The 57,181-nt window shown below is 67.2% G+C and carries 52 protein-coding genes (2 of these 52 cut by a window edge); 23 read left to right on the top strand and 29 right to left on the bottom strand.

Annotated features, from left to right (window positions below):
* Positions 1-26, top strand: partial view of a glycosyltransferase family 2 protein gene (locus KEC56_RS07490; RefSeq protein WP_227530435.1) — the 3' portion only. 1,678 nt of this gene lie to the left of the window's left edge; the window shows 26 of its 1,704 coding nt (coding positions 1,679-1,704); its start codon lies off the left edge, out of view; it ends in the stop codon at positions 24-26.
* Here KEC56_RS07490 and KEC56_RS07485 read toward each other — a convergent pair.
* Genes KEC56_RS07485 through rfbA form a run of 7 tightly spaced genes read right to left on the bottom strand, consistent with a single transcriptional unit; the run spans position 23 to position 8,663 of the window.
* Entirely contained in the window at positions 23-1,096 is a 1,074-nt protein-coding gene (locus KEC56_RS07485; RefSeq protein WP_227530434.1) for a glycosyltransferase, read from the bottom strand. The two genes, KEC56_RS07490 and KEC56_RS07485, sit on opposite strands and share 4 nt — an antisense overlap.
* Before the next feature lie 6 nt (positions 1,097-1,102).
* Entirely contained in the window at positions 1,103-1,990 is an 888-nt protein-coding gene (locus tag KEC56_RS07480; protein ID WP_308013005.1) for a glycosyltransferase, read from the bottom strand.
* A 30-nt stretch (positions 1,991-2,020) separates the two neighbouring features.
* Positions 2,021-4,144, bottom strand: a complete 2,124-nt coding sequence (locus KEC56_RS07475; RefSeq protein WP_227530432.1) for an acyltransferase family protein — start codon at positions 4,142-4,144, stop codon at positions 2,021-2,023.
* On the bottom strand, positions 4,071-5,372 hold the full coding sequence (locus tag KEC56_RS07470; protein WP_227530431.1) for a UDP-glucose dehydrogenase family protein: 1,302 nt from the start codon (positions 5,370-5,372) through the stop codon (positions 4,071-4,073). The genes KEC56_RS07475 and KEC56_RS07470 overlap by 74 nt, the downstream gene beginning before the upstream one ends.
* Positions 5,369-6,799: a sugar nucleotide-binding protein gene (locus tag KEC56_RS07465; protein ID WP_227530430.1), complete on the bottom strand. Its 1,431-nt coding sequence runs from the start codon at positions 6,797-6,799 to the stop codon at positions 5,369-5,371. Before KEC56_RS07465 ends, KEC56_RS07470 begins: the two co-directional genes overlap by 4 nt.
* Entirely contained in the window at positions 6,796-7,794 is a 999-nt protein-coding gene (gene rfbB, locus KEC56_RS07460) for a dTDP-glucose 4,6-dehydratase (protein WP_175985915.1), read from the bottom strand. Before rfbB ends, KEC56_RS07465 begins: the two co-directional genes overlap by 4 nt.
* Positions 7,791-8,663 (bottom strand): glucose-1-phosphate thymidylyltransferase RfbA, encoded by an 873-nt coding sequence (gene rfbA, locus KEC56_RS07455; protein ID WP_227530429.1) that lies wholly within the window; start codon positions 8,661-8,663, stop codon positions 7,791-7,793. The genes rfbB and rfbA overlap by 4 nt, the downstream gene beginning before the upstream one ends.
* 104 nt (positions 8,664-8,767) lie before the next feature.
* On the opposite strand from rfbA, the gene KEC56_RS07450 reads away from it, so the two are divergent.
* From KEC56_RS07450 to KEC56_RS07440, 3 genes are read left to right on the top strand one after another with little or no spacing between them, the layout of a single operon-like run.
* Entirely contained in the window at positions 8,768-10,711 is a 1,944-nt protein-coding gene (locus KEC56_RS07450) for a DUF6541 family protein (RefSeq protein WP_308013008.1), read from the top strand.
* A 21-nt stretch (positions 10,712-10,732) separates the two neighbouring features.
* Complete coding sequence (locus KEC56_RS07445; RefSeq protein ID WP_227530427.1) at positions 10,733-11,473, top strand: glycosyltransferase family 2 protein; 741 nt, start codon at positions 10,733-10,735, stop codon at positions 11,471-11,473.
* Positions 11,470-11,856 carry a DUF2304 domain-containing protein gene (locus KEC56_RS07440; RefSeq protein WP_227530426.1) on the top strand — a complete coding sequence of 129 codons (387 nt, stop codon included), beginning with the start codon at positions 11,470-11,472 and terminating at the stop codon, positions 11,854-11,856. Before KEC56_RS07445 ends, KEC56_RS07440 begins: the two co-directional genes overlap by 4 nt.
* Here the strand turns inward: KEC56_RS07440 and KEC56_RS07435 are convergent.
* Complete coding sequence (locus KEC56_RS07435; RefSeq protein WP_264675129.1) at positions 11,841-12,767, bottom strand: glycosyltransferase; 927 nt, start codon at positions 12,765-12,767, stop codon at positions 11,841-11,843. The two genes, KEC56_RS07440 and KEC56_RS07435, sit on opposite strands and share 16 nt — an antisense overlap.
* 141 nt (positions 12,768-12,908) lie before the next feature.
* Between KEC56_RS07435 and KEC56_RS07430 the strand changes: the two genes are divergently transcribed.
* From KEC56_RS07430 to KEC56_RS07420, 3 genes are read left to right on the top strand one after another with little or no spacing between them, the layout of a single operon-like run.
* The gene (locus KEC56_RS07430; protein ID WP_227530424.1) at positions 12,909-13,865 is read left to right on the top strand and encodes a glycosyltransferase; all 957 of its coding nucleotides are present in this window, start codon (positions 12,909-12,911) and stop codon (positions 13,863-13,865) included.
* Positions 13,862-15,115 carry a polysaccharide biosynthesis protein gene (locus tag KEC56_RS07425; protein WP_227530423.1) on the top strand — a complete coding sequence of 418 codons (1,254 nt, stop codon included), beginning with the start codon at positions 13,862-13,864 and terminating at the stop codon, positions 15,113-15,115. The genes KEC56_RS07430 and KEC56_RS07425 overlap by 4 nt, the downstream gene beginning before the upstream one ends.
* Positions 15,112-15,864: a glycosyltransferase gene (locus KEC56_RS07420; protein WP_227530422.1), complete on the top strand. Its 753-nt coding sequence runs from the start codon at positions 15,112-15,114 to the stop codon at positions 15,862-15,864. The genes KEC56_RS07425 and KEC56_RS07420 overlap by 4 nt, the downstream gene beginning before the upstream one ends.
* Positions 15,865-15,872: 8 nt before the next feature.
* On the opposite strand, the gene KEC56_RS07415 is transcribed toward KEC56_RS07420, so the two are convergent.
* From KEC56_RS07415 to KEC56_RS07405, 3 genes are read right to left on the bottom strand one after another with little or no spacing between them, the layout of a single operon-like run.
* On the bottom strand, positions 15,873-16,952 hold the full coding sequence (locus KEC56_RS07415) for an acyltransferase family protein (RefSeq protein WP_227530421.1): 1,080 nt from the start codon (positions 16,950-16,952) through the stop codon (positions 15,873-15,875).
* Positions 16,949-18,085, bottom strand: a complete 1,137-nt coding sequence (locus tag KEC56_RS07410) for an NAD-dependent epimerase/dehydratase family protein (protein WP_227530420.1) — start codon at positions 18,083-18,085, stop codon at positions 16,949-16,951. The genes KEC56_RS07415 and KEC56_RS07410 overlap by 4 nt, the downstream gene beginning before the upstream one ends.
* A gap of 21 nt (positions 18,086-18,106) precedes the next feature.
* Positions 18,107-18,991: a glycosyltransferase family 2 protein gene (locus KEC56_RS07405; protein ID WP_227530419.1), complete on the bottom strand. Its 885-nt coding sequence runs from the start codon at positions 18,989-18,991 to the stop codon at positions 18,107-18,109.
* Between the two features lie 53 nt (positions 18,992-19,044).
* On the opposite strand from KEC56_RS07405, the gene glf reads away from it, so the two are divergent.
* The 3 genes from glf to KEC56_RS07390 are packed head-to-tail and all read left to right on the top strand — an operon-like array spanning position 19,045 to position 21,723.
* Positions 19,045-20,181, top strand: coding sequence for a UDP-galactopyranose mutase (glf, locus tag KEC56_RS07400; RefSeq protein ID WP_227530418.1), 1,137 nt, complete (start codon positions 19,045-19,047; stop codon positions 20,179-20,181).
* A gap of 10 nt (positions 20,182-20,191) precedes the next feature.
* Complete coding sequence (locus tag KEC56_RS07395; RefSeq protein WP_227530417.1) at positions 20,192-20,986, top strand: ABC transporter permease; 795 nt, start codon at positions 20,192-20,194, stop codon at positions 20,984-20,986.
* A complete protein-coding gene (locus KEC56_RS07390; RefSeq protein WP_227530416.1) occupies positions 20,986-21,723 on the top strand; it encodes an ABC transporter ATP-binding protein in 738 nt (245 codons plus the stop codon). Before KEC56_RS07395 ends, KEC56_RS07390 begins: the two co-directional genes overlap by 1 nt.
* 2 nt (positions 21,724-21,725) lie before the next feature.
* On the opposite strand, the gene KEC56_RS07385 is transcribed toward KEC56_RS07390, so the two are convergent.
* From KEC56_RS07385 to KEC56_RS07365, 5 genes are read right to left on the bottom strand one after another with little or no spacing between them, the layout of a single operon-like run.
* A complete protein-coding gene (locus KEC56_RS07385) occupies positions 21,726-22,319 on the bottom strand; it encodes a hypothetical protein (RefSeq protein WP_227530415.1) in 594 nt (197 codons plus the stop codon).
* A complete protein-coding gene (locus tag KEC56_RS07380; protein ID WP_227530414.1) occupies positions 22,319-23,272 on the bottom strand; it encodes a glycosyltransferase in 954 nt (317 codons plus the stop codon). Before KEC56_RS07380 ends, KEC56_RS07385 begins: the two co-directional genes overlap by 1 nt.
* Complete coding sequence (locus KEC56_RS07375; RefSeq protein WP_227530413.1) at positions 23,269-25,179, bottom strand: glycosyltransferase; 1,911 nt, start codon at positions 25,177-25,179, stop codon at positions 23,269-23,271. The genes KEC56_RS07380 and KEC56_RS07375 overlap by 4 nt, the downstream gene beginning before the upstream one ends.
* A gap of 36 nt (positions 25,180-25,215) precedes the next feature.
* Entirely contained in the window at positions 25,216-26,517 is a 1,302-nt protein-coding gene (locus KEC56_RS07370) for an O-antigen ligase family protein (protein ID WP_227530412.1), read from the bottom strand.
* The gene (locus tag KEC56_RS07365) at positions 26,514-27,935 is read right to left on the bottom strand and encodes an O-antigen ligase family protein (protein ID WP_227530411.1); all 1,422 of its coding nucleotides are present in this window, start codon (positions 27,933-27,935) and stop codon (positions 26,514-26,516) included. Before KEC56_RS07365 ends, KEC56_RS07370 begins: the two co-directional genes overlap by 4 nt.
* A 53-nt stretch (positions 27,936-27,988) precedes the next feature.
* On the opposite strand from KEC56_RS07365, the gene manA reads away from it, so the two are divergent.
* The 4 genes from manA (at position 27,989) to KEC56_RS07345 (ending at position 33,889) form a co-directional block, all read left to right on the top strand.
* A complete protein-coding gene (gene manA, locus KEC56_RS07360) occupies positions 27,989-29,116 on the top strand; it encodes a mannose-6-phosphate isomerase, class I (RefSeq protein ID WP_227530410.1) in 1,128 nt (375 codons plus the stop codon).
* Between the two features lie 125 nt (positions 29,117-29,241).
* Complete coding sequence (locus KEC56_RS07355) at positions 29,242-29,559, top strand: WhiB family transcriptional regulator (protein WP_175985933.1); 318 nt, start codon at positions 29,242-29,244, stop codon at positions 29,557-29,559.
* Positions 29,560-29,633: 74 nt separating this feature from the next.
* Entirely contained in the window at positions 29,634-32,522 is a 2,889-nt protein-coding gene (locus KEC56_RS07350) for a glycosyltransferase (protein WP_227530409.1), read from the top strand.
* Positions 32,519-33,889, top strand: a complete 1,371-nt coding sequence (locus KEC56_RS07345; RefSeq protein WP_227530408.1) for a DUF5719 family protein — start codon at positions 32,519-32,521, stop codon at positions 33,887-33,889. Before KEC56_RS07350 ends, KEC56_RS07345 begins: the two co-directional genes overlap by 4 nt.
* A gap of 12 nt (positions 33,890-33,901) precedes the next feature.
* Here KEC56_RS07345 and KEC56_RS07340 read toward each other — a convergent pair whose 3' ends face one another.
* A complete protein-coding gene (locus KEC56_RS07340) occupies positions 33,902-34,327 on the bottom strand; it encodes a hypothetical protein (RefSeq protein WP_227530407.1) in 426 nt (141 codons plus the stop codon).
* Between the two features lie 67 nt (positions 34,328-34,394).
* On the opposite strand from KEC56_RS07340, the gene KEC56_RS07335 reads away from it, so the two are divergent.
* Entirely contained in the window at positions 34,395-34,601 is a 207-nt protein-coding gene (locus KEC56_RS07335; RefSeq protein WP_175985935.1) for a DUF3499 family protein, read from the top strand.
* 1 nt (position 34,602) lies between these two features.
* Here the strand turns inward: KEC56_RS07335 and KEC56_RS07330 are convergent, their stop codons facing one another.
* Positions 34,603-35,412, bottom strand: a complete 810-nt coding sequence (locus KEC56_RS07330; protein ID WP_227530406.1) for an RDD family protein — start codon at positions 35,410-35,412, stop codon at positions 34,603-34,605.
* Between the two features lie 16 nt (positions 35,413-35,428).
* Here KEC56_RS07330 and KEC56_RS07325 point away from each other — a divergent pair, with 16 nt between their 5' ends.
* A complete protein-coding gene (locus KEC56_RS07325; RefSeq protein ID WP_175986154.1) occupies positions 35,429-36,421 on the top strand; it encodes a stage II sporulation protein M in 993 nt (330 codons plus the stop codon).
* A gap of 6 nt (positions 36,422-36,427) precedes the next feature.
* On the opposite strand, the gene aqpZ is transcribed toward KEC56_RS07325, so the two are convergent.
* The 8 genes from aqpZ to KEC56_RS07285 form a co-directional block, all read right to left on the bottom strand.
* Positions 36,428-37,192 (bottom strand): aquaporin Z, encoded by a 765-nt coding sequence (aqpZ, locus tag KEC56_RS07320; protein WP_227530405.1) that lies wholly within the window; start codon positions 37,190-37,192, stop codon positions 36,428-36,430.
* 117 nt (positions 37,193-37,309) lie between these two features.
* On the bottom strand, positions 37,310-38,806 hold the full coding sequence (locus KEC56_RS07315) for a catalase (protein ID WP_175985938.1): 1,497 nt from the start codon (positions 38,804-38,806) through the stop codon (positions 37,310-37,312).
* Position 38,807: 1 nt separating this feature from the next.
* On the bottom strand, positions 38,808-39,245 hold the full coding sequence (locus KEC56_RS07310; protein WP_175985939.1) for a Fur family transcriptional regulator: 438 nt from the start codon (positions 39,243-39,245) through the stop codon (positions 38,808-38,810).
* 91 nt (positions 39,246-39,336) lie between these two features.
* Positions 39,337-40,644 (bottom strand): DUF58 domain-containing protein, encoded by a 1,308-nt coding sequence (locus KEC56_RS07305; RefSeq protein ID WP_175985940.1) that lies wholly within the window; start codon positions 40,642-40,644, stop codon positions 39,337-39,339.
* A complete protein-coding gene (locus KEC56_RS07300) occupies positions 40,645-41,568 on the bottom strand; it encodes an AAA family ATPase (protein ID WP_227530708.1) in 924 nt (307 codons plus the stop codon).
* A gap of 32 nt (positions 41,569-41,600) precedes the next feature.
* Positions 41,601-42,764 carry a DUF4350 domain-containing protein gene (locus tag KEC56_RS07295; protein WP_175985941.1) on the bottom strand — a complete coding sequence of 388 codons (1,164 nt, stop codon included), beginning with the start codon at positions 42,762-42,764 and terminating at the stop codon, positions 41,601-41,603.
* Entirely contained in the window at positions 42,761-43,414 is a 654-nt protein-coding gene (locus KEC56_RS07290; protein WP_227530404.1) for a DUF4129 domain-containing protein, read from the bottom strand. Before KEC56_RS07290 ends, KEC56_RS07295 begins: the two co-directional genes overlap by 4 nt.
* A complete protein-coding gene (locus tag KEC56_RS07285) occupies positions 43,411-44,670 on the bottom strand; it encodes a DUF7847 domain-containing protein (RefSeq protein WP_227530403.1) in 1,260 nt (419 codons plus the stop codon). The genes KEC56_RS07290 and KEC56_RS07285 overlap by 4 nt, the downstream gene beginning before the upstream one ends.
* A gap of 196 nt (positions 44,671-44,866) precedes the next feature.
* Between KEC56_RS07285 and mtrA the strand changes: the two genes are divergently transcribed.
* The 5 genes from mtrA to hpf all read left to right on the top strand — a co-directional run bounded on the left by mtrA (position 44,867) and on the right by hpf (position 50,455).
* Positions 44,867-45,547 carry an MtrAB system response regulator MtrA gene (mtrA, locus tag KEC56_RS07280; protein ID WP_175985944.1) on the top strand — a complete coding sequence of 227 codons (681 nt, stop codon included), beginning with the start codon at positions 44,867-44,869 and terminating at the stop codon, positions 45,545-45,547.
* 27 nt (positions 45,548-45,574) lie between these two features.
* Positions 45,575-47,248, top strand: a complete 1,674-nt coding sequence (gene mtrB, locus KEC56_RS07275; protein WP_175985945.1) for an MtrAB system histidine kinase MtrB — start codon at positions 45,575-45,577, stop codon at positions 47,246-47,248.
* Positions 47,245-48,951 carry an LpqB family beta-propeller domain-containing protein gene (locus KEC56_RS07270; protein ID WP_227530402.1) on the top strand — a complete coding sequence of 569 codons (1,707 nt, stop codon included), beginning with the start codon at positions 47,245-47,247 and terminating at the stop codon, positions 48,949-48,951. The genes mtrB and KEC56_RS07270 overlap by 4 nt, the downstream gene beginning before the upstream one ends.
* Positions 48,952-49,004: 53 nt before the next feature.
* Positions 49,005-49,679 carry a ComF family protein gene (locus tag KEC56_RS07265; RefSeq protein WP_227530401.1) on the top strand — a complete coding sequence of 225 codons (675 nt, stop codon included), beginning with the start codon at positions 49,005-49,007 and terminating at the stop codon, positions 49,677-49,679.
* A 113-nt stretch (positions 49,680-49,792) separates the two neighbouring features.
* Positions 49,793-50,455, top strand: coding sequence for a ribosome hibernation-promoting factor, HPF/YfiA family (hpf, locus tag KEC56_RS07260; protein WP_175985947.1), 663 nt, complete (start codon positions 49,793-49,795; stop codon positions 50,453-50,455).
* Positions 50,456-50,517: 62 nt separating this feature from the next.
* On the opposite strand, the gene KEC56_RS07255 is transcribed toward hpf, so the two are convergent.
* Together KEC56_RS07255 and KEC56_RS07250 are read right to left on the bottom strand one after the other, a co-directional pair.
* On the bottom strand, positions 50,518-51,843 hold the full coding sequence (locus KEC56_RS07255; RefSeq protein WP_227530400.1) for a coiled-coil domain-containing protein: 1,326 nt from the start codon (positions 51,841-51,843) through the stop codon (positions 50,518-50,520).
* Between the two features lie 41 nt (positions 51,844-51,884).
* Positions 51,885-52,484, bottom strand: coding sequence for a PadR family transcriptional regulator (locus KEC56_RS07250; RefSeq protein WP_227530399.1), 600 nt, complete (start codon positions 52,482-52,484; stop codon positions 51,885-51,887).
* Positions 52,485-52,667: 183 nt separating this feature from the next.
* Between KEC56_RS07250 and secA the strand changes: the two genes are divergently transcribed.
* On the top strand, positions 52,668-55,436 hold the full coding sequence (secA, locus tag KEC56_RS07245) for a preprotein translocase subunit SecA (RefSeq protein ID WP_175985950.1): 2,769 nt from the start codon (positions 52,668-52,670) through the stop codon (positions 55,434-55,436).
* Between the two features lie 27 nt (positions 55,437-55,463).
* On the top strand, positions 55,464-56,690 hold the full coding sequence (locus KEC56_RS07240; protein WP_227530398.1) for a pyridoxal phosphate-dependent aminotransferase: 1,227 nt from the start codon (positions 55,464-55,466) through the stop codon (positions 56,688-56,690).
* On the opposite strand, the gene KEC56_RS07235 is transcribed toward KEC56_RS07240, so the two are convergent.
* Positions 56,614-57,181 carry the 3' portion of a CpaE/TadZ family protein gene (locus KEC56_RS07235; protein WP_227530397.1) on the bottom strand. The gene runs 683 nt beyond the window's last position, so the window shows 568 of its 1,251 coding nt (coding positions 684-1,251); its start codon lies beyond the right edge, outside the window; the stop codon is at positions 56,614-56,616. The genes KEC56_RS07240 and KEC56_RS07235 overlap by 77 nt on opposite strands.

Here is a 57,181-nt window from a genome sequence, read left to right as displayed (position 1 = left end):
CGGCAGTGCGCCGACGCTGGAACTAGCCGGCGATGCGGTCCAGGACCTGCAGGTATGAGAGCGACACCGTCCAGGGGCTGATCTCGTCGTTGAAACGGTCGTAGACATCGGGGGCGAGAGCGGCAAGCCGATTGTCTTCACTCAACAGCTCGGCGAGAGATTCTGTTGGCCTCTGGGTGTCGAAGAATGAAACCCACGGCTGCGCGCCGAACTGCTCCTGCAGGTGGGGAATGCCCGGCAGGATCGCTGGAACGTTCATCGTCGCCGCCAGGTGAAGGCTTCCAGAATTCAGAATCGCACGGTACGGCAGGACAGCGACGTCGGCCGCCCCGTACCATCTCGCCACGTCGGAATCCGGAACCGACTGGAACGAGGTGATCGTACGAACGTTGGCCGGTCTCAGCTCCTCGTACTGGGTGATGGCTTCGGCATTCGCAGACCCGGCAAGAAGAAGTATCGGGCGACGGCCATCCGAGCGCACTGTCTCGTCGACGGCCTTCAACAGCAGATCTATGCCCTTGTACGGGCGGATCTGGCCGAGGAAGAGAATCGCGAAATCGTCGTCTGTCAGAGAAAAACTCAGTCGCGCTTCCTCCCGCGAGATGCCGGAGTCGTACACGCCGAGATAGCTGGGGTGCGGGATCTGGACGATCTTCTCGGCGGGAAGCGTCACCACGTCGGATACAAGCTCTGCGGTGGCCGGAGCCATGACGTGGATCACATCTGATGCATCGGCGAGGACTTCGTAGAGGCGCTTCTCCGACGCCGCGTGCATCAATTCATGAGGGAGGCGGTTGTGCACCGTCCAGATCACCTTCACTCCTCGGAGCCGCGCGGCGGACAGCGCCGATTCGAGGTCGCGGACGCGTCGCTGCGCTTGTCTGCTGTTGCGGGCTGATTGCGCGATCGGCGAGGTCCAGTGGATGTGGAGCACGTCACCGGAACCGAGCGCTGCAAGTGAGGAGAGCAGGGACTGATAGGCGGCACGTCCGATGACTTCGTAACCTGCGGCCGACGGCGCAAGACTCATCAGGTTCAAATAGGGATTGCCCAGCCAGGACGGAAACACGCAGATACGGGGACCGGAAAGCACCATGGGATCCTACTTGACGCGACGTGAGAACAGGCTGTGGGCGCGGCGATACACGCTGCGTAGTGGATGCATCGAGTCATGACGCAACGCTTGCATCTCCCGCTTGACAAGTTCCTCCGTCTGCCGCAGTCGACGTTCAAAGTAGAGCGCGCCGCCCGGACCGTGCTGTGCGATGTAATCTCGGAACTGCTGATCTCGGAGGAGAGCGTCGACACGCGCGTGCTCCGCTCTGGCCGAGATGACGCTGTTCCCGTCGGAGCCGCTGGCGCCAGGTCGTTGATGCCAGTACACAAGCGGGGCTGGATCCAGGTACTCGAGAGGGCCCAGCTCCAGAACCCGAGTATTGAACACCCAGTCGCCCACGACGGGGAGCGACTCGGTATAGAGCCCGAGCACGTCGTGCAACGAACGTCGATAGAGGAACGAAATCGGGACGAACTGGTTGAAGCGCTGCTGATCCATCAGCAGGGGCGCGACGGATTCCGGCAGGAACCGTTCGCGGCTCTTCTCGACGATCGTGTCTCCGCACCGCTCCTCCCAGATGATCTCGATGCGAGAGACGACGCCGACTCTGTCGGGGTTGGCGGCGAGGTACGTGGATGCTCGTTCGAGGAAAGTCGCTGCCCACGAATCGTCATCATCGTGAAGTATGAGCAGGTCGCCGGAAGAGGCCTTGATCCCGGCGTTGGCGGCCTGCCATCGGCCCCTGGGTTCATCGTGGGTGACGACGCGGATTCTGGACCTGGTCGCCGGGCTCAGTTCGGAAAGCAGAGCATCAATGGCGTCTGGCGCGCCTCCGTCGTTGACGATGACGAGTTCCCAATCGCGAAGCGTCTGAGCATCGATACTCGCCAATGCGCGACGGAGGAAAACTGGTCGATCCTTGGTGCGGGTCACTATCGAAACGAGTGAGGTCATCGTGATCTCCTATGGACGCGGCGATGTGGATGCGGCCAGAACTCTCGAAACATCCTCGGCGAGGTAGACGGCGAGCGAGTGGCTGAACGTTGCGGTGATGTGATGCAGATCCCGGTACACGACAACGCCGCCTAACACCATGGGGCATGTACCAGTTGAATCGCAGTACGCGGATCGAAGGTCGACCGACTCCGCGCCCACCTGGCGCGTTGCGATCTCCAAGGGGTCTTCGAGACCGGTATCGGACCGCTGGAACGAGCATGTCTCGCGGGAGAAGCTCGAAGTCGACGCCAGGCAATCGGCCGACGATTGCGGAACCGACGGGTTGTCGAGGATTGGAATCACCATGATTCCGTTGTCGATCGCGGTGCGCCAACGTGCAGCGTACTCAGTAGCCCGCTCTTCCCGGATCTGCGCGGAGGCGTCCGGCTGGTTCCAAGCTGTCACAAGAATCGCGCTGTAGTCGTTGCTGAGCAGGTCGGAGTCGAGTGCGGCTTGGCGGTCGCTGCAGGTGGGATCGGAATCCGCAGACCAGACGCAACCGCGTCCCACGTACACGTCGATGGCCCAGTTCTCCGCGACCGCTACGTCCCGCAGACCCGGTATCAGCATCGCGGCGTGCGAATCACCCGTCAGCGCGATCCTGGTCGCATCGGGGGCATTCGAGCCGATACGGCAAGGCTCGATACGAGCTTGCTCTGATTGATAGCACGCGAACGCCCCGTCGGTGTCGTCGTAGAGACCAGCGAGAGAAGGGATCAGTTGGTCCGCACCTGTGGTGAGATCGCGTTCCTTGTCACATTCCGAGTTCAGGAGGGCATTGGCCCCGCGACAAGAGTCAGGATCGAGTACATCCTCTCGCGCCTGCGCCGTCTGCGCCTGCACGGAAGTCGTGATCACAATGCCCGGCAATCCCGCGGCGGCAAGGACCACGACCATGCCGGAAGCAGCCAAAAGCAACACCGTGCGCGGGCGTGCCCTGGCGAGTCGACCATAGCGTACTGGGTCTTCGACGAAGCGCTTGCCGAGGGCGGCGAGCGCGACCGTGAGGATCACGAGGGACACGTTCTGCCAGAGCTCGAGATCATCCGCGACGATTGCCGGAGCTATCACGATCAGCGGCCAGTGCCAGAGGTAGATTCCGTAGGAGTTGTCACCGATCCATTGGATCGGGCGCCACTGTGCCGCGCTCGCAAGGCGGAACGGGGGTTCTGGACCGATCCAGATCAAGGCAGCCGTTGCAGTGACGGGGAGGATGGCGGCCATACCGGGGAAGGGGGTCTCCGCGTTGAAGAAGAATGCCGAGTAGAGCAAGCCCGTCCAACTCACCAGCCAGATCGCCGTGCGCGTAGCGGGGGCGATGAGCAGGGTGGGGAGAATCGCGACGACGGCACCGAACCCGAACTCCCACATTCGAACGGGGGTTGCGAAATACGCAAACGAAGGCGCTGTGAACGTCGTCACCAGGCTGAGCAGGAGGCTCAATCCGCTGATAATCACGACGGAAGCGAGCAACGAGGAGCGACCCACTCGCCGGACGATCGCGGCGGAGGTCATCAGCAGTATCAGCAGGGGCCAGAGCACGTAGAACTGCTCTTCAACTGAAAGCGACCAGTAGTGCTGCGCGATCGGAGGCGCGTTGTCTGCACCCAGATAGTCGACTGCATCCGCGGCGAGCACCCAATTCTCAACGTAGAGAGTGCTTCCGACGATCGAACGCAAGTACTGCGTGACGAGCGATGCCGGGGCGAACGCAAGCGTCAGGGCGGTGCTGGCGAGCAGCACGAGCAGCGCGGCTGGCAGCAGCCGCCGTGCGCGTGCCGCCCAGAACGCGCCCAGACGAAGCGTACCCTGGGCACGAAGACGCACCAGCTGACCGGTGATCAGGTACCCGGAGATGACGAAGAACACGTCGACGCCGACGTACCCTCCGGTGATCGCTAACGGCCAGACATGGAACAGAACGACGGCTGCGACAGCGAACGCACGAAGCGCCTGGATATCGGTGCGCGGCGCACTAGGAGCGTGAGGACGGGGTTCAGCGCGCGTGATGCCGGGGTCAGCGCCGACCGAGGCCACGGTACGTCCAACCTCCTGCTCGCCAAAGTGCGGGATCGAGGCAGTTGCGCCCATCGATGACGATTCGCTGGCCGACGAGGTCGGACACAGCGGCCGGATCGAGAGTCCGGAACTGGTCCCACTCCGTAGCGATCACGGTGATGTCGGCTCCCGTGAGGGCACTCTCGATGCTGTCAGCGAAGTTCAGGTGAGGGCGAGCTGCGCGTGCGGTCGTGATCGCTTCCGGGTCGTAGCAGATGACTTCTGCGCCCATTGCATGCAATCGCGTTGCGACCTCAAGCGCTGGCGAATCTCGCGTGTCGTCGGAGTTCGGCTTGAACGCCAGCCCGAGGATCGCGATGCGCCGCCCGACGACGCTGGAGTCGAGGTGTTCCGATATCGTCTCGATGAGGCGAGTGCGCTGGCGCAGATTGATCTCGTCGACCTCACGGAGGAACCGAAGAGAAGCTCCATGCCCGAGCTCTTCACCGCGAGCAGCGAATGCTCGGATGTCCTTCGGGAGACAACCGCCGCCGAACCCGAGCCCGGCGTTGAGGAAGCGGCGACCGATACGCGCATCATGGCCGATGGCGTCGGCGAGTTGGGAGACATCTGCACCCGTGGCATCGGCGATCTCAGCCATCGCGTTGATGAACGAGATCTTGGTAGCGAGGAACGCATTGGCGGCGACTTTCACAAGTTCCGCCGTGGCGTAGTCCATGATGAGCCTCGGCACGCCCAGAGCGAGCGTCGGTGCGTAAACTCTGTCAAGAAGCTCGACTTCCGCACCATCAGGGTGGCTGACACCGTAGACGATTCGGTCGGGTTCGAGCGTGTCTTGCACGGCGAACCCTTCGCGCAGGAACTCAGGATTCCAGGCCAACCGCGCACCAGTCTGCTCGATGATGCTCGCGAGACGTTGTGCGGTGCCCACAGGTACAGTCGACTTGCCGACCACCAGCGAGTGCTCGGCGAGATTCGGGAGGAGGCTCTCGACTGCAGCATCGATGTAGCGAAGGTCGGCGCTGTCCTCGTTCTGGCGCTGCGGAGTCCCGACAGCGAGAAAATGCACGGTGGCGGTTTCCAGCTCACTCGGGTCAGTGGTGAACCGTAGACGCCCGGTCGAGATCGTCTCTCGAAGCAAGTCGTCGAATCCGGGCTCGTAGAAGGGGGCTTTTCCCGCGGACAGAAGTGCAATCCTGTCTGGGTCGACATCGATACCCACGACCTCGTGGCCTATCGAGGCCATCGCGGTTGCGTGCACGGCGCCGAGGTAGCCGCACCCGATAACACTCAACTTCACTCGGCGTTCCTTTCCAGGTGGTCGATATACGCAGCCAGGGATTCGCTGAATGGCCTCGGCGTGAATCCGCTTGCCACGATCTTCGAAAGATCCAGCACGCTGTTGCGTGGACGGTCGGCTACCGGCCCGGGAGCGGAGGAGAAGTAGTCTTCGGTGCTGACAGCAGCAACCCGCTCGGGTTCGCGTCCTGCGAGCCGGAAGACATCTTTTGCGACCTGCGCCCATGAGGCGGGTTCTCCGGTGCCGGTCACGTTGTAGATGCCATACGCAGCCTTGCTCCGGTAGAGGTGCACGATCGCCTCCGCGAGATCGGACGTGAACGTGAGACGCCCGACCTGATCTCCGACGACACGCGGGTCGATGCCGCGTCGCGCAAGCGAGTGCATCGTGCGTACAAAGTTCGAGCCGTCCCCGATCACCCAGGACGTCCTGACAATATAGTGGCGGGCCGCAGTCGAAGCCGCCAGATCTCCGGCTGCCTTGGTCTGTCCGTACACGCCCAACGGTCGTAGCGGCGCCGACTCGGAGTATGCATCGTCTTGTGTGCCATCGAACACGTAGTCGCTCGACACGTGCACGAGAGTGACGCCGTATCGATCTGCGATCCGCGAGATCGCGGCGACAGCGGTGGCGTTCGCTGACCAGGCGGCTTCCCGGCCATCCGGCGTCTCAGCGAGGTCTACTGCTGTGAACGCAGCAGCGTTGATGATGAGGCCGTAGTCCCTCCAGCGGCGTGCCTCGTCGAGGCTGGGTGAGGTGACGTCGAGGTCGGCGCGAGTCGCGTACTCGATATGTGGGGCCTCGCCGAGTTGCTTCCGCAGCGCTAGGCCGAGTTGTCCCGCAGCACCGAGCACGAGTATCTTGCGCGGGGGGATCGGGGTGACATCCGCCAGCCGCGGGTGAGCTCTGTCCTTGTCGGAGATCTCCACCTCGCTGAGCGGGATGGGCCACTCGACCGCGACCGTCTCATCGGCGAGGTTCAGGAACGCGTACTCGGCGTCAGGCGACCAGTGGTCGTTGACCAGGTAGGCGTACGCGGTGTCGGGTTCGAGAGTCTGATACGAATTGCCGACGCCGCGTGGCACGAAGATCGCGCGTGACGGGTCGATCTCAGTGGTGAAGACCGCGCCGAATGTCGGTCCTTCGCGCAGGTCCACCCAGGCTCCGAAAATACGTCCGGTGGCGACTGAGACCCACTTGTCCCAAGGCTCCGCGTGTATGCCCCGGGTGGTGCCGACGGCATCGTTGAACGAGATGTTGTTCTGCACGGGGCCGAAGTCTTCGAGGCCGAGGGCGACCATCTTCTCGCGCTGCCAGTTCTCCTTGAACCAGCCGCGTGAATCGCCGTGCACGGGCAGCTCGAACAGCACCAGCCCCGGGATCGGCGTCTCGATGCGCTGCAGCGCTTTGCCGAAGATCTCGCTCACTGGCCCTTCTCCGCGTAGAACGCCTCGACGCCGTCCTTGGACGGCGCCCACCAGCTCTCGTTGTCGCGGTACCATTCGATGGTCGCGGACAGCCCCGACTCGAAGTCTCCGAACGAGGGAGCCCAGCCGAGCTCGGTCCGCAGCTTGGTGGAGTCGATCGCGTAGCGCAGGTCGTGCCCGGCACGGTCGGTGACGTGGTCGTACGCGTCCGCAGGCTGACCCATGATCTGCAGGATCAACTCGACGACATCCTTGTTGTTGCGCTCTCCGTCCGCGCCGATGAGGTAGGTCTCCCCGATGACGCCCTTGTCGAGGATGGTGAGCACGGCGGAGGAGTGGTCGTCAGCATGGATCCAGTCGCGCACATTCTCGCCGGCGCCGTAGAGCTTGGGGCGGATGCCTCGGATCACGTTCGTGATCTGCCGGGGGATGAACTTCTCCACGTGCTGGAAGGGCCCGTAGTTGTTCGAACAGTTCGAGATCGTCGCCCGTACGCCGAATGAACGCACCCACGCCCGCACCAGCAGATCGCTGCCGGCTTTCGTCGACGAGTACGGGGATGAAGGGTTGTACGGCGTGTTCTCCGTGAACCGCTCCGGATCATCGAGTTCCAGATCCCCGTACACCTCATCTGTGGAGATGTGATGCAGACGGGTGTCATGCTTACGGGCGGCTTCGAGCAACGTGTACGTACCGACGATGTTCGTGTCGAGGAACGGCCGCGGGTCGTGCAGTGAATTGTCGTTGTGGGACTCAGCGGCATAGTGCACCACAGCATCCGCCTCGCTGAACAGCTCATCCACGAGCGCCGCGTCAGTGATATCGCCGTGCACGAACGCAACCCGGTCCTCGGGCAGACCTGCAAGAGACGCCCGGTTGCCCGCATACGTCAACGCGTCCAGAACCGTGACGTGATGATCGGTGTTCCCCACCACGTGGTGGACGAAGTTCGAGCCGATGAATCCGGCCCCTCCTGTGACGAGCAGACGGCTCATGCGTGCCCTCTCTTGAGCGTGTCGAGAAGGTAGCTGCCGTACCCGGACTTGACCAGCTTCTCTGCGCGTTCGCGCAATTCGTCGTCGGTGAGGTAGCCCTGTCGCCACGCGATCTCTTCGGGGACGCCGATCTTCAGTGCGGTGCGCCGTTCCATCGTGCGCACATAATCCGCAGCGTCCGTCATCTGATCGAAGGTGCCGGTGTCCAGCCAGGCGGTGCCGCGGGGCAGCACCTCGACCTGCAGCTTGTCCCGTTCCAGGTAGGCGCGGTTCACGTCGGTGATCTCGTACTCGCCGCGCGCGCTCGGGGCGAGGTTGCGTGCGATCTCGACCACATCGTTGTCGTAGAAATACAGACCGGGCACGGCGTAGTTGCTCTTGGGGGCCGCCGGCTTCTCCTCCAGCGAGATCGCCCTCCCGTCGGCGTCGAACTCCACCACGCCGTACGCCTGGGGCTCAGCAACCCAATATGCGAAGACTGCTCCGCCGTCGATGTTCTCGAATCGCTGAAGGCGACTGCCGAGCCCGGGTCCGTAGAGCAAGTTGTCGCCCAGCACGAGCGCGACACTGTCACCACCGATGAAATCCGCGCCGATCGTGAACGCCTGCGCCAGCCCATCCGGAGACGGCTGCTGCGCGAAGGACAGATTGATACCGAACTGGGAACCGTCGCCGAGCAGACGCACGAAATGCTCCGCATCATGCGGCGTCGTGATCACGAGAATGTCCCGGATGCCCGCGAGCATCAACGTCGACAACGGGTAGTACACCATCGGCTTGTCGTACACCGGAATCAACTGCTTGGAGACGCCCAATGTGATCGGATGCAGACGCGTACCCGAACCACCGGCGAGAATGATGCCCTTCACGACTCCATCGTGACACACATCCCCGGGAGGTCGCCGAGGCGGCGCAGAGCATCGCCGGATATCCTGGTCTGCGATCCCGGTCGGAAGGTGTTCTTTTCGTGGAAATGCTCGGTGCCCTCTGGCCGGCCCTCGTCGGTGTTGTCGTGCTCGCAATCCTCGGTGCGCCACTGGCGTGGCTCATGGGACTGCGCGGGCTCTGGGTCTGGGCGGTCACACCCGCGTTCGCGATGACCGTGATCGGCATCGCGACGGTGGTGTCCGGATGGACCGGGCTCGCGTGGACGATCCTTCCCGCGCTGCTCTCGATGCTCGTGATAGCCGTGATGATCCTCGTCGTGCGCAGACTCGCGGGCGTGCGTCCGGTGCCGGCCATCCGCAATGTCGGGCTCGAGAAGTGGACGATCGGCACCGTCGCCGTGATCGCTGTCGTCCTCGCGATTCAGGTGTCGACGGTCATCGGTGCCCCGGACGCGATTTCACAGACGTTCGACAACGTCTTCCATCTCAACGCGATCCGCTATGTCACCGATACCGGGACCGTTTCCCCCCTCGAACTCGGCCGGATGACGAGTCCGAGCGGAGGGGTGGCGTTCTACCCCTCGGCCTGGCACGCTTTCGCGGCACTGATCGTGCAGCTCAGCGGCGCAGGCGTCGCGCTCGCCATCAACGCGCAGACTCTGGTGATCTCCGCCTTGATATGGCCCCTGGGTGCAGTGCTGCTCGCACGAGTGCTGATCGGAGCGAACCGCTCCGTCACCGTCGCGTCGGGAATCATTTCGGCGTCGGTGCCAGCGTTCCCTCTTCTGCCGATGCACTATGGCGTCCTGTACCCGTATCAGCTCGCACTCGCGCTGCTGCCGGTGGCGCTCGCGGCCACCGCCTCCGCGTTCCAGATCGGATGGCGTGACGTGGTCATTCCATGGTGGTGGTGGTGCGTCGTCGTCATCGGGACGATACCGGGGCTCGCGCTCGCGCACCCGGGTGGTTTCGTCGGGTGGCTGGCACTGAGCCTGCCCATGGTCGTCTGGGGTCTCATCCGCATGTGGCGCGCGGCGACCGGCTGGCGCACCAGAATCGTTCCTGTCGTCCTGCTACTCGCCTATGGCGCGATCGGCGTGCTGCTGCTCAAGATGCTGCGTCCCCCGCTGCCGACCCGTCTGTGGCCGACGGCGATGGATATCCCGACCGCGCTCGGCAGCGCCTTGAGCGTGCAGCTCTACTACAGCACCGCCGCCTGGCTGGTTGCCGCTTCCGTCCTCCTCGGGCTCTACTGGACGATTCGCGAGCGCCGCGTCGCGACGTTCATAGCTACCGCGATGTGGGTAGTCGGCGCGGCGCTCTACGTCATCGTCATCGCCGCGCCGTGGGGCACGGTGAGAGACGCACTAACGGGCAGCTGGTACAACAACTGGCCTCGCCTCGCGGCGCTGTTCGCCATCGCGCTCCTTCCGCTGGCAGCGTTCGGGCTCGCCCGTACGGCGAGAGCTGCGCTCGAATACCTGTTCCGCATTCCGCGGTTGCGGACCAATCGGTTCGCGCGGGCCGCGATCGCCGGGGTCGCCTCCATCATCGCCTTGTGCGCCTTCACTCTCCCCGTCGTGCCGCCGGCTGTGGAATCGGCACATGGATCCTTCGTGATGAATGGGGACTCGCCCCTGCTGAGCGCCGACGAGCTCGCTCTCCTCGAGCGTCTCGGCGATGAGGTGCCGGAGGACGTCACGATCGCCGGGAACCCCTATACCGGCGCCGGACTCGCCTACGCGATCTCGGGACGCGACGTTCTCATGCGGCATATCCTCGTCGAAGTGTCGGGCGATATGGCAGAGATCAACGATCATCTCTCCGATGCGGAAGACGATCCCGACGTGTGCCAGGCGATCGAATCCCTCGATGCCTGGTACGTGCTGGACTTCGGAGAACGTGAGGTCCATGGAGGTTCGAATCCGCTGCCGGGCCTCGTCGATCTCGAGCACTCCTCGGCTGTGCGACTCATCGACAGCGAGGGAGATGCGAAACTGTATGAGGTTGTCGCCTGTGGACGCCAGTGATACGAATGGAACAGACCGAACATGACCGCGACGTCGAAACAGGTCCTCGTGATCGTGCCTGCCTGGAACGAGCAGCACAGCGTCGCCACGACCGTCCAGGAGATCCGTCGCGCGTCGCCTGAGTACGACGTCGTCGTCATCGACGACGGGTCGAAGGACGCGACTGCTGATATCGCCGCAGCGGCCGGCGCCGTCGTTCTCCGCCTTCCATTCAACCTCGGCGTTGGTGGCGCGATGCGTACGGGCTTCACCTACGCCGCACGGCACGGATACCAGCAGGCGATCCAGGTCGACGCGGACGGTCAGCATGATCCGGCGGATATCGCCGAGGTGCTGGCGGGCCTTGAGCACGCAGACATCTCGATCGGTGCGCGCTTCGCCGATGTCGGCGATTACACCGTGCGCGGTCCACGGCGCTGGGCGATGGTGGTCCTCGCCAAGGTCGTCTCACGGATCGCGAAGACGCGGCTGACTGATGTCACGAGCGGCTTTCGCGCCGCCGACCGGCGCGCCATCGAACAGTACGTGTCGTACTACCCGGCCGAATACCTCGGCGACACGCTCGATTCGCTCGTGGCAGCGGTGCACGCCGGACTCACCGTCACCCAGGTTCCCGTCGCGATGCGGCCGCGTTCCCATGGCACCCCCAGTCAGCATCCGATCGGCGCCGCCATCTACCTGCTGCGTTCGGCATTCGCACTGCTGCTCGCGGTCATGCGCAATCCTCGACGACGGACACCGCTCGAAGGGAGCGCCGAATGATCGCGATCGCGGGAATCGTCCTTGCCGCCATCATCATCGCCTTCGTGCTGTGGATGCTGCTGACGAGGCGACTGCGCGAGAAGTATGCGGTGCTCTGGCTGGTCATCGCACTTGCTGTGCTCATCGCTGGCATCTTCCCCGGGCTCTGGGAGGCGCTCACCGTGGCGCTGGGAGTGCAGTTGCCGTCGAACCTGCTCTTCGCCGCGGCGATCCTTCTGCTCATGGGCGTCGCGTTGCACCTGTCGTGGGAGCTGAGCGGCGCCGAAGAAGAAGTGCGTCGTCTTGCGGAAGAATCCGCGATCCTGCGCGCGGAGAGCGAAACCCTGAGCGAACGTGTGCGGCGACTCGAAGACCGTGCGGGTGAGGATCAGGGCGAGCGGTGAGCCGCGTCGCGGGCGGCGTGGCGCCCACCGCTGAGCAGACCAGCGAGCCAACTCGCGCGGTACTCCAGAACGAAACGGGCGGGCACCACGCCTGACCGGGCAGCTCTGCGTAGCAGCGCGTTCAGCGCCGGCCAGCGGCGTTCGACGCCGAATGCCGCCTCGATCCGCTGATCGGGCAGTCCCTTGCGCGACCGCAGCGTGTCGACCATGACCTGTCGCCAACCGACGTACGTCCAGAAGGTCATGCGCATCAACGCCAGAGGGGAGCGAGAGCCCTCGTAGCGCTCGGCCAGCGAGAGCACATTGCGCACTGACGCGGCGAGGCCCGCGCTCTCCAGGCGACTGGGATCGCCGAACACATTCGCATCGTGCTGCACGTAATCCTGTACGACCTCGTCGACGATCCGCGTGCCGCGATACGCGCCCGCGACCACTGCCAACCAGTGGTCGTGCGTGGCGACGCGGCTCGAGACGTGGGGAAACGGAAGCGCCGTGGCGAGAATCTCTCTGTCGAACACGCACAGTGAACCGGTGAACTGATTCGACAGCAGCGTGAGGACGGCGCCGTGATCGACGCGGTCGGTCACCCCGGTGACCTCGCCGGACGGATAGCGCACCAAGCGCGCCTGTCCGGAGATCAGCGACACCTCTTTCAGGTGGGGTAGGAGGTCCGCGATCTTGCTCGGTTCCCACCGATCATCCTGATCGCAGAGGGCTATCCAGGCGGCATTCGCGGGGACGGCGCGGAGCCCGTACTCGAAATTGCGGTAGAAACCGCGGCGTGCGTCATCGCCCACAACCCGGAAGCGCTCGTCACCGGCGACAACGCCGGCGACAAGACTCTCCACTGCATCTCGCTCGCCGTCGACAGAGATGATGCATTCCCAATCACGAACACTCTGGTCCTGCAACGAGCGCAATTGGATGCGGAAGAGCTCCGGATCGGGGGAGTATGCGGCCAGGACGATGGCGCCGCGGCCAGGTTCGGAGGTCATCGTCGCTCTTCCCTGTCTGAGGTTCGCATCAGCGAATGAGGCTAGTCTAGGTGCGCGATGAAACCGAATCTTCCAACCGCCTGGGCGGTGTTCACAACGTTCCGCCCCGGTGTTGAAGCGGAGGATGCGGTGGCCTCGGTATCCGCTCAGGTCGACGGTGTCATCGTCGTCGACGACGGTTCCGGTCCGATCGCGGATGAGACTCTCGATCGCCTCGCGGCCAGCGGCGTCACCGTGCATCGGCAGACTGTGAACAGCGGCATCGCAGGAGCTCTCAACACCGGCATCCGCCTCGCTCGCGAGTCCGGCGCGGAGATCGTCATCACCTTCGACCAGGACTCGCTCGTGCCTGCCGACTTTGTCGATGCGCTGCGTGCCACCTATGATGCGGCGACCGCCGACGACGTCCGGGTCGGTGTGATCGTGCCGGAGTACTTCGCCGCTGTCCGTCAGGCGCGCGGAGAGATTGCGTCGTACGGCCCTGCGGCAAACATCATCCAGTCGGGTATGCTGCTGCCGCTGAACGTGGTGGACAGCATCGGCGAGCTGCGTGCAGATTACTTCATCGACCTCGTCGATACCGAGTTCGAGCTGCGGCTGCGCCGTGAGGGATACGCGGTACTGGCGGCGCCCGGTCTGCGCCTCGGACATGCGCTCGGCACACAGTATCGTCGCGAGTTCTTCGGCCGTCCGGTGCGCCTGCCCGGCATCCCACCCGAGATCACGCTGAGCACACCCTTCCGCTACTTCTATCGCGTGCGCAACAGGATCGTCCTCAACCGCGAGTACCTGTGGACAGCGCCGGCGCAGATCATCCGAGACACTTTCCTCGACGGTATTCACTTCGTCAATGCTCTCGCGGTGGCGAGGCCCCGCCGGGCGCTGTGGCGTCTGTATCGTGCAGCCATCAACGCGGCGATCCGCGGGCGGACGGGCCGCATGCCGGACGCGCTGCAGCCTGTTGCCGACTGCATCATCTGGGACGCGCCTGTTCTCGATCGGAAAAAGAGGTGAGCTACGCCGGCGCGCGCCGCACGGTCGGGCGGCTGAGCGGCTTTACTGTCTCGGTTCTCCTGGTCACGCTGCTCGGGATCGTCTCGATCCCCGTGCTGACGGCTTCGGTGGGGGACATCGCCTGGGGCAGGCTCGCACTCGTCCAGACCGTTGCCCAGTTCGGGGGCATCCTCGTCGCGTTCGGGTGGGGAGCGGTCGGCGCCGCCACAGTCGCTGGTATTCCCGTCGGACGGCGGCCGGCGTTCTTCCGGCGCTCCTTACAGGCCCGCGCCTGGCTGTACGCATGCGTCTTTCCGGTTCTTGCACTGCTCTTGATCATTCTCACCCGCGGTGAGCTGCTCATCTCGATCCTCGGCGCGGCCGTCTACCTGCTGCCATATCTCGGCGCGAACTGGTACTTCACGGGTGAGGGGCGCCCGAAGCGATTGCTGCTCTTCGATACCGCCCCCACCGTCGGCGGCGCGGTGCTCGGGCTCGTGGGCACGTGGATGACAGGCGAGCTTTGGGTCTACCTGCTGTTTCAGGGCCTCGGGTACGTTGCGGCGGTGACCATATCGGCTCTGATCGTGCAACGATCGCCGCAGGACGCCGAATTCGTGGACCGTACACCTCTGAAGGCGCTTCTCGCCTCCCAACGTCACGCCGTCTCGGCGACGCTCGTGAGCGGACTGTACGTCACCCTGCCCATGATCGCCGTTCAGGCGTTCCTGCCCGGACTGCAGCCGATGTACGCCTATGCTGATCGGCTGTTCAAATACGCATCCATCGCATTCCTGCCCATTCAGCAGTTCTTTCAGAGCTGGGTCCCCGTCGATGACGGCGGTCGGCGCCGACGCATGCGCATCGCGACGCTCGCGGCCATCGCTATCGGCATCATCGCGGGCGCACTGATCGCAGTGCTCAGCCCGTGGGTGTCCACGCTGCTCTCGGTCGGCAAGATCACGGTGCCGATCTCGGTCTCGCTGCCTCTCGGTGTGGCATTCATCGGGATCGCAACAGCGGCGGTCGTCGGCTACGCCTGCCTGGTGAGTCTCGGGCGGGTTCGAGCGCTTGCGGTCTCGACCGCGGTCGGCGCGGCCGTCGGCGCGCCGCTGATCATCCTGTTCGCAATCATCGGCTCGGTGCCGGCTGTCGCATGGGCGGTTGCGATTTCCGAACTATGCGTCGCGGGATACCAGCTGATGGTGCTGAGAGGGGCGCTGCACGAGAGCGCAGCCAGGCCGAATGATCTCCTGGGAGGCGAGTCATGACCGAGCTGCGCGTCAGCGTCTGCATGGCGACGTACAACGGCGCATCCTATGTGGGCGAGCAATTGGCATCGATCCTCGCTGAGCTCGAGCCGCAGGACGAGGTCATCATCGTCGACGACGCTTCATCGGACGGCACCGTACCACTGCTCGAAGCGGTCGGCGATCCGCGCGTCTCCGTTCACCCGCGCGCAGAGAATCTCGGATATGTGCGTACGTTCGAGCAGGCGCTCGCGCTCGCAACCGGCGATGTGATGATGCTGTCAGATCAAGACGACATCTGGATCCCGGGCCGACGCGCCTTGCTTGTCGGGGCGACCGCGACGGCCGCCGTCGCGGCATCCAATCTCGTGCTCTTGGGCACCGATGCGCCATTGCGCTCGCCGTTGACCGGTCACGACTGGCTCCTCAGAGCGGAGGATGCTCCGAAACGCAGACGGAACCAATGGCGAATGCTGATCGGAGACGCACCGTACTTCGGGTGCGCGATGGCTGTCAGACGCGACTTCCTGGATCGGGTGCTGCCGTTTCCTGGGTACCTCACTGAATCTCATGATCTGTGGATCGCCACGATGGCCAATGCCGTTGGCGAACTCGCGCATGTGGAACAGCCGACGTTGCGCCGCAGGCTGCACGACGAGAACGCGTCGAGTGAGCGACCGCGTGGAATCCGCAAGGCGCTGCAGTCGCGGCTGCTGCTGCTCCGGCTGTGGGGCGAGGCACGTCGCCGAGCGCGACGCCGTCGGGCCTGACGGCGTCGTCAGGAGGCGCTCGAGCGCACCGGCACCGCGGTCCTGCCGCGCGCCAGCCGCATCACAGGTCGCTCGACGAGGAACCAGCTCGCCACCGCGAGCAGCGTCGTCGCCACGGCAGTGATCAGGATGTACACGACGATTCCGAACTGCGCGCCGCCGAAGATGAAGATCAGTTGCTGCATCGGCCAGGCGTAGATGTAGAAGCCGTACGAGATGTCGTTGCGGGCGATCCAGTCGGGTTGCCGCACGAGTGTCGACAAGTAGAGCAGGGCGTAGCAGAGGAACGGCGCGGCGAGCGGTCCGCCGGCGACGGGCACGAACACCATCAGCACAGCAGCGATCGGCGCAGCGATGAGACCGAACAGCGGCACGTACGACCACCGCTGAATGATGAGATACACCAGCGAGCCCCCGAGGAAGTAGGGCAGCAATCGCGCGAGCAACTCGAAATCACTGTCGAGTCCACCGGTCGTCCCGGTTGCCATGAGAATTCGCACGGCGATCGACAACGCCCAAAGCCCGGCGGTCAGCAGTACAGAGCGACGGAACACCGCGAACGCGCCGAGAACCCAGACGATGAGGTAGCAGATGAATTCGAAGTACAGTGTCCACAGCGAGCCGTTCCACGTGTTCGCGTAAGGGACTGTGCTCAGCGACTCGCCGATCGCATAGTGGTCGATGTGCAGGAACAGGTTGCCCCAGACGTATTCGAGGGGAGTGGGCGCGGTCGTCGCATAGCCTGCGAGCGAGCCGTGTGTGGCCAGCATCGCGATCGGTCCGAACACGGCGGCTGTCAGCAGCAAGCAGATCACGAACGCAGGCATGATGCGGGCGATGCGGTGCACGAGGAATGCTCCTGCATCGGTGCGCAGGCGCGATCTCGTGATCAAGAAACCGCTGATCACGAAGAAGCCGATCACCGCCCACCCGCCGAGATTCTCACCGTTGAACCCTGGAGACCAGTCGTAGCCCGCGGTGTAATACGCGTGCGCGATCAGGACGAGAGCCGCGAGGATCAGACGGAACAGGTTCAGGCTGTTCGTGCGGAAGGGAAACTCCTGCGGCTCGTGCAACGCGCGTGTCACTTGAGCAGGTTCCGCTCCGCCATCTCATCGAGCGAACGCTGGTAGGAGTCCTGCTCGACGGGCTCCGTGAGCACCCAGCGCGTGAAGGCCGCGACACCGTCCCTGAAAGAAACCGCGGGGGTGAACCCGAGCTGGCGGCTCATCTTGCTCGTGTCGGCGATATTGTGCCGGATGTCGCCGAGGCGGTAATTGCCGGACACCCGAGTCGGGACTTCTCTGCCGAGTCCTGCGAACAGCGCGGAGACGACCTCGTTGACGGTGGTTCCGACGCCAGAGCCGACGTTGAAGATCTCACCGGCCGCCGCGGGGTGAGTTGCCGCGAGGAAGGTGGCCTCGACCACGTCGTCGATGTAGACGAAGTCGCGGCTCTCCTCGCCGTCCTCGAAGATGTTGATCTCCTTGCCTTGGCGGATCAGCGTCGAGAAGATCGAGAGGATGCCGGTATACGGGTTCTTCAACGACTGCCCGGGACCGTACACGTTCTGGTAGCGCACAGAGGTCGCCTCGATCCCCAGCGTGGGGGCGACGGTCATGATCAGTGCTTCCTGCATCTGTTTGGTGATGCCGTAGACCGACGACGGGTGAAGCAATGCTGTTTCATCAGTCGGCGTCAGCGTGAGCGCGCCTTCGCCGGGGTGATGAACCTCGAAGTCGCCGGCCGCCATGTCTGCATCGGCCCGATGGCCCGGGTAGACGGTTCTGCCGTCCTCGGTGAGGTAGGCGCCTTCGCCGTAAATCGATCGTGATGAAGCGATGACGACGCGTTTCACCGAGTGCTTGTTGTTGGCCAGGATGTCGAGCAGCTTGGACGTGCCGCCCACGTTCGTCGCCGTGTACCGGTCGATCTCATACATCGACTGGCCGGTGCCGGTCTCGGCGGCGAGATGGATGACGATCGTCGCCCCTTCGAGTGCGCGCCGGAGGTGGTCAGGTGAAGTCACACTGCCTTCGAGGACCGTGGCGACTTCACTGACGTCGCGGAGAAGGGGAGAGGTGGTGGCGGGGTCGTCGCCGTGCACTTGCTTCTCGAGCGAGTCCAGGACCGTTACCCGGTGTCCGTCTCGTGCGAAGCGGCGCGCCAGGTGCGAGCCGATGAAGCCCGCTCCGCCGGTGATGAGTACCTGTTCGACCATGAATGGGACCTCTCGGATGTGTCAGACGGCGAAGATATGGGCCAGGGTCGACTTTAGCCCAGCGCTGTCACCGTGCCGCAGAACGCCAGGGACCTCGGTCACCGCATGTAGGCGTCCCAGGAGCCGCACGCGAGCGACCCTTGCTGTGCGGCGCCACCCTCGCTTCTTAGCCAGTTCACGAGCGAGCTTGTAGTAGGACCGCTCATCGCGGAACCTGCGCCCGTCGAGCAACGTCTTCTGCGATGCGCTCGAGCCGTGGCGACGGTACGAGAACGCGAGCTCGGGCGTGTACACGAGTGCGCCGCCGTCGAACGCGATGTCGATGAGCAGTGCCAGATCCTGAATGATCGGCAAACCTTCGCGGAAATCGATCCGGCGCAGGGTCTCGGTGCGGAAGGTGAGCGAGGGCCAATAGAGCCAGTCGCCGCGGAGCAGGCTCGTAGCCATCTGCTCGCCGGCCAGCACTCTCTCACCGCCGCGGGGCGTCAGGACGCTCCGCTTGACTCGGTCGGCGAGCGGCCGGATCACCGAGCCGTGCTCATCGATGACCTGAGTGCCGGGTTGGATGACGTCGGCCGCGGGGTGACGATCGATCGCTCCGAGGATCACGTCGACATAGTTCGGGTGCAGCAGATCATCGCAGCCGAGGATCGTGATGTGGCTGGCCGTCGCGCGACGGATCGCCTCGCGATAGTTCTCGGTGATGCCGAGATTGGCGGGGTTGCGCAGGTAGGTGATGCGCGGGTCAGTCTCGGCGGACAGCCGTGCAGCGACCGATTCGTCGGGGTAGCAGTCATCGATGATGGTCAGCTCCCAGGCGGGATTGTGCTGGGCGCGAACGGAGTCGATCGTCTCGAAGAGAAGGTCAGGGTCACCCCAGAAGGGCACGAAGATCTGCAGAGTCATGGCTTTGCCATTCTAGATTCTTTGCGCTGACCGTCCGCCGGTACGCTGAAAGGATGGATCTCCTCGTCGTCGGGTCGGGTTTCTTCGGCCTCACCATCGCTGAGCGTGCCGCTGAAGCCGGCCGCAAGGTCACCGTCATCGAGCGCCGCCCCCACATCGGCGGAAACGCTTACAGCGAGGCCGAGCCGGAGACCGGCATCGAGGTCCACCGCTACGGTGCGCACCTGTTCCACACCTCGAACCCGACGGTGTGGGAGTACGTCAACCGTTTCACGACCTTCACGAACTACGTCCACCGCGTCTACACGAACCACAAGAGCGTCGTGTATCCGATGCCGGTGAACCTGGGCACGATCAACCAGTTCTTCCAGGCGGCGTACTCGCCAGACGAGGCGCGCGCGCTCATCAAGGAGCAGGCCGGCGAGTTCGACGTCAAGACCGCGCAGAACTTCGAGGAGAAGGGCATCGCCCTCGTCGGGCGCCCCCTGTTCGAGGCGTTCTTCCGCGACTACACGGCGAAGCAGTGGCAGACCGACCCGCACAAGCTGTCCGGCGACATCGTCAGTCGCCTCCCCGTTCGCTACAACTACGACAACCGCTACTTCAACGACACCTGGGAGGGCCTGCCGACCGACGGCTACACCGCGTGGCTCGAGCGGATGGCGGAGCATCCGAACATCGAGGTGAAGCTGAACGTCGACTTCTTCGACGAGTCCCAGCCCCTGAACCGCAAGGCGCTCGTCGGTCAGGTGCCGATCGTCTACACCGGCCCCGTCGACCGCTACTTCGACTACGCAGAGGGCGAACTCAGCTGGCGCACGCTCGACTTCGAGCAGGAGGTGCTGAACATCGGCGACTTCCAGGGCACCCCGGTGATGAACTACCCCGACCTGGACGTCCCCTTCACCCGCATCCACGAGTTCAAGCACTTCCACCCCGAGCGCAAGGACGTCTATCCCACCGACAAGACCGTCATCATGCGCGAGTTCTCGCGATTTGCCGACAAGGGCGACGAACCGTACTACCCGGTGAATACGCCCGCAGACCGCGAAGGCCTTCTGACCTATCGCGAACTGCAGAAGGGCGAGAAGGACGTCCACTTCGGAGGACGCCTCGGAACGTACCAGTATCTCGACATGCACATGGCCATCGGCTCGGCGCTGTCGATGTGGAACAACACTCTCTCCTAGACTCAGAGCTGTGAGTCACGCTGCTGTCGGGGCGCCGGGGACGCCCCGGCGGTATTTGCATTCGCTGTGGCTGCTGTCCGCTCGCGACCTGAAGGTCCGGTACGCGACGAGCCTTCTCGGTTACCTCTGGTCAGTGCTCGATCCATTGGTCATGAGTGCGATCTATTGGTTCGTGTTCACGCAGGTGTTCAAACGCGACGTCGGCGAGGATCCGTACATTGTCTTCCTCATCAGTGCGCTGCTGCCCTGGGTGTGGTTCAACTCGTCGGTGTCGGACTTCACGAAAGCGTTCAAGAAGGATTCCCGCCTTGTGCGGTCCACGAACATCCCGCGATCGATCTGGGTGAACCGCATCGTGCTGAGCAAGGGCATGGAGTTCCTGTTCTCGTTACCGGTGCTGGCCCTGTTCGCGATCTTCTCCCCCGGCACGCAATTCGGCTGGGGCATTCTGTGGTTCCCTGTCGCGGTTCTCCTGCAGGTGATCCTTCTCGTCGGACTCGGGATGCTCGTCGCCCCGTTGTGCGCGCTCTATTCAGACCTCGAACGCACGACCGGGCTGATTCTGCGGGCACTGTTCTATGCGACGCCCATCATCTACAGTGTTTCGAACCTGCCCGGGCCGTTCGAAGTGATCGGGTCCTTCAACCCGTTGGCCGGCATCTTCACGATGTATCGCATGGCGTTCTTCCCCGATCAATGGCACACCAATACCGTGGTGATCGGCGTGGTCATGAGCCTCGCGATCTTCGCACTGGGCTGGTGGGTGTTCCGCACTCTCGAGCGTCCCGTGCTGAAGGAGTTGTGATGCAGGCAGCTATCGAGGTGCAGGGCCTCGGCGTGCAGTTCCGACGCAACCGCCGTGGCCGCCGGAGCTTCAAGGATCTCTTCGCCGACGCCTCGCGACGCAGTCGCCCCGGGGAGTTCTGGGCGTTGCGCGATGTCTCGTTCACCGTGCAGCAGGGCGAGGCGATCGGCGTGGTCGGTCGTAACGGTCAGGGCAAGTCGACGCTGTTGAGGCTGGTCGCGGGAGTTCTGCTGCCTGACGAGGGCTCTGTCACGGTGCACGGGGGAGTGGCGCCCCTGATCGAACTCACCGGTGGTTTCGTTGGCGACCTCACCGTGCGTGAGAACGTGCGACTGACCGCGGGGCTGCACGGCATGGCCAAGGCCGAGATCACGCGGCGCTACGCCGACATGATCGCATTCGCTGAGCTCGAGGACTTTCAGGAGACGCCCTACAAGCACCTGTCGAACGGTATGAAGGTCCGCCTGGCGTTCTCGGTCGTGTCACAGCTCGACGAGCCCATCCTGCTCGTCGACGAAGTGCTCGCCGTTGGCGACAAGGCCTTCCGTGAGAAGTGCTACAAGCGCATCGACGAACTGCTCGCCGAGGGGCGCACACTCTTCTTCGTCAGCCACAACGAGCGGGATCTGCGCCGTTTCTGCAAGCGTGGACTGTACCTGAACAAAGGGGAGCTCGTGCTCGATGCCGGGATCAACGACGTCCTCGACCGCTACAACGATGACTCCGGCGTAAGCTGACCTCAGAGGCCGACCAGCGCGCGTACCTTCTGCAGAGCCGTGCTTGCTGCCTCGAGAGGCGCGTGGGGATCGGAACCGTTGTCGTAGGCCGCACGAAGGTCGCCGAGCTTCGAACTGTACTGCGTCACCATGTCGCTCCACTCTGCAGCGACTGAGCTCGGCGCAGGGGTGTCTGACAGCACTGCTGCGTCGTTCTGCAACGAGTCGACGATCTGTGCGCCGAGATCCATGTTGTCCTGCACGAGCTGGAGCCCTCGTACCCCGTCGTCCAGTCGAGGCCGGACCTTCTCGACGAAGACATCCATGCCCGGATCCGCAGCGGGCGGCTGCGAAGGAGCCGGCTCGGATGTCGATGTCGGAGCGGACGTCGGCGTGGGCGTGGAATCCGACGTCGGCGTGGGCGACGATGTCGTCGAGCTCGCGGTCGGGGAGGGGGAGGGCACCGGGGCTCCCTCGCGCGGCAGCAGGAAGAACAGCAATGTGCCGACGATCGCCAAGGCGATCACAGACAGTCCGACGATCAACCAGATGCGACCCTTGTCGCGCTTCTTCTCCTCAGGAAAGATCCACTCGGGGCGGGGCTGTCCGTCGCTCATCAGTCCTCCAAAGCGGGCATGGGTCGCCAGCTGCGATCGCGGGCGGCCTTGCCGCCATCGCGGATGCCTCGGAACAGATTACTGGTGCCCCGCACGGTTCTCTCGACGAACACGAGTCGGATGAGCTCCTTGAAGAACGTCGCCGTGGTCCCGAGGCCGAACAGCACCGGGTTGTAGACACCGTGCACACGATAGTAGTGCTTGATGAACGCCCGGTTGCGCATGATGTAGTACCGATACGCGTTGCTGGACGCGTTCATGTGCCGCACACCCATGTCCCACTGCTTGATCTCGCGGGTGCGGCGCAGCACGAACTCGTCGACGATCACGGCTGTCGTGAGCCGCGAAGCCAGCCAGCCGTACATCTGATCGTCCCAATAGATGAAGAAGCGCGGATCGGGGAGCCCGATCTGCGACACGATCGAACGATGGATGAACATGCCCTCGAAGCATCCGCTGTTCATCTCCTTGAAGCCGGATTCGTCGAACCCGGCGGGGGCGAACGGGATCGGGATGCCCATGCGCTCAGCGATCCGGTACTGCCAGTAGAACTCGCTGCCGTCGTAGTCGTAGCGGCGTCCCTGGATGCTCTTGAAGCGCGGCGTCCACCTGCCCATCTTCGCGAGGCCGTCGGGAAGGACCTCGACGTCGTCGTCCATCATCCAGATCCACTCGCTGCCGAGCTCGTACGCGGTGCGCATGCCCTCGCTGAACCCGCCCGAACCGCCGGTATTGGTCTCCAGCTTGCGGTAGACGATCTCGGCGCCGATCCCATCGCGGAAGGACTCCACGACCTCGGCGGTGTCGTCAGCGGAGGCGTTGTCGATGATGACGACGCGGCCGGGCTTCGGGTCCATGGCGCTGATGCTCGTGAGGAGTCCCGAGAGAAGGTGAGAACGGTTGTACGTGACGATGACGATCGTCGCCGATGCCGGGTCGAACGTCATCGTCATGCCTTCTCCTCGAAGATCCGTCGCCAGGACGCTGGGGAGACGAGATCGGGCAGTGCTTGCCGGTACTGCTTCTGCAGCTCGGGCCACCGTCGTCGCAGCTCTCGGTGCAGGCGCAGTGACTCGCGCAGCATGCGACGGTATTTCCGGCGGTCGCGCGTATAAATATTCTTGCCCGATCCGTCGGCAGCGCTCACCAGGGCGCTGTCGAATGCTGGGACGCGCCACCAGTGCGCATCGTCCTTGCCGAACTCGACCTCGGGCTGTTCAACGTTCGCCGGGTTGGGTTTGTGCAGCCAGTGCGCGATGAGCGTGACGAAAGTGAAGCGGATCAAGCGCAGCCCACGCGGGCTGTCGTACTCATGACGCCGCGACCTTTTGAAGACTTGACGCCCCCGTCGCGAGTGCAGCACTGCAGACGGATCACGGTGAACGGTGGTCTCCGGATACTCGGCTGCGAGTGCTCGAGCTTCCGGCATCGCCTTCGCGAGTTTCGGCACCATGTGGCCGGGGCCAGAGAGCACGTCGCGCAGTGCACGTGCGCGCAGTTCCACCGGGTAGTACTGCATCATCATGAGGTGCTTGAGATCGACCCGGCGACTGTGTCTGATCAGCCGGCCGCCGCGAGGTGCATTCGAGTGCAGGAGCCCCGCGACGATGCGGTTGCGGGCATGGAAGTACGCCTGCCAGTCGATCGAGTCGTCCTTGTTGACCCAGGAGATGTGCCAGAGCGCGACGCCGGGCATGGATACCGTGGGAAACCCGGCTTCGCCTGCCCGGAGGCAGAACTCGGCGTCGTCCCACTTGATGAACGCGGGGAGCGACAGTCCGACCTGTCGGATGGCGTCGAGGGGGATGAGGCACATCCACCACCCGTTGTAGTCGGCATCCATCCGCATGTGCAGGAGTGTTGACTGACGCAGATTCGATGCGCCGAAGTCGTGCGGCATCTCCTCCTGGTACAGGTTGCGCCACATGAACGGCGACTCATCGACGACTTCGGCCCATCCGTGCAGCTTGGGTCGATCCAGTAGATCGAACATATGCCCGCCGACGAGGATCGGCTTTGTCGCGTATTGACCGAACACGATCGAGCGACGCAAGGACTCTGGCTCCAACCGCACGTCGTCGTCCAGCAGCTGAACGAAGTCGCTCTCCGGGCGCTGCAGCGTCTCGTGCATCGCCCGGGCAAACCCGCCGGAACCACCCAGATTAGGCTGTCGGATCACCTGCAGCGTATCGCCGAGCTTCTCGGCGACCTCGCCGTAGCCGTCCTGTTCTGATACGAGCTGGGTGCCCTGGTCCACCAGGAAGATCCGGTCGACGAACTCGAGCGCGCCGGGAGATGCCGCCAGTGCTTGCAGCGTCTCGACGCAGTAGTCGGGCTTGTTGTAGGTGGTGATGCCGAGCGAGGCCTTCCCGGCACGGGCGGGCTCCTGCTCGGTCGTCCACTGGGCGCCCTCGAGCACTGCCTGATTGTCTTCGGCGACGACATCGAACCAGATCCAGCCGCCGTCGCTGTACTGCGTCAGCTCGAGATCGAAGGCGGTGGTCGCCTCGCCCGTCACCTCACGGGTGTCGACGCGCTGTCGTACTCCAGAACCGTTGGAGCGATAGACGAGGATCGTCGCCGGCCCGGTCGTACGCACCGTGAGCCGCACCTGCCGCACGCTCGTCCAGTGCTGCCAGTACGACGCGGGGAACGCGTTGAAATATGTGCCGAGCGAAACACGGCGACCCGAGACGATGCGGGCGCGGTGGCGCCCGAGGATGTTGCCGAGCTGAGCACGGTTCGAGACGCGCACCGGCTTCTCATCGATCACCGACCACGTTTCGGGGTCGGCGTACAGCGGGAGCAGATCAGGGTCGCGATCGAGCGGGAAGACGACATTCTGAAGGACGTGTGGCACCCGGACAGCCTACCTGCCGCACATGTGGATCCCCGGTCACTCCTGCGCCCGCAGCGTCGGGATCACCCCGGTGTTCGCGGCTTCGATGCTCTCCCGCCACGAACGCGACTGCCCGGCGCGCAGCGCGCACAGCACGAGCATGAACCAGCCCGCGCCGTCCAGCGTGAAGCTCTCGAACATCGAATCCACCGCCAGCGTCACCAGGACCAGTGGCGTCCAGGCGTAGACGACCGATCGTCGCGCGCTGGCGACCAGCCACGACCGGACGATCGCCACGCCGCCGAGGAGAAGGAACAGCACGAGGCCGATGAAACCGAGCTGCAGGAGCACGTCGAAGAACGCGTTCAGCGCCGTCTGATGATGGTCGCCGAGCCAGTAGTTGATGTACACGAACGGGTACTCGCCGCGATCCCACGGTCCGAACCAGCCCCACCCCTGGAACGGTTTGACCGCGGAGAAATCGAGGATCTTGTTCCACAGGTCCGCTCGCGTGGAGAAGTCGGACCCCGCTCCCATCCACCGGATGATCGGGTGGCGGAACGCGAACGCGAGCACGAGGGCCCCCACGACCAGCGCGCCCAGCGCCCACTGCACGAACGTGCGCCGCTCGGCCGGGGTGTGCCGCACGATCATCAGAGTTGCCGTGACCACGCCGACGGTGACCGCGAGGACCAGGACGGTCGGCGACGCCGAGAGCAGCGCGAGGAAACCCGCGAGCGCGATCGAAGGCACCGCGATGGGAGCCGCGACCGACTGCGACCGCCACTCGATCACGAACGTGATGAGCGCGATCACGGCCACGAACCCGAGCATGTTCCTCGTGCCGAACACGCCCTGGATCGGACCGCCCACCGCGAGGTTCCCGGCGATGTCCAGGAACCGGATCGGCACATCGAGGAGGACGCCCGAGAGGATCTCGACGCCGAGCGACAGACCGAGCATCACGCGGAGCGTGTCGCCGATCGCGCGAACCGTCTGAAGGGTGTCCCGGATGTGACCGACCGTGATGGCCATCACGGCGAAGCCGACCAGCCACAGCCAGCTGACGAATGTGTCCGAGCGGTCGGTCGTCCACACGATGCTCGCGAGTGCGAGAGCGAGGAACACGAGCAGCGACGTCGGGGCGATGCGCAGCAGCGAGAGCTCCTCACGGCGCACGAACAGGATCGCGATCCCGAGCACCGTCAGCAGCAGCACGATCGTCGCGTACGTCTGAGGCGAGGTCATCCGTCCGATCGCGAACGACCCGAACGCGGCGCCGAGAACGGTGAGCGTGTAGGCGCGCGCCATCTCGACCGAGCCGAGGAGTCGGGACAGCGCGGCGGCGGCCGACGTCACGGGACGCGCCGAGCCTCGTGCCCGCGCTCGGTGACGCGCGAGCGCTCGCTCAATCCGACGCCCACCAGAGGCACGGCCTTGAGCTTGAACGAGAACATCACCAGCAGCATCCAACCCCAGAGCATGATCGGAGTGGATTCCGCGAGCCCGTGCACGAGAAGAACGACCGTGAACAGCACGGGCAGCAGCGTCAGCGGCGAGAACGGGCGATCGGCCCGCAGATCCCAGCGCGGGCGATCCACCGCGAAGAACCATGCCCGCCACAGCAGGCTGAGGTACGCGGCAGCCATGAGCACGAGACCGACGACGCCGAGCTGCATGAGCACGTCCAGCCACATGTTGTGCGCGTGGAAGACCGTGATCCCGTGGTCGGTGATCCACTCGTCGAACGCGGGATCTGTCGGGATCCATGGGCTCGAGAAGCCGTTGCCGAAGATCGGATGCTGCGCTGCCCGCTCGAGCACCTTCGACCAGATCACATCGGTGCGCCCGGTGAGATCTGCGCCGCGCCCCAGAGCCGCGAACAGCGGCTCGCGGAAGACGAAGAGCGCGGCGACCGCGACAGCCACGATGCCGCCGCACGTCGCGTAGATGCGCCCGCGGCCTCCCGGCGTGCGGGCGCGCCGGATGAGGATCGCGACGAGCAGGACGACAGCAGCGGCCAGACCGCACAGATACGCCGTCGCCGACGAGGCGCGGAACATCAGATACCCGGCGGCCACGATCCACAGCGCATGCGTGACCCGCCACCGGGCGCGCACCGCGATCCGCACACCGAAGGTGATGATGGCGAACAGGCAGATGATCGCGAGCACGTTCGAATTGCCGACGATCCCCTGGATGCGTCCGCCGTCGAAGAAGTTGTCGCGCACCCAGTACCAGTGCGGATCGATGTCGCCGTCGGGGAGGGTCGCGAAGTTGGGGAGCAGCGGGTGGCGGAGCACGAGCGACACGGTCAGCTCGAGGGCGATCGACAGGCCGATGATCCACTTGAACGCCGACCCGAGCGCCTGCACGATCTCATGCCACACCAGCGCGTGCGCGATCAGCAGCGCGTTGACGGTGACGGCCGCGAGGAGCACCCAGGTCAGGATCGTCGACAGCCGCCACTGCGACCACGCCACCGACAGCAGCGCGAGGGCCGTGTACGCCAGCGCGGCCCACGGCAGGCGCCGCCACGCGAACGGCTGCGGGCGGCCCTGGGCCAGCATCGGGATCCCGATCGCCAGCGCGCCCAGCAGGAACAGCGCCATGATCACACCGGCGCCGACTTCTCCGACGAGGTTGTACACCGCGGTGTGGGCGAACACGGCGAACAGGACGAGCGTCGCGTACGCGCGCAGCAGCAGATGCCCCGTCGACTCGCGCTCCGGCGCGATGGGCGGGGCTGCCACGGGGTGCTTCGTATACTGCGCCATCGGAATCAGGCTACCGCGCACGACGGCGCCCACCCCCTCGATACGCTGGGGCCATGCTGCTTCGACTCTCGAACGAGCCCCGCGACTACGCCTGGGGATCGTCCACTCTGATCGCCGAACTGGAAGGCCGCGAACCCACCGGTGCGCCCGAGGCGGAGGTCTGGTTCGGCGACCACCCCGGCGACCCCGCCGATGTCGATGGCGGCTCGACGCTGGACACCGTCACAGGCGGATCCCTCCCGTACCTGCTCAAGCTGCTCGCGGCCGCCGATCCGCTGTCGATCCAGGTCCACCCCACGATCGAGCAGGCGCGCGACGGCTGGGCGCGCGAAGCGCACCTCGCCGCCGACGACCCGCAGCGCAACTACCGCGATGACAATCACAAGCCTGAGCTCATCGTCGCGCTCAGCGACCGGTTCGAGGCGCTGGGCGGACTGCGTCCCGTCGAGGACACCCTGCGTCTCGTCGCCGCACTCGGGTCGTCTGCCGGTCCCGACGCGCTCCGCGAGAGGCTCACCGCGGCAGACGATCCCCTCGGCAGCACGATCGCGTGGCTGCTCTCGGGCTCGGCGCAGACAGAGGTCGACGACATCATCGACGCAGTGGATGCCGCATCCTCCGCGGAGTTCGCCGCCGAGCTGGAGGCGGTCAGGGCCATCGCCGCGCGCAACCCCGGCGACCCGGGCGTGGTCGTGGCACTGCTCATGAACCTCATCGTGCTGCGCCGCGGCGAGGGCATCTTCCTCCGTGCGGGGCTCCTGCACGCCTACGTCTCGGGCCTCGGCGTGGAGATCATGGCCGCGAGCGACAACGTTCTGCGCGGCGGGCTCACACCCAAGCACATCGATGTGCCCGAACTCCTCTCCGTGCTGGACACGACTCCGGGGATCGTCCCCGTGCTGCGGCCGTCCGCGGACGGTGCCGTCACGGCCTACCCGGTCGATGTCGACGACTTCGCCCTGCGTCGCGTCGAGATCACGGGCGATGCCGTCGAGCTCGACGTCACCGGCCCGACCATGGTGCTCGTCACCGGGGGAGAGGTCACGGTCGCGGGCTCGGACGGCGACGCTGTCGACGTCCCTGTCGGCCAGGCGGTCTTCGCATCGGCCGACAAGACGGTGCTCGTCCTCGCCGGCACGGGGGAGGCATTCGTCGCCGAGCCCGGCGCGACACGCCGATGACACGCCGTGAACCTTCAAGACTTGCTTGAGGGTTTACGATCCGCGACTTGACCGCGGCGAATGACACGGGTGTAATTAGTGGTGCAAGGCCCAGCGGGGGGCAGTAATAGGGCAAGGAGAACGATATGACGGGTTACCGTTCCGACGTTCCCGAGAACTGGTTTGTCGATCCGGTCAATCTCGGGGTTCCCGGGGTCAGGCGTGCAGAGGTCGATGAGGATTCGGCGCTCGCCTGGCAGACCGACGCACTCTGCTCGCAGACCGACCCGGAGGCGTTCTTCCCCGAGAAGGGCGGCTCGACGCGGGATGCAAAGCGCATCTGCTCGTCGTGCGACGTCCGCGGCGAATGTCTCGAGTACGCGCTGGGCAACGATGAGCGCTTCGGCATCTGGGGCGGGCTCAGCGAGCGCGAGCGCCGCAAGCTCAAGCGCCAGGCCGGCTGACCGCACACAGCTTGGCGGCCACGCCGCACGGGCTGACGAAGACGCCGTGCTCGAGCGTTTAGGCTGACCAGGCCATGCCAACCCGAGTTCATGCCATCATCGTCGCGCGCCCTGGGCCGTCCTCCCGAGCTCAGCTGCTGCGCACGCTCGATGCCCTGACGCTTCAGACGCGTCGGCCGGACGCCGTGACCCTCGTCGTCTGCGGAGACGGCACGGCGGCGCGCGAGAGCGATGCGATCGCCCGGGTTGTCGAAGGGATCATCGAGGCCCGCACGAGCACGTCCTTCGCAGAGGCCGTGGCGCTCGCGAAGCCGCGCGTCGCCGACGACGCGGCGATCTGGCTCCTCGCGCACGACACGGCCCCGCATCCGGGCGCACTCGCTCAGCTCGCGGGGGCTCTGGAGCGTTCGCCGTCCGCGTCCATTGCGGCACCCAAGCTCGTCGACGTCGACGACGACCGGCATCTTGTCAGCCTGGGCGTGACGATGACACGCTGGGGACGCTCCGTCGAACTCGCGGCAGGAGAGCTCGACCAGAACCAGCACGACGGCCGGGACGACGCACTCGGCGCCGACATCCGCGGGATGCTCATCCGTGCGGAGACCACCGGGCGGCTGCTGCCGGACCCCGGGCTCGGCGGTGCCGACGAGGGGCTCGACCTCGGCGTCCGTGCCCGCCTCGCCGGCGGACGCGTGACGCTCGCCCCCGGTGCCCGCGTCTCCGTCAGCCCCGACGGACCGGCCGCCCTGCCGCAGGGTCAGGCGCCGCGCACCTACGTCACACGCCTTGCCCAGCTGCACCGCCGCCTCGCCTACGCGCCGGCCGCCGTCGTCCCGCTGCACTGGCTGAGCCTGCTTCCCCTGGCGCTGTGGCGCACGATCGCGCATCTGGTCGCCAAACGCCCCGCATCCGTCTTACCCGAGTGGGGTGCAGCCCTCGCCGCGATGGTCCGCTTCGGCGCTGTCGCCCGCTCGCGCCGCGGCATCCGCACCAACAGGAAGGCCTCGTGGGCGCGCATCGCCCCACTGCGGATCAGCCGCGCAGAGCTGCGTCGCCGACTCGACGACGGTCACGGCAGCGAAGGCGGCGCCGTCAGCGAACTCGACTTCTTCTCCGGCGGAGGCGCGTGGGCAGTGCTCGGCGCCCTCGTCGTGAGCATCGCGGCTTTCACGACGCTCCTGGCCTGGCCGGCGATCGGCGGGGGCGCCCTGCTTCCCCTCCGCGACACGGTCGCGGCTCTGTGGTCCGACGCGGCCTGGGGGCAGCGCGGTGTCGGCATCGGCGTCATCGGCCCCGCCGACCCGTTCGCGGCCGTTCTCGCCGTCGTCGGGACGCTCTGGGCCGGGGCGCCCTCCTACGCGATGGTCGTGCTCTGGTTGCTGGCGCTGCCGCTTGCGGTTCTCGGCGGGTGGTTCGCGGCCACGCGCATCACCGACCGCGGGGGGCTGCGGATCTTCGGCGGCGCCGCCTGGGCCCTGGCACCGACCTTCCTCACCGCACTGATCGAGGGGCGCCCGGCCGCCGTGCTCGCCCACCTCCTCCTGCCGTGGCTCTTCCACACGGCGGTCGTCGCGCACCGCTCGTGGGGCGCCGCCGGTGCGGCCTCGATCATCCTCGCGGCGACCATCGCCTGCGCACCGTCGCTCGCGCCGGCGCTGATCGTGCTGTGGCTGCTGGCGATCATCATCGTGCTCTCCCGCGCGTGGTTCCACGGCGCCGTCCGCCTGCTGTGGATGCTGGCGCCCACCGCTGTCCTGTTCGCTCCTCTCGCGTTCTGGCAGGCGCAGAACGGGCAGCTGTGGTCGGTGTTCGCCGACCCCGGCGCCGTCTGGGCCGGGGCGCAGGTCGGCGCCGACCCGGCAGGACGGCTCGTGCTGGCCAGCGGATTCCCGACGGCCGACCTCGCCGGCTGGATGGACGTGCTCGACCCCGCTTTGGCCGCATGGGCTCCTGTGCTCATCGCACCCGTGGCGCTGCTCGCGCTGGCCGCCGCCGTCGCGCCGCGCTGGGGCGCGGGCATCACGCTGCTCGGCGTCACGATGGCCGGTCTCGCCACAGCGTTCCTCGCGGTCGGCGTCAGCGTCAGCTTCACCCAGGGCACTCCCGTGGCGATCTGGCCCGGCACCGGTCTCAGCCTCGCGTGGGCGGGACTGGTCGGCGGCGCCCTCGTCACCCTCGACACCGCGATCACGATGCCGAAGCTGCGCATCGCCGCCGTCACCGTCGCGGGCCTCGCGCTGGCCGTATGCGCCCTGCCCGCCCTCACCGCGCTGCACGGCGGACGCACGGAGCTCACCAACGGGCCCGAGAGCACGCTGCCCGCCTACGTCGCGGCCGAAGCGCGGGGCGACCGCGAGATCTCCACGCTCGTGCTCACCCCGCAGAACGACGGCGGGCTCGCGATCGACGTGGTGTGGGGTGCCAGCGCCACGCTCGGAGCGCAGACCACGATGCTCAGCACGGCGACGTCGCCGCAGGGCGTCGACATCAGCGCCCTGGCCGTCGACCTGCTCTCGCCGCGCACCTTCGACGCTCCAGGCGAGCTCGCCGCCCACGGCATCCACTTCGTCCTGCTCGATCAGCCACGCGGTTCCGAATCCGACGCGGCTCGTGCGTTCCGCGTCGAGGCGGTGACGGCGCTCGACCAGCGCGCCGGCTTCGTCAAGGTCGGGGAGACCGACAAGGGCGTGCTGTGGCGGCTCGATGCCGAGCCGGCCGAGCGGTCCGACCCGACCCGCGCCGAGCAGGGGACCGCTGGGTCGATCATCGTCCTGCAGCTCATCGTCGTGTTCGCCGCTCTGCTGCTCTCCATCCCGACCAGGGCCTCCCGGCGCGCGGCCAGATCCCAGTCCCGCATCGTCGGCAGAGCCGCCGACGAGCCGTTGGTCCTGCCACGGCGTCGCGAGGACGCCAGGCCGGAGCCCTCGGCCGGTGACGCCGACGAGGATGAGGAGCAGCGATGATCCAGAACCGAGCCGTCAGGCTGGTCGCCACCGGCGCCCGTTTCCTCACCGGCGCCGCGCTGGCCATCGGGTGCGTGGTCGCGGTCGTCGTCGCCGTGGCCATGCCGTGGCCGAGCACGCAGGCTCAGCCAGCTCAGGTGTCGGTGACGCCGACCGCCGGCGATACCACCCTGGTTTGCACAGGGGACTTCCGCGCCCTCGGGCGCAACGCGACGGATGCGTCGCAGCAGCAGTCCGGCGGCACCCCGTCGCTCACGGTCGAGAGCACGGGCAGCACGGAAGAGTCCGAACTCGCAGCCCCCGAGCTCGGAGAGTCATCCGGGCCCAAGCACTTCGTCGCCAGCGCCGAGCAGGGCGGTGACTCGCTCATCGCCGCGGCCGAATCCATCACGCTGAATGCCGATGACCTCTCCGGCCTCGCCGCAGCAGCCTGCCGCGAGCCCCGCACCGAGTCCTGGTTGATCGGCGGCGCCGTCGAGACGGGCACCAGCGATCTGGTCATCCTCGCCAACCCCGGCGATGTGACGGCGACGGCGACCATCACCATGTTCGGCCTCGAAGAGACGTCGAGTTCGGTCCTCGTCCCCGCGGGCACGCAGATCTCCGTGCCACTGTCATCCGTCGCCGCCGGAACGCCGTCGCCGGTGGTACGGGTCACCGCCGAGGGCGCCCCGCTGCGCGCGACTGTGCAGTCCTCCCTCATCCGCACACTGGATCCGTCGGGATCCGACCTGCAGGATGCGGCTGCAGCACCCGCCGAGCGCATCGGATTCGCCGGGGTCCAGGTCGAGGCAGCCAGCGACGACTTTCCGCTCACGCTGCTGCGCCTGATGGCCACGGAAGAGGCGACCAACGCGCGGATCTCCGTGCGCTCGGGCGGCGAGGAGGTGCTGCAGACCACCGTCCCGCTCGACGCGGGCGCGCCCACGGATGTCGACCTGCAGGCGCTCGAGCCGGGCGTCTACAGCATCGACATCGAGGCCGACGCCTCCGTCGTGGGCGCGGTCAGGCAGACCACGGGTGCCGGTGCCGGAAGCGACTTCGCGTGGATGCCCTCTGCGCCGGAGATCGACGGGGAGGTGCTCGTGGCCGTGCCCGCAGGCCCCGGCCCGCGGATGCACCTCGTGAACGCCTCGGACGATGCGGTGACGGTGACGGTCGCGGGCACGTCGGGCGGGCAGCCGCAGGAGGTCAGCATCCCGGTCGGCGGCGACGCCGTGATCGAGGTCCGCAGCAGCAGCGCCTACTCGGTCTCCACGGACGGGCCGATCCGGGCCGCCGTCATGCTGTCCGGGACGGATGCGCTGGCCGGATGGCCCGTGTGGGCGGGCGCGGCGGCGCAGGAGCCGATCACCGTCTACCCCTGATCGCCGACGCCGTCAGGGCGCATCCGGTCCGAACTCCCACGGGTCCTTGCCGACGAATTCGGCCGCCGCGCGGAACACCGCGCTCTCGATCGCCACTCGTCGATGCAGATCATCGTCATGACCCGGCGGGAGGAGTCGCTCGATCGGGATGCGGAACAGCACGATGCGGCGCTGTTCGCGATCGATCTCCCAGCGCGGGATGCCGTCGGCATCCGGCCTCGTCGGCAGCCCGCCGATCTCGAACCGAACGTCCTGCAGCTCGGGCCACGTGCCGCGCAGGAAGTCCACGGCGGTGCCGATCGTGGCGTCGAAGCGGTCGATGCGCCCGTCCAGCGGCGGCAGGGGAGGGCGGACGACCTCGCTGCGTCCCAGCCGTCCGTGCCGGCCATGACGGGCACCGCGTCGAGGAGACGCGGGGGCAGAGCGACGGCGTGGCATGTTCGAAAGTCTAGGCGCTCCGCGCGGCATCCCGATCGAGGCGCCCATGCGTCCTACGCTGACAGGGATGGACGGACGACTCTGCTCGAAGGTGACCTGCGCCCGTGAGGCCGTGGCCACGCTCACGTACGACTACGGTGACCAGATGGCCGCGCTCGGGCCGCTGGGCGGCAGCGGCCACCCGCACGCGCACGACCTGTGCGCGCAGCACGCGGACCGGCTCTCGGTGCCCGCCGGGTGGATCGTCGTGCGGCACGAGGCTCTGCGAGCCTGAGTCAGACGCCCACCCGGCGACCGGTCAGCCGCTCCGTCTTCGCGTCGGCGATCGCCAGAGCGCGGAGTTCCCGCTCGCGCCGCAGCACGGTGATCGCGATGAGAATCTGTTCCGGGTGCGCCGCCGGCTGGGGCGACACGAACGCCGCGGACTCGGCGACGAGGTCTCCCGCGACGCGTGCCCGCGCCGGGGGCGACATCCGCTCGGCGTGCTGCAGGAACTGGGAGATGCGCCGGGCCAGCCGATCCGGCATCCGTGCGACGTCGGCGATCTGCGCCCAGCCGGTCAGCGCCGGCGGCATGACAGGCGCGAGCGGCACGAGCTTCGGCGTGCGGACCCGCTGACTGTACGTCCCCGCGACGAGGTCGCCCAGACGCTGCGACCGGGGCGTGAACGCGCCCGAGAGCATCGCGATGGCGCCGAAGGTCATGTAGATCTCGAGGACACCTATCAGCGAACGGATGAATGCGTGCCGGAATCCGGCAGCTCCGCCGTCCAGGCGGACGATCCGCCCGCCGACGGCGAGCCGGCCGAGACTCCGGCCCCGGGTGGCCAGCTCCACGACGATCGGCACGACGACGAAGCAGATGACGGCGGCGGTGATGTTCAGGATGCCGTCGATCGACGCGTCGATGATCCCCGTGAACAGCAACCACGTCCGCAGCCACAGGAAGAGCAGGAACAGCACCCAGCCGACGACCATGTCGATGAAGGAGCCGAGCGCGCGCATGAAGAAGCCCAGCGGCTGGACGTCGATCGCGACGGCTTCGCCGGAGAGCACCTCATCGGCGGTGTCGAGCGGCGTAGACATGAGTACAGTAAATCAGGTGGATGCCGATGCTCTCGCCGATGCGCGCCGTGCGGAGTGGGAACGACTCGACGCTCTCAGCCGCGCCAGACTCGACGGCGCGGGCGTCGATGAGCTGATCGTGCGATACCGTGCGGCATCCGCGGATCTCGCAGAGCTCAAGACCTCGGTCGGCGACTCGCCACAGGGCGCCTATGTGTCGTCCGTCCTGTCGAAGGCGCGGTTACGGCTCACCGGGGCATCCGACAGCATCCTCACCCAGATCGCGCGGTTCTTCGTCGATCAGCTCCCCGCGGCGCTTTACCGACTGCGCTGGACGACCCTCGTGATCGCTGTCGTCTTCGTCGCGATCACGGTCCTCGTCGCGGCGTGGATTGCCGGCGACCCGGCGCTGGTGGCGTCCCTGGGACCCGCCGACTTCCTCGAGCAGTACGCCGAGGAGAGCTTCACCGACTACTACACCGAGAACCCGGCGGCGGTGTTCGCGGGCATGGTGTGGACCAACAATGCCTGGATCGCCGCGCAGTGCGTGCTGTTCGGCGTCACAGGAATCTGGCCGCTCTACGTCATCGTGCAGAACGCGTTCGTGGTGGGGGTGGCGGCGGCGATCATGACCGTGCACGACCGTCTGGACGTCATGGTGCTGTACATCCTCCCGCACGGGATGCTGGAGCTGACGAGCATCTTCGTCGCCGCCGCTGCCGGGCTGCATCTGTTCTGGGCGTGGGTCGCACCCGGGCATCGGACCAGAGGAGCGGCGCTGGCCCAGGAGGGAAGGGCCCTGGCCACCGTCGCGATCGGACTGGTCTTCGCCCTGTTCCTGTCCGGGCTCGTGGAGGGATTCGTCACGGGCTGGTCGCTGCCCTGGCCGATCAAGATCGGCATCGGCGCCGCCGCGCTGGCCGTCTTTCTCGTCTACATGCTGCTCGTCGGTGGCCGCGCATACCGGCGCGGTGAGCGCGGAGACCTCCTCGAATACGAGGCGGGCACGCCGCAGCTCACCGCGGGGTGACGGGACTCAGACCCGCTTCGTGCCGTCGAGCAGCGCCTTGTACGCGATCCCGGCGAGCATCGCCCCGACGATCGGGAACACGATGAACACCCACAGCTGCGAGAGCGGCCCGACGCCGCCATAGATGGCGGCGGCGATGGAGCGCGCCGGGTTCACCGACGTGTTGTCCACCGGGATGCTGATGAGGTGGATGAGAGTCAGGGTGAGTCCGATGGCGAGCCCGGCGAACGGGGTCGGCCGCAGCTTGTGCGTCGTCCCGAGGATCACGAACAGGAACACGGCGGTCAGCACGATCTCGATGATGATGGCGGCCCACATGCCGAATCCGCTGGGGGAGTGCTCTCCCCAGCCGTTGCTGGCGAAACCGGCATCCTGGGCCGTGGTCAGCCAGCCGTCGGGCCCGAACAGGCCGATGAGGACGAGGATCGTGCTCGCGACGACGCCGCCGACGACTTGAGCGATGATGTAGCCGGGTACCTCGCGCCACGCGAGCCGTCCTGCGGCAGCGACGCCGAGCGTCACGGCGGGGTTGAAGTGTCCGCCCGAGACCGGGCCGAACGCGTAGGCGCCGACGACGACCGTGAGACCGAAGGCGAAGGCGACGGCCACATACACGGCCGAGCCCGAACCCGGGTCGGTGAAGTGGTTGGAGGCGAACAGGGCGGTTCCGACGCCGCCGAGGACCAGCAGGAAGGTGCCGAGAGCCTCGGCGGTGAGTTTGGCTCCTGTGGATGGGACGGGAGCTGCAGCTTCGGCGAGCGTCTCGCTCATGGGAATCCCTCTCGTCGGGTCGATCGGAATCGATCGGATTCAGGGCACATGCTAGTGGGGTCGGATGCTGAAGCATCCGACCCCACGCGCGAATCGACGATTCAGGGAATCAGCGACTCACTCGCCGACGCCCACCGGCTCCGCGTTGTCGAATGCGCGGCTGGTGAGCGCGCGCACGTCATCCGCGACCTTCTGGTCGACCTGGCCCCAGTACCAGAAGAAGCGCTCCTGGATCGCGGGGACGGTCAGCGCTTCGTACTGGCCGGCGAGGGTCTCGATGAAGCGCTGGCGCTCCTCGGCGGTGAAGACGTCGTTGATCAGCGTGCGCGCCTGGCCGAAGTCATCGTCCTCCGCGTGCAGGGTCGCGGCGGTGCGGATGAGCGCGCCGTCGTTCTCCCAGCTCGCCTCGACGCCGCGCTGCGGGTCGGCCTCCGGGCCGCCGGCCGCCCCGTACGAGTTCGGGGTGTAGACGCGGTGCTCCGCCGTGTTGAAGTGATACTGCATGTTGCCCTCATGCATGTAGTTGCTCACCTCGGCGGCGTGCGGCTGGTTGACCGGCAGCTGGTTGTAGTTCGTGCCGATCCGGTAGCGTTGCGCGTCCGGGTAGGAGAACACGCGCGCCATGAGCATCTTGTCCGGGGAGATGCCGGTGCCCGGAACCTGGTTTCCCGGCGAGAAGGCGGCCTGCTCGATCTCGGCGAAGAAGTTGCGCGGGTTGCGGTTCAACGTGAACGTGCCGACCTTGATGCGCGGGTAGTCCTTCTTCGACCACGTCTTGGTGAGATCGAACGGGTTGAAGCGGTACGTCTTGGCCTCTTCGTAGGGCATGACCTGCACGTAGACGTCCCAGGAGGGGTGGTCGCCGTTCTCGATCGCCTCGTAGAGGTCGCGGCGGTAGTAGTCGGCGTCCTGACCGGCGATTCGCTCGGCTTCGTCGGAGAACATCGGCTCGACGCCCTGCTTGGTGAGGAAGTGGTACTGGACCCAAAAGCGCTCGCCCTCGGCGTTGACCCACTGGTACGTGTGCGAGCCGTAGCCGTTCATGTGGCGCCACGAGCGCGGCAGGCCGCGGTCGCCCATGACGTAGGTGACCTGGTGAGCCGACTCGGGGGAGAGGGTCCAGAAGTCCCACTGCATGTCGGCGTCGCGCAGGGCGGAGCCGGTGAGGCGCTTCTGCGAGTGGATGAAGTCGGGGAACTTCATGCCGTCGCGGAGGAAGAACGTCGGGGTGTTGTTGCCCACGATGTCGAGGTTGCCCTCGGTGGTGTAGAAGCGCAGGGAGAAACCGCGCACATCGCGCCAGGTGTCGGGGGAGCCCTGCTCACCCGCGACCGAGGAGAAGCGCAGCAGCGTCTCGCTCGTGGCCCCGGGCTGGAAGACGGCGGCGCGGGTGTACTGCGAGACGTCCTCGGTGACGACGAACTCGCCGAATGCTCCGCCGCCCTTGGCGTGCGGGTTGCGCTCCGGCACGCGCTCGCGGTTGAACGAGGCGAGCTTCTCGACCAGGTAGCGGTCGTGGAGGGCGGTGATGCCGTCCGGCCCGTTGGTCAGCGAGTGGGCGTCGCTGGCGACAGGGGTTCCGGTCTGGGTGGTCGTGAAAGTCTTGTCCGTCATTTCACTTCTTCCTTTCGCAATCGGAGCAGATGGCTCGGTAGGTCACAGAGGCTTCGATGATCCGCATCCCGTGGTCGTGGGACGGATGCAAGCAGGGTGCTTCGCCGACGGCGCACGCGACGTCTTCGACGCGGCCGCATTCGACGCACTGCAGATGATGGTGGTTGTCGAACTCGTCCTGCACCTCGTAGAGGGCGCTCGCGGCGTCCGGCAGGCTCACTCGGCGCACGATTCCGGCGCCGGTGAGATCGCCCAGGATGCCGTGGACGGTGGGCAGTGCCACCCCGCTGAGCCGGTCGCGCAACGACGAGAACACGGACTCCGCCGAGGCGTGCGGTCGAGCGGCCAGCGTTTCGATGACAGCGACGCGCTGCACCGTCACGCGGAGCCCTGCGGCGCGCAGGCGCTCGGGTGCATGGTGCTCAGTGGCGACGGTCATCGCATTCAGCATAGTCGTTTCCTGAATCATTCACAAAAGAGAATCAGTCATGTCAACCGATCGGCCACCCAGCGTTCGGCGGCGGACCCGCTCAGAGGCGGCCGGCGGCCTTGAGTTCCAGATAGCGATCCGCGATCTTCGGCGGCAGCGCCTCGGGGTCGGCGGTGATCGCCTCACCGCCTGCTCGGCGGATGGCATCCGCGACATTCTCCGCATCGCGGATCGTGCGCTCGGCGGCGGCCGCCAGGTAGATGTCCTCGCGGGAATCGCGCCGGGTGGCGAGCTCGCCGACGGCGTCGTCCGTGACCGAGCCGACCAGCACTGTCGTGGCGCGTGAAGCGGTGGGGAACGCGCCCAGGAAGCTGCGCGCGGACTCGGCGGCATCCTGCGCGGTGAGCACCACGATCAGCGACGGGCGCGTCGTCAACGAGCGGATCGCCGCGAAAGCTCCACCCCAGTCCGTGTCGACGAGCCGGGCATGCACGGGCGCCATCGCATCCGTGATCGCCTGCAGGAGACCGGCGCCCTCCACGCCCGTGACCCGCCCTCGGACGACGCGGTCGTACATGAGCAGGTGCACGTGATCTCCGGCCCTCGACGCGAGCGCTGCGAGCAGCAGCGACGCCTCGAGCGCGGCATCCAGTCGTGTGCCGTCGCCCACGCGCGCGGCGGCGGTCCGCCCGGTGTCGATGAGGATCACGACATGCCGGTCGCGCTCCGGACGCCAGGTACGCAGCATCGTCGTGCCGGCCCTGGCGGTGGCGCGCCAGTCGATCGAGCGGACGTCGTCACCGCGCACGTACTCGCGCAGGGAGTCGAATTCGGTGCCCTGGCCGCGGACCTGGATGCTCGTGTTGCCGTCGAGTTCACGCAGGCGCGCGAGGCGGGAAGGAAGATGCTTGCGCGACGCGAAGGCCGGGAGGATGCGGATGGCGCCGCGCACGTCGTGCCTGGCCTGGCGGCCGCCGAGTCCCAGCGGTCCGCGGGAGCGGATGAAGACGAATGCGCTGACGAGCTCGCCGCGTCGGCGGGGGAGCAGCGGTACGGTAGCCCGCCGCCGCTCACCGGAGGGCACCACGACCCGCAGCCGGCCCTCTCCGGCTCCGGCCGTCGGCTGCCAGGCATCGCGGATGAGAGCGTTCAGGGTGCGCGGACCATGGTTGTGCAGAGCCACCTCGGCGTCGACCGGCTCGCCCATACGGGCGCGGGCAGGCACCCGTCTGGTCACCGTGACCGTACGGGCGCTCGCCGCCAGCGACACGTCGATCGTCAGCAGCACGGCGCACAGCAGCAGCCACCCGCCGACGACCGCCCACGCCGGGACACCTGCCATGGCGAGCGCCACGACGGGTACGACGCCGAAACCTGTGAGCAGCGCGAGCCGACCGGTGACGAACACTTAGATCGGCACCCGCGTCTGCTGGATCACCGAGGCGAGCACCGCATCCGCGGACACGCCCTCCATCTCGGCATCCGGACGCAGCTGCAGGCGGTGCCGCCAGACCGGCACGAGCATGGTCTGCACGTGATCCGGGGTCACGGCACTCGACCCGTTCAGCCACGCCCAGCCCTTCGCCGCGGCGAGCAGAGCGGTCGAGGCTCGGGGACTCGCACCCAGAAGCACGGATGGGGACTGGCGGCTCGCGCGGGCGAGATCCACGACGTAGCCGAGCACCTCGTCGGTCACCTCGACACGGGATGCGGCATCCTGTGCGGCCCGGATCTCCTCGGCGGTCACGGCCGCCGAGACGCCGGTGAGCACGCGCGGCGAGAAGCCGCCCGCGTGCAGACGCAGCACGCTGACCTCGGCATCGCGCTCGGGCATCCCGACGACGAGCTTCATGAGGAAGCGGTCCAGCTGCGCCTCGGGCAGCGAGTACGTGCCCTCGTGCTCGATCGGGTTCTGCGTTGCGGCGACGAGGAAGGGATCGGGCAGGTCGCGGCTCTCGCCGTCGGCCGAGACCTGGCGCTCCTCCATGGCCTCCAGCAGTGCGGCCTGGGTCTTCGGGGGCGTGCGGTTGATCTCGTCGGCGAGCAGGATGTTCGTGAACACCGGGCCCTGACGGAACTCGAACTCGCCGGTGCGCGCGTCGTACACGAGCGAACCGGTGACATCGCCGGGCATGAGATCGGGGGTGAACTGGACGCGCTTGGTGTCCAGCCCCAGCGCCTTGGCGAAGGAGCGCACGACCAGTGTCTTGGCCACGCCCGGGACGCCCTCCAGCAGCACGTGGCCACGGGCGAGCAGGCACACGAGCAGTCCGGTGACGGTGCCGGCCTGTCCGACCACGGCCTTGTCGACCTCGGTTCGCACCCGGTGCATGGCCTGGCGCAGCTGCGCGTCGTCGGTGTCTGTCACGGTTGGTTCCTTTCCACGTGCCCGGCGGCATCGACCGCCGTCTCGAGTTCGGCGAGTCGGCGAGCGGTCTCGACGAGTTCTGCGTCTCCGGTCGGCAGCGGGCCGGCGAGGAGCTGATGAAGGGAGCCGCGCGGGATGCGCAGCCGGTCGGATGCCGCATCCGCGACCTCGACCGAGGTCGACCGGGCTGTCAGCCCCAGGCGGGCGGCGAGGCGGCGGATCGCCCCGTCGCGCAGAGCCTCGGCGGCGTGGGCGGCGTCGCCCGCCTTCGCCGTGAGTCGGGCGCGGCCGTGCATGGTCTCGGATGCCCGGACGGTGACCGGGAGTGTCTCGGTGACGAGCGGGCCGAAACGCTGCCCGCGCGCTATGCCCGCCATCACACCGGCCAGGAGCAGAAGGATGATCGCGGGCGTCACCCAGGGCGGCGTGAGCGAGGCGAGGGTGTCGGGGGACTGCGCCTCGACGTCGGTGTCGCCGAACGACGGCACGTACCAGACGACATGATCGGTCTGGCCGAGGAGGGCGAGCCCGAGTGCCGCGTTGCCGTTCTCGGCCAGGTGCTCGTTGCTCAGCAGCGAGCTCGCCTCGATCATCGCGGTCCGGGTGCCGTCGCGGTCGGCGACGAGCAGGCCGGCTGCTCCGTCGTCGGCGAAGCATCCCTTCACGCCCTCGGCAGGGGAGAAGAAGCGGTCGGGCTGCACCGTACCGACGTTCGCGAGCTCGGGCAGGTCGCACCCGGCTCCGAGAGTCGCAGCCACCGGCGGGGCGGCGTTCTCGCCGAGATCGAGCAATCGGAGCATCCGTGAGGAGCTGGAGAGCACGACGGTGCGGTGCGACGGCTCGATGAGAGTTTCGACGGCTTCGTCGGAGAGTGCGAACGGGTCGGCCATGACCAGGGTGGAGTCATCGGTGATCGCGCCGGCCGCGTCGGCGCGGCTGCGGGCGATCGTGATCTCGACGCCCTGGTCCCGCACCAGTTCGGCGAGCGCGAGGCTCCCGGAGTCGCCGGCGTTCTCCGGGTCCAGCGCACCGCGCGGATCCGGGGCGCCGAACGTGAGCGCGCCGATGATCAGTCCGAACGCGATGACCGCGGCCGCGATCGCGAGCCAGCCCAGCACCGAGCGCAGACGTCCCTTCTCGCGCACCGCCGTCCCGCTCATGCCGGGACGACCTGGATGTCGGATGCCGGGCGCGCCCGGCCGACGGCGTCATCGACGGCGACGAGCGAGCGATAGCCCGCCTCGGTCGCCGGATGCCGCAGATAGCGGACCTCGTCGAAGGCGCCGGCCGCGGCGGCGAGCTCCGCGCGCAGGTCGCCCAGAGCGGATGCCGCTTCGCGGGCGATCGCCTGCGCAGTGGCCCCTGGGGCGGGGTCGACGATGTCGCGCTCGAGGAGTCCCCGCGCGATCGCCCGGAAGCGCAGCACCGTCGCGGCATCCCAATCGCCTTCGCGCGCCCGACGCTCGGCGTCGGCGCGCAGCTGCGCGGCCGTGCGGTCGTCGCGCTCGCCCAGCAGATCGCGGCCGGTGCGTCTCGCCCGCCGTGACGCCCGCGGGCGCCCCCACAGGATGAGCACGGTGATGAGCGCGGCGACGATGACCACGGTGACGATCACGAGTGCCGCGCCGCCGGCCTGCTGCCCGGCCTCCGGGGAGAACAGTCCGCTGATGAATTCGGCGATGTCCTCGGCGAGGTAGTCGAACCACGTCGGCTTGGCGTCGGCGTAGCGGGGGTTCTGCAGCTCCTGCTCCGCCCAGCGGCGCGCCTCGTCGCCGTCGGGGGCGAACGGGTCCTCGGCGAGGCGGATCATGCCCCGCCGTACCCGGGCGGCGGAGGAGGCGGCATCTGCGGACCGGAGTGCGCCGGGTACTGCGGCTGAGGCGGCTGTGCCGCCGGGTGTTCCGGGGCCGCCGGGTGCTGCTGTGCGGGCGGGTACGCGCTCCATCCGACCGGGGGAGCACCGTACTGCGGCGAATGCCGGAGCGGCGGAGCGCTGCTGACCGCCCGCTCCGGATCGACGGCGAACGGGTCGCCGAGCTCCTCGGGGGCCGTGCCGAGGTCGCGGCGCTCCAGGTAGGTGATCAGGCTGTGGTCGAGCCCCTCGTAGCGCATGCGGCTGTCGAGGTAGATGAACGCCGCCGCGGCGCACTGCACGACGATCGCGACGGCCTGGAGCACGTACACGATCAGCTGCGGGACGGTGCTGACGACGATCGCCATGACGAGCTCGGTGGCCTCGTCCGTGCCGCCGGTGGGGGCGACCACGGGCAGCAGGAGTGAGCCCAGGAGCGACAGCGGCACGCTGATGACGCTCACGGCCGCGTTCATGATCAGGCCGATGAGGAAGATCACTCCGAAGGTGTTCCAGAAGCGTCCCCGGGTCAGCCTCCACGAACGGACGAGCGCCGGCCGCAGTCGCTCGCCCTCGAGGACGAGGACGGAGGGGACGAGCAAGAGCTTCGTGCTCAGCCAGATCCACAGCGGTATCGCGCCGAGCACGAGCAGAATGCCGACCACGACGGTCACGGCGACGCCCTCACCGGAGCCGCCGATGCCGGCCATGACGCCCAGGGCGATGATTCCGCCGATCACGAGCATGAGCACGATCGCGGCGAGGGCCTGCAGGACGCTCCAGCCGACCAGACGCCAGAACGCCGGCCGCATCCGCTGCCAGAGACGTCCGAGAGGGGCCTTTTCGCGCAGTGCCGCGCTGCCGACGTCGGCGGCGACGACGCCCTGCATCACCGCGGTGAAGGCGAGGCTGACGAAGCTCATCGCCAGGACGACCAGCGCGTTGATGGCGATCGTGCCCCACATGACGGGGTAGAAGTCGGGACTGCTCGGTGAGAGCGACTCCACGCGCGTGAAGGTCGCGACGGCGACGACGCCGATGACGACGAGGGTGACGATCGCGATCGCGAGCTGGATCACGATGGCGAATCCGAACAGCACCTTCGGGTTGTGACGCAGGGCGGCGAACGGCTTGCTGATCAGGGCTCCGAACGTGAGGGGATGCAGCGGCACGAGGCCCGGTCGGACGGCGGGCGTCCAGTACTGTGCGCTCATCGAGCTCCCCTCCGAAGGTGCACGACCATCGTGTCATATCCGCGAGTGACTGCGGAGAACCGGTGCGGATCTGTGCGGCGACCCGGCGCGAGCGCTACCGTGATCGAAATGTTGTCATGAAGTACGCTGGGAGCGACCGCGCTGCGCCTTCACCCGGATGGCGGCGTGTTGCGTAGAAAGATGGGGCTGGGATCAGATGACCTCACGGATCCTCGTGGTCGACGACGATACCGCGCTGGCCGAGATGATCGGCATCGTGCTGCGCACCGAGGGCTTCGAGCCGGTGTTCTGCGCAGACGGCGCCAAGGCTGTCGAGGAATGGCGGACGCAGCATCCTGATCTCGTCCTTCTGGACCTCATGCTCCCCGGCATGGACGGCATCGAGATCTGCACGCGCATCCGTGCCGAATCGGGCATCCCGATCATCATGCTCACCGCCCGAGGCGACACGGCCGATGTCGTGCGCGGACTCGAGGTCGGCGCCGACGACTACATGGTCAAGCCGTTCAATCCGAAGGAGCTCGTCGCGCGGATCCGCACGCGGCTGCGTCCGGTGACCCCCGCCACAAGCGAGGTCCTCCGCATCGGCGACCTCGTCGTCGACGTCGATGCGCACGAGGTGCGACGCGGCCAGACGCCGATCCCGCTGACCCCGCTGGAGTTCCAGCTGCTCGTCGCGCTCGCGGCGAAGCCTCAGCAGGTGTTCTCGCGCGAGATGCTGCTCGAGCAGGTGTGGGGCTACCACTACAAGGCCGACACGCGGCTCGTCAACGTGCACGTGCAGCGGCTGCGCGCCAAGGTCGAGCTCGACCCGGATGCGCCCAAGATCGTCATGACGGTCCGCGGCGTCGGCTACCGGGCCGGGAGCGTCGGCTAGGGGCCCGGATTGATCGCGACGAGCGCGATGCCGACGACGACCGCCGCGGTGTGGCGCGATCCGCGGAGCTGGCCCGAGGCGGCGGCGACTCTCTGGCGTCGGTCGCTGCGGTTCCGCACCATCACCATCACCCTGCTGCTCACGACGCTCGCGATCTTCATCACGAGCGTGATCATGGCCCTCGTCATCCAGAACAACCTGTTCGAATCGCGGCGGGACGAGGTGCTCTCCGATGCCCTGCGCGCCGTCGCCGAGGCGCAGATCCGCGTCGACTCGGCCGAGGTGACCGACGATCCCGCCGGGCTGCGCGCGCTGTGGTCGGACGTGCAGGACACGATTCCGCGGGCGTCGTCCTCATCGCGGGTGATCGCGTTCCCCATCGACGACACCCCGGTCGGCAGCGGTGTGCAGGGATTCCGCACGGATCTGAGTGCCGATCTCATCAGCCCCGGCCTCCGTGAGCGGGTGGTGTCCTTCCCCGACCGTCAGTCCTGGCAGTCGATCGCGATCCCCATGCCGGACGGCACGACGGCGCCGGGCATTGTCGTCGGGCAGCAGCTGTTCCTCCCCGGCGTCGGCGCCTTCGAGGTGTACATCGCCTACGACCTCGCCGACTCCCAGGAGACCCTGCAGTTCGTGCAGAGCACGCTGTGGGCGGCGGGCTTCGTGCTCATCGCGATCGTCGCCGTGATCTCGTGGCTCGTGCTCCGGCTGGTCTCGAAGCCCATCATCGAGGCCTCCGAGACCAGCGCGCGGCTCGCCGCAGGCGACCTCGACGTGCGCCTTCCCGTGCACGGCGAGGACGAACTGGCGACGCTGGCGCAGTCGTTCAACGCGATGGCCGACAGCATCGAGGCGCAGATCAAGGAGCTCGGAGAGCTGTCGCTCGTGCAGCAGCGGTTCGTCTCCGACGTCTCGCACGAGCTGCGCACTCCGCTGACGACGATCCGGCTCGCAGCCGACATGCTCAACGACCAGCGCGACCAGTTCGACGCGACCACGGCCCGCACCGCCGAACTGCTCTACACGCAGGTGCAGCGCTTCGAGACCCTGCTGAGCGATCTGCTCGAGATCAGCCGGTACGACGCGGGATCGGTGCAGCTCGAGCTCGAGCCCACGAGCCTCGCCGAGCTCGCCGAGGACGTCATCGAGCAGATGCGGCCGCTGGCCGAGGAGCGCGGCTCCGAGCTGCGACTCGTCGCCCCGGGCGCATACTCGCCCGTCGAGATGGACCCGCGCCGCGTGCGGCGGGTGCTGCGCAACCTGATCGGCAACGCGATCGAGCACGGTGAGCGGCATCCGATCGTCGTCACCGTCGACAGCAACCAGTACGCGGTGGCCGTAGGCGTGCGCGATTTCGGCCTCGGGATGCGGCCGGCCGACGCAGAGCGCGTGTTCGACCGGTTCTGGCGCGCGGACCCGTCGCGTCAGCGGACGATCGGCGGCACGGGCCTGGGGCTGTCCATCGCGCTGGGCGACGCGCAGCTGCACGGCGGGACTCTCGCCGTCTGGTCGGAGCTCGCCGTCGGGACGAACTTCGTGCTCACCATCCCGCGCGACCACGATCAGCGCGAGGGCACGTCGCCGGTGCCGCTGGAGCCTCAGGACGCCATCGTCGACGTCGGCCCCATGACGCAGCCGATCCAGTTGACCGAGCTGCGAGAGATCTACTTCGACGCGCGAGCGGAGGACGAATCATGAACCGATCGCCCCGTGGGCTCGCGGTCGTCGCCCTTGCGGCGCTGATCGCGGTCCTCACCGGATGCACGAGCCTGCCCAGCTCCGGCGAGGTCAACGTCGGCCTCGCGCTGGACGACGTCGACCTCGACCCGGACATCAGCCAGATCGCCGCGCGTCCTCTGGAGGGGGCGAGTCCGACGGAGATCGTCGAGGGCTTCCTGGACGCCGCCCTCACCCCGGACAACGGCTGGGCGATCGCACGCGAGTTCCTGAGCCCCGAGATGGCTGCGCGCTGGCGGCCCTCCGCCGGCGTCGTCATCGACTCGGGCGCGGGCACGCGCGACTTCAGCACGGACGTCGAAGACGAGGATGCCGAGTCCGGCGATGTGGGCGTGCAGCTCGAGCTCGTCGCCCGCGTCGACGAGGACGGTGCGTACGCGGAGCTGCCCGGCGACGACTCCGTGCTCGCGTTCAGCGTCGAGCGCAATGACGAGGGGGAGTGGCGCATCGCCGAGGCGGCGGACGGTATCGTCCTCGACGCGGATGCGTTCGCGCAGGTCTACCGGCGCTACGCGCTGCAGTACTTCGATCAGAGCTGGACGCGCCTCGTCCCCGACCTGCGGTGGTATCCGCGCCGGCAGACGATCGCCACGACGCTCACGCAGTCCCTCCTCGGCGGTGCGCCGGCCGACTGGCTGGCACCGGCGGTGCGCAGCGCGTTCCCCGGGGACGTGTCGCTCGCGAGCGACTCGGTGCCGATCAGTCCGGACAAGGTCGCCTCGGTCGAGCTCACGGCAGCGGCGTCGACACTCGACGATCGTCAGGTCTCCCGGATGCGCACGCAGCTGGAGGCGACGCTGCGACCGGTGGGAGTCTCCGAGGTGCGTCTGCTCGTCAATGGACGCGACCTGAACGCCGGCGTCGCCGCGGTCGAGACGGGGCGCACCGAGTCCAGCCCCGTCGTCCTGACGGAGTCCGAGTTCGGCTCATTCGTCGGCGAGGAGATCACTCCCTATGACGGCATCAGCGATCACATCGTCGAGGTCGCGAGCGCCGTGGAGTCCGTCGATATCGCAGCGGACGATTCGCGGGCGGCAATGCGGCTCGACGACGGGTGGGTGTACACGGTCGCCGATGACGAGGTGAACCGTCTCGACAGCAGGGCGGGCCTGATCGCCCCGTCGATGGATCCCTACGGGTACACGTGGTCCGTTCCGGCCCAGGCGCCGCAGGAGCTTCTCGCCTGGCGCTCCGACGTCACTTCCGTCAGAGTCGCAGAAGCCTTCCCCGGGGCGTCGTCGATCTCGCAGTTGCGTGTGGCATCGGACGGCGTGCGTGCCGCGGCCGTGATCACGGTGGGCGGGCAGCGCTGGATCGCCCTCGCCGCGATCATCCGCGACGACGCCCATGTGCCCGTCTCGCTCGGCGAGACGCATCTGGTCGCCCAGCTCGACGGCACCTCCCTCGGCCTCTCCTGGATCGGCGACGAATCGCTCGGGGTCCTCCTCGACGACGAGGCGACACACAGTGTGCTCACGCAGAGCGTCGGCGGACCCGGTGTCTCCTCGGCGGCTCCGGCCGGGGCGCAGGCGCTGTCCGGCGGACGCACGGAGGCGGCGCTGCGCATCCTCGATGACAAGGGCGTCCTGTACGCACAGCGCGGTTCGACGTGGCAGATGGGCCTGTCGGGGGTCCTCGTCCTCGGAACCCACGCCGGACAGTAGTCCACCCCTCCTGCACAGGGATTGGCTCTCCACGGATCCCGGGAGCGGGGGCCGTGCCGGATGCGTCCGGCGGCATGCTGGACGGCATGATCGACTGGGCGGAGCTGACCGACGAGATCGCCGCATTCGTGCTGTCCGCGTGCTGCGCCGGATGCGACGCGCCGGGGACGCTACTGTGCGGCGATTGCCGACGTGCGCTGAGCGCCGAGCCGGTGCTGTCCACGTCGCCGAACGGGATGCCGATCACCGCCGCCTTCCCGTTCGAGGGCGTGGGCGCCCGCTGCATCCGACGTGTGAAGGAGGACGGCGAAACGCTTCTCGCCCATCCGCTCGGTGCGGCGCTGGCGGATGCCGCTGCATCGTCGATCTCTGATCACCCTGACGCCCTCCTCGTTCCGGTGCCGACCGGCCGGGCTGCTTTCCGCCGGCGCGGCTACCGCGTGCCGGAACTGCTCATGCGACGGGCGGGACTCGCCCCGACGCGCCTGCTGAGAGCGGTCAGGCGCACGGAGGATCAGCGCGACCTCGACGTCGATGAGCGGCGCAGGAACGTTGCAAGGAGCATGCGGGCACGACACGCCCGGGGCGATGAGGAGGTGCTGATCTTCGACGACGTCGTGACGACCGGATCGACGCTCGACGAGGGCGCGAGAGCACTGCGAGCCGCCGGATTCCGCGTGTGCGGAGCCGTCGCGCTCGCCGCGACACCGCGTCATCGGAAACTCTGAGCGAACACATCGTGACGGAGCCGTGACAAGGAGGGAAACGCGGACTACGGTAGGGGGTCACAAGGCGACCACGGTCCGCCCTTGGCCGGGAGGACCGGGACAAGGAGGCAGCAATGGAAACAAGCATCGTTGGCGTCGGAGTGGGTATCACCGATCGCTTCCGAACCGTTGTCGAAGAGAAGATCGCCCGGGTCCAGCAGTTCGCCGCGAAGGCGCAGCGCCTGGACGTGAAGGTCACGCACCGCGCCTATCGCGGCGGCCGTGTCCCCGACGAGACCGTCGAGCTGACGCTGATCGGCAAGGGGCCCGTGGTCCGCGCCGAAGCCGTCGACGGAGACAAGTTCGTCGCCCTCGACCTCGCCGTCGACAAGCTCGCCGAGCAGCTGCGGCGCGCGAAGGAGAAGCGCGTCGACGGTCGCCAGCATCCGCGCGGCGCGCACTTCGAGAAGGGCAGTGGCTCTCTCGAGGGGATCGACGTCCAGCCGGCATCCGTCGACGTGCTCCAGGCTGTAGCCACCGGCACGGTCCCCGTCCAGGCCGACGAAGAAGAGGAGTACTCGCCCGTCGTCATCCGCACCAAGAACTTCGACGCCGAGTGGATGACGGTCGAGGAGGCCGTCGACCGCATGGAGCTGGTCGGGCACGACTTCTTCCTGTTCGTCGACGCCCGCACCGACCACCCCAGCGTCGTCTATCGCCGCAAGGGTTGGGACTACGGCGTGATCTCGCTGACGACTCAGGCCTCGCCCGAGGCCGCGGAGGCGCTGGCATCCTGACGTGAAGCGAAGGCGAAGGCCCACTCCGAGCGGAGTGGGCCTTCGTGCTGTCGCGGGGGCCGTCAGTCGAAGATGCCGTCGAGGATGCTGCCGATGACGAGGCCGCCCATGATGCCGCCCATGATGTCGCCACCGCCGCCGCGGCGTCCGCCGCCCCAGCCATCGCCGCCCCAGCCGGGAGCCTGCTGCTGCGGGCGGGCGGAGTCGATGTCGCGCTGCGCGAGCTGCAGCGCCTCCGCAGCGAGCTGGGCGACCCGGCGGGATGCCGCCAGCGCCTGCTCGCGCGTCTCCTCGGAGGCGACCATCTCTGGGATGTCGATGCGCAGACGCTCGGCCTCGGCGAACCGCGTTCGCGCGTCGGCGCCGATCCAGCCGCGGTGGCCGGAGATCAGTCCCCTGGCGACTCCGAGCTGACGGTCGGCGTCGTCGAGCGCATGCTGCACCTGGGCGACGCTCGGCAGCGGATTCTGGGCACGGTACTGCGCCTTGGCGATCGCGTCGTCGAGCGCCGTGTTCGCGGTGCGCAGCTGTGTCAGCTCGGCGAACGGATCGCTGCGCGAGCCCGCGGGGGAGAGAGCGTCGAGGGCCTTCTCGAGGTCGGCGACCGCGGACGCCACGGCGGGGACGTTCGGGGCATTCCTGGCCGCGACGATGTCGCCGCGGGAGTCCGCGACGACCTCGGCGAGGGTGGATTCGGCACGCAGGGCCTCGATCTCGAAGTCCTCCACGGCGTCCATGAGGGCGCCTGCCCGCCGCGTCGCCTCCGTGGCGGTCTCGAGGGCGAGATTCGCCTCTTCGTTCTGCCGCGCCGCGCGACGGCGCTCGGAGACGTCGGCGCCGTGGGTGGCGAAGGCGATGAGCTGCTCGGCCTCGTCGGCGGACGCCGCGATCTGATGCATCGCCGACTCGGCGTACCGCGAGGACAGGCGCTCGATCGTCGCGCGGGTCTGCGGGATGCGGGCGCTCAGGGCCTCGGCATCCCGGCGGACCTGCTCGATGATCTGCGGAGCCTGCCGCACGCGGGTCACGGAGTCGGCGAGGGCGCCCGTCTTCTCATCGAGGAGATCCTCCGCCCACTCGCACAGCTGGACGATGCGCGCGTTGCGGGTGCGCAGCTCCTCATCAGTGTCGGGGATCTCGTCGTGGTTGAGCTGGTGCAGCTGGAAGGCTTCGCGGAGGTGCGTCTTCACCGATTCCAGTGCCGCTTTCAGATCCTTCGTGAGGGATGCTCCGAGCTCCGCCTCCGCGAAGGCGAGCTCATCGCCCGCGGTGCGGATCCGCTCGTCGGCCGCGACGAGCGCCTGCTCCGCGCGGCGCGCGAGATCGGCATCCTGGGCCGCCTGAGCGGCCTCCTGCTCACGTTTGCGCTTGCCCCAGAAACCTGCCATGGCTCGATCCTACTTTCCGTACGCCATGCGTGTGCTGTGGATCAGGCGGGTATCGGCCGTCCGATCGGGCGTCCCCGCTTCGGGCGCTCCGCGGTGAGTTCGAGCCCCATCGCGTGGTCGGGATGCCCGGCGAGGCGCTGCTCGGCGTGATCGAGCCAGCGCAGCTCGGCCTCGGCGGCGAAGATCATCGAGTCCGCGACGAGGGACCAGGCGAGCCCCTGAGGGCCCTCGGGGTCGGATCCCGCGTACTCCGCACGTCGCAGGGACTCCAGCTGCTGCATCGAGGCCGTGCGCTGCGCCCGGATGACTCCTGCCACGTCCACGCCGGGCAGGGTGGCGGCGACGGCGAGCTTGATCGCGACCTCGTCGCGCGTGGCCTGCGTTCGCACGACGGGGGAGGAGAGCCACCGTGCCACCTCGGCGGATCCGGCATCCGTGATCTGCCAGTACACGTGGCCCTGAGGGTCGGCTTCGCCGCGCGCGACCAGCCCGTCCCGCTCCAGGCGCTCGAGCGTGTTGTAGATCTGCCCGACGTTCAGTGGCCACGTCGAGCCCGTGCGGCGGTCGAACTCTGCGCGCAGCTGATAGCCGTAGCACGGGCCCTGGTCGAGGATGGCGAGCAGGCTCTGGCGAACGGACACGAGACCTCCCGAAATCATTGCTGAGTAAATACATACAGGGAAACCGGGTGCGATGCCAGATCGCGGGAGCGGCGTGTCCTGTGCAGACGACGTGCAGGTCACGGGCCGGTAACATGGCACAGTATGCCCGGCACCGAAGCCCGATCTGGGTGGCTGGGATCTGACCCAACAGGGAGACTAAAAGTGGCGAATCCTCTTGAGAAGCTGCTGCGCGCGGGCGAAGGCCGCATCCTTCGCCGTCTGAACCAGGTCGTCAAGGCCGTGAACGCCCTCGAGCCGGACTTCGAGAGCCTCACCGACGAAGACCTCGCGAACGAGACGACCGTGCTGCGGGAGCGCTTCGAGAAGGGCGAGACCCTCGACCAGCTCATGCCTGAGGCCTTCGCGGCGGTCCGCGAGGCGGCCAAGCGCACGCTCGGCATGCGCGCATACGACGTGCAGCTCATGGGCGGCGCGGCCCTTCACCTCGGGAACATCGCCGAGATGAAGACCGGTGAGGGCAAGACGCTCGTCGCGACGTTCCCCGCGTATCTGAACGCCATCGCGGGTGAGGGCGTCCACGTCATCACCGTCAACGACTTCCTCGCCTCGTATCAGGCAGAGCTCATGGGCCGCGTGTACCGGGCCCTGGGCATGACCACGGGCATCATCGTTTCGGGGCAGACGCCCGCCGTCCGCCGCGAGCAGTACGCCGCCGACATCACCTACGGCACGAACAACGAGTTCGGCTTCGACTACCTGCGCGACAACATGGCATGGCGCAAGGAGGACCTCGTCCAGCGCGAGCACTTCTACGCGATCGTCGACGAGGTCGACTCCATCCTCATCGACGAGGCCCGCACCCCGCTGATCATCTCGGGTCCGTCCTCCGGCGAGGCCAACCGCTGGTTCACCGAGTTCGCGAAGATCGCCCGGACCCTCGAAGCCGGCGTGGACTACGAGGTCGACGAGAAGAAGCGCACCGTCGGCGTGCTCGAGCCCGGCATCGAGAAGGTCGAGGACTACCTCGGCATCGACAACCTGTACGAGTCGGCCAACACGCCGCTGATCTCGTTCCTGAACAACTCGATCAAGGCGCTCGCCCTGTTCAAGAAGAACACCGACTACGTCGTCATGAACGACGAGGTCATGATCGTCGACGAGCACACGGGCCGCATCCTCGTCGGGCGCCGCTACAACGAGGGCATCCACCAGGCGATCGAGGCCAAGGAGGGCGTTCCGGTCAAGGCCGAGAACCAGACCCTCGCCACGGTCACGCTGCAGAACTACTTCCGCCTGTACGACAAGCTCGCCGGCATGACCGGTACCGCCGAGACCGAGGCGGCCGAGTTCATGTCGACCTACAAGCTCGGCGTCGTGCAGATCCCCACGAACAAGCCGATGATCCGCAAGGACAACCCCGACCTCGTCTACAAGAACGAGACGGCGAAGTTCGCGCAGGTCGTCGAAGACATCGCCGAGCGCCACGAGACCGGCCAGCCCGTGCTCGTCGGAACGGTCAGCGTCGAGAAGAGCGAGTACCTCTCGCGACTGCTGGCGAAGAAGGGCATCAAGCACGAGGTCCTCAACGCCAAGAACCACGCACGCGAGGCCGAGATCGTCGCCCGCGCCGGGCGCCTGGGCGCCGTCACGGTCGCGACGAACATGGCCGGTCGAGGCACCGACATCATGCTCGGCGGAAACGCCGAGTTCCTCGCCGTCCAGGAGCTCAAGGCCAAGGGGCTGGACCCCGCAGAGACTCCGGAGGAGTACGAGGCCGCCTGGGACGAGGCGTACGAGGCCATGAAGGCGGTCGTCGCCGAGGAGAGCGCCAAGGTCGCCGAGGCCGGCGGACTGTATGTGCTCGGCACCGAGCGCCACGAGTCCCGTCGCATCGACAACCAGCTGCGCGGTCGATCCGGCCGTCAGGGCGACCCCGGTGAGAGCCGCTTCTACCTGAGCCTCACCGACGACCTCATGCGGCTGTTCCAGTCCGGTGCGGCCGAGGCGATCCTCGCGCGCACGAACTTCCCGGACGACGTCCCGATCGAGTCCGGCCTCGTCTCGCGCGCGATCCGCAGCGCGCAGTCGCAGGTCGAGTCGCGCAACGCCGAGATGCGCAAGAACGTCCTGAAGTACGACGACGTCCTCAACCGTCAGCGCGAGGCGATCTACGCCGACCGCCGCCAGATCCTGCAGGGCGATGACATCGCCGACCGTGTGCAGCACTTCATCGAGGACGCCATCACCGGAGTCGTCACCGACCACACCGGCGAGGGCCACACCGAGAGCTGGGACTTCGACGCGCTGTGGACGGAGCTGAAGACCCTCTTCCCCGTCAGCGTGACGATCGACGAGGTCGTCGCCGAGGCCGGCGGACGCAAGGGCGGGATCACGACCGACGGACTCACCCGCGAACTGCTCTCCGACGCGAAGATCGCGTACGAGAAGCGCGAAGAGAGCCTGGGTGAGGCAGCCACACGCGAGCTGGAGCGCCGCGTCGTGCTGCAGGTGCTCGACCGCCGCTGGCGCGACCACCTCTACGAGATGGACTACCTGAAGGACGGCATCGGCCTGCGCGCCATGGCCCAGCGCGACCCGCTCATCGAGTACCAGCGCGAGGGCTTCGCGATGTTCCAGTCCATGATGGAACAGATCAAGGAAGAGTCGGTCGGCTACCTCTACAACCTCGAGGTCGAGGTGCGCAGCGCCGCGGACTCCGAGGTCACCCAGGTCGAGGCCAAGGGCCTCGTCACCGGTGGCGGAGAGCAGCGCCTGGAGTACTCCGCGCCCAACGACGCCGGCGAGGTCGAGGTGCGCAACGACCGCGGCCAGGTGCAGAAGTCGACGCCCGAGACGGATGCCGCCCCGGCCCAGGAGAGCGCGCGTGGCGCCTTCGGCCAGCGGGTGGATGCTCCGGCGGCGGCCCCGCAGAACCGCGAGCAGCGCAGGGCGGCCAAGAAGAAGAAGTAGGCGCGTGCGGGTCATTAGACTCGGGTGATGACCCACACGCGCACCTTCGACCAGTCGTCGAAGCTCAAGAACGTCCTGTACGAGATCCGAGGCAAGGTTCCGGCAGAGGCGGCGCGGCTGGAGGCAGAGGGTCACAGCATCCTCAAGCTCAACACGGGCAACCCTGCGATCTTCGGCTTCGAGGCTCCGCACCAGATCGTGCACGACATGCTCGCGGCGCTCCCGACCGCTCACGGCTACAGCGACAGCAGAGGCATCGTCTCGGCGCGTCGTGCGGTCGTGAGCCGCTACGAGGAGATCCCGGACTTCCCGCACTTCGGTCCGGACGACGTCTATCTCGGCAACGGTGTGTCCGAGCTCATCACCATGACCATGCAGGCGCTGCTCGACGAGGGCGACGAAGTTCTGATCCCGGCGCCCGACTACCCGCTGTGGACGGCGATGACGAGCCTTGCCGGCGGAACACCGGTGCACTACGTCTGCGACGAGCAGAACGAGTGGCAGCCCGACCTCGAGGACATCCGCTCCAAGGTCACCCCGCAGACCAAGGCGCTCGTCATCATCAACCCGAACAATCCGACGGGCGCGGTGTACTCGCGCGAGGTGCTCGAGGGTCTCGTGCAGATCGCCCGCGAGAACGAGCTGCTGCTGCTGTCCGACGAGATCTACGACCGCATCCTGTTCGACGATGCCGAGCACATCCCCACGGCCACGCTCGCACCCGATCTGCTGTGCCTCACCTTCAACGGGCTGTCCAAGACCTATCGGGTCGCCGGCTACCGCTCGGGCTGGCTCGTCGTCACCGGCCCCCAGCGGCACGCGAAGGGCTTCATCGAGGGCATCACGCTGCTGGCGTCCACGCGTCTGTGCCCCAACGTGCCCTCGCAGTTCGCCGTCCAGGCGGCCCTCAGCGGAGTGCAGTCGATCGATGCGCTCACCGCCCCCACCGGCCGGCTCCACGAGCAGCGCGACATCGCGTGGGAGGGCCTGGAGTCGATCCCTGGGGTGTCATGCGTCAAGCCTCGTGGCGCGCTGTACGCGTTCCCGCGACTCGATCCGGACGTGCATGCGATCCACGACGACGAGAAGTTCGTCTACGACCTTCTGATCGCCGAGCGGATCCTGCTCGTGCAGGGCACCGGCTTCAACTGGCCGACACCCGATCACTTCCGCGTCGTCACCCTGCCGGAACCGCGCGTGCTCGGCGAGGCCATCGAAAGGCTCGGGAACTTCCTGTCGAGCTATCGGCAGTGACCCCGGCCCGCCGGGCCGGCGGGTCGATGTGCTCGGCCAGCCGGCGCACCGCGGCGACGAGCGCGGAACGCGGTGTGACATCCGCCATGGGCCTCGCGTGCAGCAGCGCGGCATCGGCGGCGCGCTGATCGAAGGGCAGGAACGCGACGTCGGTGATGCCGGCGAAGCGCTCGAGGGCGCGTCGGATCTGCCCACGTGCGTCGATGCCCAGCGGGCCGGGGCGCACCTGATTGGCGACGACGACGATCCGAGCCGTCGGCCCGACCAGTCCGCGCAGCTCCGCGTGATCGCGGAGGAACCGCGAGATCGAGAGGGGATCGGCGGCGGTCACCGCCACGATGGCGTCGGCCTCGCGAAGCGCGGTGGTCGTCGCCGCGTGCCGCCGGGGCCCGGCCAGATCATCCGAGACCTCCTCGTAGGACTCGAACGCGGCTGAGACGTCGACGACCGTGCTCTCCGCCCACTCCCGGCAGACGGCCAGGGCGGCGCTG

The sequence above is a fragment of the Microbacterium tenebrionis genome, assembly GCF_020682665.1.
GTDB classification, from domain to species: Bacteria; Actinomycetota; Actinomycetes; order Actinomycetales; family Microbacteriaceae; genus Microbacterium; species Microbacterium tenebrionis.
The sequence above is the reverse complement of the archived record's forward strand: the minus strand, read 5'-3'. Positions and strand labels throughout refer to the sequence as shown.

What these genes read in the sequence shown, in the direction of transcription:
- KEC56_RS07290 (WP_227530404.1), bottom strand. Translation starts at nt 43,414, where the DNA reads ATGATCCGCCTCGCCGAGGACCCGTTCGCCCCCGACGGCGACGAGGCG.
- aqpZ (WP_227530405.1), bottom strand. Translation starts at nt 37,192, where the DNA reads ATGAGCGAGACGCTCGCCGAAGCTGCAGCTCCCGTCCCATCCACAGGA.
- KEC56_RS07240 (WP_227530398.1), top strand. Translation starts at nt 55,464, where the DNA reads ATGACCCACACGCGCACCTTCGACCAGTCGTCGAAGCTCAAGAACGTC.
- KEC56_RS07345 (WP_227530408.1), top strand. Translation starts at nt 32,519, where the DNA reads ATGATCCAGAACCGAGCCGTCAGGCTGGTCGCCACCGGCGCCCGTTTC.
- KEC56_RS07410 (WP_227530420.1), bottom strand. Translation starts at nt 18,085, where the DNA reads ATGGTCGAACAGGTACTCATCACCGGCGGAGCGGGCTTCATCGGCTCG.
- KEC56_RS07285 (WP_227530403.1), bottom strand. Translation starts at nt 44,670, where the DNA reads ATGAGCGCACAGTACTGGACGCCCGCCGTCCGACCGGGCCTCGTGCCG.
- KEC56_RS07380 (WP_227530414.1), bottom strand. Translation starts at nt 23,272, where the DNA reads ATGACGATGACGTTCGACCCGGCATCGGCGACGATCGTCATCGTCACG.
- KEC56_RS07310 (WP_175985939.1), bottom strand. Translation starts at nt 39,245, where the DNA reads ATGACCGTCGCCACTGAGCACCATGCACCCGAGCGCCTGCGCGCCGCA.
- KEC56_RS07405 (WP_227530419.1), bottom strand. Translation starts at nt 18,991, where the DNA reads ATGACTCTGCAGATCTTCGTGCCCTTCTGGGGTGACCCTGACCTTCTC.
- KEC56_RS07300 (WP_227530708.1), bottom strand. Translation starts at nt 41,568, where the DNA reads ATGCACCGGGTGCGAACCGAGGTCGACAAGGCCGTGGTCGGACAGGCC.
- KEC56_RS07335 (WP_175985935.1), top strand. Translation starts at nt 34,395, where the DNA reads ATGGACGGACGACTCTGCTCGAAGGTGACCTGCGCCCGTGAGGCCGTG.
- KEC56_RS07420 (WP_227530422.1), top strand. Translation starts at nt 15,112, where the DNA reads ATGACCGAGCTGCGCGTCAGCGTCTGCATGGCGACGTACAACGGCGCA.
- KEC56_RS07365 (WP_227530411.1), bottom strand. Translation starts at nt 27,935, where the DNA reads ATGGCGCAGTATACGAAGCACCCCGTGGCAGCCCCGCCCATCGCGCCG.
- KEC56_RS07270 (WP_227530402.1), top strand. Translation starts at nt 47,245, where the DNA reads ATGAACCGATCGCCCCGTGGGCTCGCGGTCGTCGCCCTTGCGGCGCTG.
- KEC56_RS07430 (WP_227530424.1), top strand. Translation starts at nt 12,909, where the DNA reads ATGAAACCGAATCTTCCAACCGCCTGGGCGGTGTTCACAACGTTCCGC.
- KEC56_RS07315 (WP_175985938.1), bottom strand. Translation starts at nt 38,806, where the DNA reads ATGACGGACAAGACTTTCACGACCACCCAGACCGGAACCCCTGTCGCC.
- KEC56_RS07355 (WP_175985933.1), top strand. Translation starts at nt 29,242, where the DNA reads ATGACGGGTTACCGTTCCGACGTTCCCGAGAACTGGTTTGTCGATCCG.
- manA (WP_227530410.1), top strand. Translation starts at nt 27,989, where the DNA reads ATGCTGCTTCGACTCTCGAACGAGCCCCGCGACTACGCCTGGGGATCG.
- KEC56_RS07255 (WP_227530400.1), bottom strand. Translation starts at nt 51,843, where the DNA reads ATGGCAGGTTTCTGGGGCAAGCGCAAACGTGAGCAGGAGGCCGCTCAG.
- KEC56_RS07340 (WP_227530407.1), bottom strand. Translation starts at nt 34,327, where the DNA reads ATGCCACGCCGTCGCTCTGCCCCCGCGTCTCCTCGACGCGGTGCCCGT.
- KEC56_RS07450 (WP_308013008.1), top strand. Translation starts at nt 8,768, where the DNA reads ATGCTCGGTGCCCTCTGGCCGGCCCTCGTCGGTGTTGTCGTGCTCGCA.
- mtrA (WP_175985944.1), top strand. Translation starts at nt 44,867, where the DNA reads ATGACCTCACGGATCCTCGTGGTCGACGACGATACCGCGCTGGCCGAG.
- KEC56_RS07385 (WP_227530415.1), bottom strand. Translation starts at nt 22,319, where the DNA reads ATGAGCGACGGACAGCCCCGCCCCGAGTGGATCTTTCCTGAGGAGAAG.
- KEC56_RS07475 (WP_227530432.1), bottom strand. Translation starts at nt 4,144, where the DNA reads ATGGGCGCAACTGCCTCGATCCCGCACTTTGGCGAGCAGGAGGTTGGA.
- rfbB (WP_175985915.1), bottom strand. Translation starts at nt 7,794, where the DNA reads ATGAGCCGTCTGCTCGTCACAGGAGGGGCCGGATTCATCGGCTCGAAC.
- KEC56_RS07350 (WP_227530409.1), top strand. Translation starts at nt 29,634, where the DNA reads ATGCCAACCCGAGTTCATGCCATCATCGTCGCGCGCCCTGGGCCGTCC.
- KEC56_RS07295 (WP_175985941.1), bottom strand. Translation starts at nt 42,764, where the DNA reads ATGAGCGGGACGGCGGTGCGCGAGAAGGGACGTCTGCGCTCGGTGCTG.
- KEC56_RS07485 (WP_227530434.1), bottom strand. Translation starts at nt 1,096, where the DNA reads ATGGTGCTTTCCGGTCCCCGTATCTGCGTGTTTCCGTCCTGGCTGGGC.
- hpf (WP_175985947.1), top strand. Translation starts at nt 49,793, where the DNA reads ATGGAAACAAGCATCGTTGGCGTCGGAGTGGGTATCACCGATCGCTTC.
- mtrB (WP_175985945.1), top strand. Translation starts at nt 45,575, where the DNA reads ATGCCGACGACGACCGCCGCGGTGTGGCGCGATCCGCGGAGCTGGCCC.
- KEC56_RS07440 (WP_227530426.1), top strand. Translation starts at nt 11,470, where the DNA reads ATGATCGCGATCGCGGGAATCGTCCTTGCCGCCATCATCATCGCCTTC.
- glf (WP_227530418.1), top strand. Translation starts at nt 19,045, where the DNA reads ATGGATCTCCTCGTCGTCGGGTCGGGTTTCTTCGGCCTCACCATCGCT.
- KEC56_RS07390 (WP_227530416.1), top strand. Translation starts at nt 20,986, where the DNA reads ATGCAGGCAGCTATCGAGGTGCAGGGCCTCGGCGTGCAGTTCCGACGC.
- KEC56_RS07445 (WP_227530427.1), top strand. Translation starts at nt 10,733, where the DNA reads ATGACCGCGACGTCGAAACAGGTCCTCGTGATCGTGCCTGCCTGGAAC.
- KEC56_RS07330 (WP_227530406.1), bottom strand. Translation starts at nt 35,412, where the DNA reads ATGTCTACGCCGCTCGACACCGCCGATGAGGTGCTCTCCGGCGAAGCC.